The sequence below is a fragment of the Vibrio neptunius genome (genome assembly GCF_000967495.1).
GTDB lineage: Bacteria > Pseudomonadota > Gammaproteobacteria > Enterobacterales > Vibrionaceae > Vibrio > Vibrio neptunius.
This window is the reverse complement of the sequence record NZ_JXXU01000075.1, coordinates 1-51,856: the sequence shown is the minus strand read 5'-3', so window position 1 is coordinate 51,856 and position 51,856 is coordinate 1. Positions and strand designations below refer to the sequence as shown.

Below are 51,856 nucleotides of genomic sequence, written 5' to 3'. Positions count from 1 at the left end.
TGAGCTACGAGCGCGCAATGCTTGTTTTAAAGCAGCTCCGAAGAGCAATGCAAGAATGGCGGTGAGGGAGGGATTCGAACCCTCGATGCGGCTACAAACCGCATACTCCCTTAGCAGGGGAGCGCCTTCAGCCTCTCGGCCACCTCACCGTCTTGCGGAGGCACATATTACGATTTACCCAAAATATGTCAAACATTTTCTTGGTAAAATCAGCAAAAAGTTAGCCAACCGTTGGCTATTTAATCAAAGCGGTGCTAATTCGCTCTTTTTGCTATAAATACATCCATCAACAATACAAAAAAGGCTGACATAATGTCAGCCTTCTCATGTAATTAGTAGTTGCCTGATGCAGTGTTACCATTACCTTTTTCTGCCTGAATGCGCATGTAGATTTCTTCACGGTGAACAGACACTTCTTTCGGCGCATTAACACCGATACGTACTTGGTTGCCTTTCACGCCCAGTACTGTGACTGTGACTTCATCACCGATCATTAGAGTTTCGCCAACGCGGCGAGTTAAAATTAGCATTCTTTGCTCCTTGAGTAATCTCTGATTTTTCTTGCTACGAGGCTATTATCCAACAAAAGTTATATTTTCGTAAACTCTATTCTCGAGCCTAACTAACCTAAAAAGGCATGTTTTTGCTGGCAGTCGAGCGCCTCTGCAGAAGTAATGTAAGCATCATGCAGTATGTTTGCCGCTTTGTCGATGTATTCTGGTGACAACACCAACATCAACGACTGTGAATTTACTGCATAATGCAACACATCTATCCCCTGTTCAGACAACAAGGCATAAGACTGTTCAACCAATCCTTCGACCTGAAGACCTACTGCTGTAAGCAAGCTAACCTCTTCACTATTACGGATTTTGTCACCGAACACCAGTTCCAGCTTGGCATAAGCATCGTGTTTTATCACCGCACCTACCCATTCTGCATGGTCGATCACATTCCAAATCGTGACACCCAGCATCTGACACTGTTTCTCTAGGCCACAGAATGCATCACGGTCAACCTTAAGCATTGTCAGTTCACGCTGGATTGCGACACCACAGATCGCCTTTTGGCATTCACTGCCCTTGACCAGACTGCCTGTATTGCTATCAAACGTGGAGAGAACACGAAGTGGCACATTATGTCGCCAAGCGTACTGAACCGAAGGAAGGTGGAGCACTTTCGCTCCTTTACGTGCCATTTCTTCCATAGAGGGAAAATCAATCACATCCAGCTTCTTGGCACTAGGAACCGTGCGAGGATCGCAAGTATAGATGCCGTCGACATCAGTAAAAATCTGGCACTCTTCAGCTTGTAGAAAGCCAGCTAAAGTAACGGCACTGGTATCAGATCCCCCTCGACCTAACGTGGTGATGTCCCCATTCTCATTTATACCCTGGAAGCCCGCGACAATGACAATATTGTCTTGTGCCAGCCATGATTCAATTGTTGAGGTATCAATGTGCTTAATCGTCGCGTCATTGTGTTGATTGTCCGTCACAATGTTCGCTTGTGCTCCGGTAAGTGAGCGTGCGGCATAACCCAGTTTATTCAGAGTCATTGCCAGCAGTGCCATCGACACCTGCTCACCAGCAGAGAGCAAAACATCAAGTTCTCGGGCAGTTGGCACGCTGTCTACCTGCTTTGCCAAATCCAATAGTCGGTTTGTCTCTCCAGACATAGCAGACACAACGACTACAACTTGATTACCATCATTCTTCGCCTTAATGATGTGCTCAGCGACTTTGTGGATCCTTTCAATTGAACCCACAGAGGTTCCGCCAAACTTTTGCACGATAAGGGGCTTTTTCACCAGTCTTCACCTTCCCAAGACCAAAGTCTCATTAGGCCGCATTCAATCAATTGAATATTGTTTGCAGCATTAATAACAAAAACCAAGCTGCTTAATCAGCACAGAGTAACTGAGCTATTAAACCACTTGGTTAGTAGAAAAAAATTACGCCCAATCAAACAATTGATTGAGCGTATTTATATACAAATCAGATTTTACAGGCGCTCTTCAAGCCATGGTTGAACAGACTTGATTGCTTCAGGAAGCGCTTCTACGTCTGTGCCACCAGCCTGAGCCATGTCAGGTCGACCACCACCTTTACCGCCGACTTGCTCAGCAACCATTTTCACTAAGTCGCCCGCTTTAACTTTGCCGATAAGATCTTTTGTGACCCCCGCAATCAAACCAATCTTCTCACCATTAACGTTCGCCAGCATTACGACACCACTGCCCATCTGGTTCTTGATGTCATCAACCATAGTACGAAGGTTCTTAGGATCGGCATCTTGCATCGCAGCGATAAGGACTTTAACGCCATTGATCTCTTGAGCTTTACCCATGATGTTTGCACTTTCAGCTGCTGCCATCTTGTCTTTTAGCTTCTGAATCTCTTTCTCTAGAGATTTTGCTTTCGACGCAGATTCTGCAAGCTTCTCTTCGAACTTCGCTTGTTGAGCTTCGATTGCGTCTAGTGCTGCTTCACCTGTTACCGCTTCAATACGGCGAATGCCTGCTGCGATACCACCTTCAGAAGTGATCTTAAATAGGCCAATATCACCTGTATTTGATGCGTGGATACCACCACAAAGCTCGGTCGAGAACTCACCCATTGAGAGAACGCGAACCTCATCATCATACTTTTCGCCGAATAGTGCCATTGCACCTTTCTGCTTCGCTGACTCGATGTCCATTACGTTAGTTTCAATAACGTGGTTACGACGAACTTGAGCATTCACTAAGCGCTCAACTTCTTTTAGTTCTGCTGGTGTTACCGCTTCTAGGTGTGAGAAGTCAAAACGTAGGTTTTCAGGTTTAACAAGTGAGCCTTTCTGCGTAACGTGTTCACCGAGTACTGAACGTAGCGCTGCGTGTAATAGGTGAGTCGCAGAGTGGTTAAGAGAAATCGATGCACGACGCTCAGCATCAACCGTCGCTTCTACTTCATCACCCTTCGCTAGAACGCCTTCTGCAAGAACACCATGGTGCGCAATTGCGTTACCTAATTTCTGAGTATCTTCGACTTTAAACAGACCAGATTCGGTTTTTAGCACACCCGCGTCACCACACTGACCGCCAGACTCAGCGTAGAATGGCGTTTCACCAAGGATGATGATCGCTTTGTCGCCTGCCGATAGAGCCTCTACTACCTCACCTTCAACGAAGATTTCAGCAACATTACTCTTACCTTCGGTACCTGTGTAGCCACAGAACTCAGACTCAGCTTCCGTTTTGATCGTTGCGTTGTAGTCAGTACCAAACTGGCCTGCTTCGCGAGCACGTTGACGCTGCTCTTCCATCGCTTTCTCAAAACCCGCTTCGTCGATGGTAAAGTCACGTTCGCGAGCTACATCGTTAGTTAAATCAGCAGGGAAACCGTAAGTATCGTAAAGCTTGAAGACGGTTTCACCGTCTAGCTCATTGCCTTCAAGTGCGTCTAGTGCTTCATTAAGAATCACCATGCCGCGCTCTAGTGTGCGACCAAAGTTCTCTTCTTCGATGCGAAGTACTTTCTCAACAAGCTCTTGCTGTTTCTTAAGTTCTTCTGCAGCGCTGCCCATCACTTCAGCAAGTACACCAACAAGTTTGTGGAAGAATACACCTTGCGCACCCAACTTGTTACCGTGACGAACAGCACGACGAATAATACGGCGTAGGACGTAACCACGACCTTCGTTTGAAGGCATAACGCCATCAGCGATTAGGAATGAACAAGAGCGGATGTGGTCAGCAATAACGCGTAGCGACTGGTTTGATAGATCGTCGTGACCGACAACCTCAGCCGTCGCTTTAATAAGCTTTTGGAATACATCGATTTCGTAGTTTGAGTGAACGCCTTGCATGATTGCAGAGATACGCTCGATACCCATGCCTGTATCAACAGCAGGCTTAGGTAGTGGCTCCATCGTGCCATCTGCATGACGGTTAAACTGCATGAAAACGTTGTTCCAGATCTCGATGAAACGGTCACCATCTTCTTCTGGAGTGCCAGGGCGACCGCCCCAGATGTGCTCACCGTGATCATAAAAGATTTCAGTACATGGACCACAAGGACCTGTATCCCCCATCGTCCAGAAGTTGTCAGATTCGAACTTCTTACCACCTTCTTTGTCGCCAATGCGAACAATCTTATCAGCAGGTACTCCGACTTTCTTGTTCCAGATCTCGAATGCTTCGTCATCTGTTTCGTATACCGTAACCAGCAGCTTCTCTTCTGGTAGGCCAAGAGTTTTAGTCAGGAACTCCCAAGCAAACGCAATCGCGTCTTCCTTGAAGTAATCTCCAAAACTGAAGTTACCCAACATTTCGAAGAATGTATGGTGACGAGCGGTGAAGCCAACATTTTCAAGGTCATTATGTTTACCACCTGCACGTACACAACGCTGAGCCGTAGTTGCTCGCGTGTAGGCTCGCTTTTCAGCGCCTAAGAAGCAATCTTTGAATTGGTTCATACCTGCGTTAGTAAATAGCAGGGTTGGATCGTTATGTGGAACCAACGATGAACTGTCTACGATTTGGTGTCCTTTGCTTTCAAAGAACTTGAGGAACGAATTGCGAACCTCATCAGTGCTCATGTACATGCAGCTCTTCCTGAAAATAGTCGAGTTAGAATTTTGCCGTATTGTAGATCAAGCAATCAGCCACGACTAGCTTTCTTGTAGAAAAGAGCCTTTTCTACGCGATTTTCACAATAAATCGAAAAATGCGCGCATAACCACTATTTATGATCTGTCTTCAGTACTCAGGGCATAGTTTATCTGTTCAAAGTTGTAGCCTCGATATTGAAGAAATCGAACCTGTTTTGCATACTCTTTCTGATCTTTCGCTTTAAGGCCTTTGAACTTTTTTTCGGCAGCCTGTTTCGCCAACTCAAACCAGTCTTGTGGCTCTTCTTCAAATGCCTTTTCGATGGTGGATTCACTGACACGTCTCTGATTAAGTTCCTGACGAATACGTCGTTCACCATGTCCTTTGTATACATGCTGTCGGATCTGGCTTTTGGCGTAACGAAGGTCGTCTAAGTAGTTGTGATCAAGGCAGAACTTAACCGCTTCTTGAATTGCCTCTTCTTCATAGCCTTTCATTGCAAGCTTCTGATAAAGCTCATACTCACCATGGTCACGCCGACTAAGCAGTTGAATGGCTGATTCTTTACTGGATAAAGTGGGAGGTTTGCGTTGAAACATAAGCACTCAACATTATTCGGTTACGCTAAATACAACAAAGCCCCGCAAATTGCAGGGCTTCAAAACTCTGAGCTATGAGTACTTATAGCTCTTCTTGCTCTGGCATTTCACCTAGCTCAGCTTCATCTGGCTGTATTTCTGCCGGTGTAAGCAACAACTCACGCAGTTTAGTGTCGATTTGCTGAGCCGCTGCTGGATTTTCACGCAGGTACTTACACGCATTTGCTTTACCCTGGCCAATCTTATCACCATTGTAGCTATACCAAGCACCTGCTTTTTCGACCAGCTTATTCTTCACGCCTAGGTCAATCAACTCACCTTCACGGTTAAAGCCAGCGCCGTACATGATTTGCGTTTCTGCTTGTTTAAACGGTGCCGCGATCTTGTTCTTAACCACTTTAATGCGAGTTTCATTACCCACCACTTCGTCACCTTCCTTGATAGAACCTGTGCGGCGGATATCAAGACGAACAGAAGCGTAGAATTTTAGTGCATTACCACCTGTAGTCGTTTCAGGGTTACCAAACATGACACCGATCTTCATACGGATCTGGTTGATGAAGATACACATACAGTTTGACTGCTTCAGGTTACCCGTCAGCTTACGCATTGCTTGAGAAAGCATACGCGCCTGAAGACCCATATGGCTATCGCCCATCTCGCCTTCGATTTCCGCTTTCGGTGTCAATGCAGCCACAGAGTCGACAACCATAACGTCAATCGCACCTGAGCGCGCCAGAGCATCACAAATTTCTAATGCTTGTTCACCCGTGTCTGGCTGAGAAACCAATAGTGCATCAATATCTACGCCTAGCTTCTTAGCGTAGACAGGATCAAGAGCGTGTTCGGCATCAATAAAGGCACATGTTTTACCTTCACGTTGTGCAGCAGCAATCAGCTCAAGAGTTAGCGTCGTCTTACCTGATGACTCTGGGCCATAAACTTCAACGATACGGCCCATTGGCAGACCACCAGCACCCAATGCGATATCAAGAGAAAGTGAACCTGTCGAGATGGTTTCAACATCCATAGCACGGTTATCACCAAGACGCATAATAGAGCCTTTACCGAATTGCTTTTCAATCTGACCGAGCGCAGCGGCAAGCGCTTTCTGTTTGTTATCGTCCATCACTTTCTCCGATTTTTTCATCAACGCATTGATGATCTTTGAATTCTTTTCTTTTTCCTCAGAGTCCACTGAGGCAATCAATGAAAATCATTATACTGTTGATTCATACAGTGTCTATAGCTGTGTGAACTTTTTTTAGACTTTCGTTATATCTATCTAATTTTTAAATACTTTAATTTTTAAAACCTACGACTGCACTCGCTGACTTAATTCCTCATACAGGACCTTTTGCGCCACTTCGACAGCTTGTCTACGAACTTCATGACGGTCGCCATCAAAGCAATACGTTGCTGCTTTACTCCATCCACTGTCATCAGCCCACGCAAAGCATACGGTCCCTACTGGCTTATCTTCGCTTCCGCCATCTGGCCCTGCGATACCGCTGACAGATACACCAATATTGGCATTTGAGTGTTTAATTGCCCCCAACACCATTTCAGTAACCGTTTCTTCACTAACGGCACCATGAGAGTTCAAGGTCGATGCTTCAACATCCAGCATTTCCATTTTTGCTTCATTGCTGTAGGTAATGAATGCTCGATCAAACCAAGCAGAGCTACCTGCAATATCCGTAATCGCGGCTGAAACGCCACCACCAGTGCAAGATTCTGCGGTGGTCAGAATGTATTGTTGAGATTGCAACAAAGCTCCCAACTGCGCGCTTAACTCCATATCTAGTTTCCTGTTCAATCACTTTGCGGATAGCATAGAATAAAACGACGGCTAAGGTTAGCCGTCGTTGCCTAAACGTTATTTTTCCAGTGATTGTTGCAGGGCAGATTTCAGTTCTTGTTCTGCCTGCTCAATAACTCGCTGCGCCTTTTCACGCTGCTCTCGACCTTCTTTTGCTCTTGAGAGGGTATTGCTTAGAGTTTCAATGGTGAGCTGATTGACTGTTTGTAACGAATCTAAATCCAAAATACCGCGCTGGTAGTTCTCGGCAATTTGCTCTTCTAATACTTTGAGCTTCTGTGCATTCTGAACGTACTGCTTGTTGGTGTAATCTTTGACCGCATGTGTAACTTGCAGTGCTTTTTCCTTTTCATAATTGGAAATAGCAATCAAGAATTGGCGCTTCCACAACGGGAAAGTGTTATGAACGATATCTTGAATATCCTCCATCAACATTTTGTTGCCCTCTTGGGACAAACGAATCTGCGGTGCAGTTTGAATCGCGGCCAACCTAGTGAGCTCCAAGTTGTGTACGCGTTTCTCTAACCTCGCCACAGCCTGTGTCGCATCTCGGTATTGCTGCGCATCTAAAGCATCTTCACTTTGTTCGGATTTAGCAAGTAGTCGCGGTAACACATCACTATTAAGCTGACTTAACTTGTATCGACCTGCGTCAATATAATGCTCTAGCCCTTCCAGTAGCTCTAGATTATGTTGGTACAGGGTATCAAGTTGATTAATGTCATGCGCTAATTTCACTTCCTGTCCTTGCAAGCGCTCAACCAATTGATCTAGCTGATTTCTCACTGAGTCAAAGCTCGTTGAAAACCGCTTGAACGAATCAAACACTTCACCAAACAAAGGTAATCGCGACAGTAAGCTACGCTGGCCTAGTTGATCAAACGCACTGCTATCCATTGAAGACACCATGGCTTGAAGAATATCGCCAGCTTCACCACTGTCTCTGACTCTAACCTGAGCTAAAACAGAATCAGAGAAAGCGGTGATTTTTTCCAGCGCTTCACTACCAAAAGTAATGGTCGCCACACTGTCAAAGGGATCAAAACGTTCGGCAATAGCCACTACTTCTGGAGTCGCTTCTACTTTCATCACTTCTGGCGGGGCTGAAACAGGTTCAGTCATAGGAGCTCCTTAATGTTGTGAAGGCTGATGGCAGGGAAACTGCTGCCACAGTTTTTCAAACTGTCTTGAAAAGGATTGAAGGAAGCGTTTGTCATCAGACAAAGTTATGTCTTCCTGATTGTATTTCGATGCGCTACGTGTCCAGTTGAAACTACCATTAATAAGACGCTTCTGATCGAAAATCGCAAACTTATGGTGCATATGATAAGGCGTGGTATCAATTTTAACAGCAACACCTTGCTCGGCTAAATACTCAATATCGCTGCCTTTGTCATACATCTTGTCGTTGTCTGAGATAATTCGAACTGTGACTCCACGTTGGTGAGCTTCAAGAATGTGTTTAGTCAGATCATCATCAGCAATAGTAAACACGCAGATATCGATGGAATCACGAGCCAACTTTAACTGCTCTATTATGCCAGTAGAGCAGCTTCTTCCTGGCGAAAACCAACTGGTCGCTAACTCACTTGACTGACCCGCGATGACGTTATCCAGTACCTTAATGATACGTTCAAGCCAACGTAATAACGCCATTGGATCAGAACCTTTCTCCATGAATTGCTTAGCGAGCTTAAAACTCTGATTGCGTAAAAACGCTCGGTCTTCTTCAGACATTACCGCTTCCGCCAGTTCCGCCTGAAGATGGCGTCTCTCGTGATCATCAAGACGATAGTCTATCAAAGACTCTTCCAGCCATTTGGCCCATTGATTACGATTCATTGATACTCTCCTGCCCAAAACGCGCGACATTCTGATTGAGCATTGCTAATTGCTGGACAACTTGACCAGCCCTATCTTCAGAGTCTCCCATGAGTTGCTGACGTTGATAGCTCTGTTTGATCTCTTTCCACCTGTCCATTTGGTCTGGGGTCATATTGCCTCTTAATTCAGCCAGCTTTAGTAAATTCTCTTCGGTACCACTGGCAAGCGTCTGAGCTTCGCCTTGATAATGATCTTGAAGTAGGGTGTTTAACTCTTCTTCGGTCATCACCGACGAGATTTTCTCTACTAACTTGTTCATATTTCGGTATGAACCCTGCAATTTAAACGCCGGCTCTACACGATATTGTTCCGCTGTGGCAGCTGACTGAATATACTGTTGGTTCACTTTCAGTACAGTTTGCTGAACCTGTGTTAGCTTTTGAATCGTAGCAACAATCTCGCTGGCTTCGGTTGCGGAATATGAGTGGCTCATCTCACTCAATGCAATGCTCTCTCCTTGTGCCATACGGACAAAACGATACAAGTCATTAAGATCGCGGGTAGCCAGTGGGGCCAACACTGAGTTAGATGTCAGCGAGTTTTCAATAAAGCTCAGCTCAAACGCCAGTTTTTGATCAGATAGCATATCACCGAGGTTGTAGATATCCGCTCGGTTGGCCAACATATCGGGAATACGAAACGCTTCACCAGTTTCAGTGTATGGGTTGCCTGCCATAACCACAGCAAACTTCTTCCCTCTCATATCGTATGTTTTGGTTTTACCTTGCCAGGTTCCTTCAATACGACGAGTACCATCACACAAAGAAATAAATTTCTGAAGCAACTCAGGGTGGGTATGTTGAATATCGTCAAGGTACAGGAGCACGTTGTTACCCATCTCAAACGCCAGATTAATTTTCTCTATCTCGCGAGCCGCGTTCTGATCCGGTGCATCTGCCGGATCCAGAGAAGTAGCCTGATGACCAATAGAAGGACCATTGATCTTCATAAATACTAGGCCTAACTTATGTGCAACGTATTCAATTAACGTGGTTTTTCCGTAACCCGGCGGTGAAATCAGCAGCAACATTCCCATTAAGTCGGTGCGCTTGTTGTCTCCAATCGTTCCCATCTGTTTGGCGAAGTTATCACCGATCAATGGCAAATAACTTTCACTGATGAGTTTATTGCGGACAAAAGAAGTCAATGGGCGAGGTTTAAACTCTTCTAGACGGAACTGTGCCTTCGCTTTGGACAATAGCTCGGTCCTTTGACCTAAATAGGCTTCATATTGAGGTACTACCTGACTTCGATGTGATTCGCCGCGCTGGATAAAATCATCCAATACGACAACCAATTCACCGTTGTTGACCCTATCATGCTCCCCAAGCAATCCAGAGACGCTACACTGCAAAGAAAAGTCGATGCTCTCTAACGTTAGAGCTGCTTGAGTCTTGCACAATGCGATCGCCGCGCTTTCAACGACGAATGCCTGACCATATTCTTTCTGAGTGGTGTATGCCTTCAACCACTGTTGGTGATCGCTAAACTGCTCACTCAATGGTTGTTCAGAGGGTGACCATCCTAAGCTTCTGCGGAACTGAAGATAATCTTCGCATAGAGTAAGAGCATCTTGACTGACGTGTATTGTCGTCTCTTTTTGCGCTAAAAGGTGAATCAAGTAACGGGCACTGTCATCGGCCTCATAGCCTGAAAAGTCCAACACTAACTGCTGCTGTAATTGGTTAAAGGCGTCAGAAGCATTCAGGTGTTCACGCAGCAATTGAGCATTTATCGCTTTGAGTCTCATCTCATGTACAAAGCTTTCCTTGTGCTCAAGCAGCCAAAGGAAGGCATTCGCTCTCGCAGTTTGGCTAAAACGCAGCAAGCCTGCTTTTTGGTAGATAGGTAACAACTGAGATAAGATTTTTACAGCATCACTGTCGTGAATCCCTTTGACATACCCTTCACGATAACGAGGCGCAGCAAAACGCTGGACTATCTCGGCCAAACGATTCTCACTCAATGCATGATACAAAGTGTTTAAATTTAAACCGGCTTCATTTTGCTCAGCGGAATAAACCATCAGATAAGCCAAATACTCTGCGCGATAAACAATGTCACTTTCTGATGCGACTTCCAACCGTGCAACATTTTGCAACTGTAAGAACTCTTCATTTTCGATCGGCTGATAGAAATCCGTTCCAGAAATATGGGTACAAAGCCGACCTTGTTGTTCAATCAGACTTAAGTCCAACGCCTGTTGATTGACGCTAAAGCGATGTTTACCTAAACGCAGAACTTTACCACCTTGCTCAAAAATATCCTGATTATCGCGCAGCGAGCGCAATGATTGGTCTTGCAAAGATTTGAGTTTGGCATCCAAACTGTCCGCTTTAACACTATCTCCTAATTGGCGAATCGATTCGGACAACTGATGCAATTTGAGCACCATTGCGTCGGTCGCGAAGTAGCTATTTAGACCTGCCACATCTTCAAACTTAGCCACACGTTTATCGATGCTACTCATCGTTACCGTAGCAGCCTGCAACAAGTTCTGTACTCTGCGCTGCTGCGCCGCGATCAACTGCTGCTTGTGGTTATCCAGCGTCGATTGAATTTCATCTCTTTTGGCATAAATCTCTGCGAGGAACTGGTCAAAATCAGCAAAGCGGGATTCCAGCTTATCAAGTTGGCTAATCAATTTGGCTAACTGAGTATCGCAATCATCCGGTGATGTCGCCTGCTCCATCGCGCTACTCACCGACTGACCGAGCAGTTTAAACTGAGCGCTGAACTCCGCTTGCGCTTCCTCGCTCTGTAGACCTTTACTTCTGCTACGCAGCTTAGCGGAAACACTGTTGAGCAACGAAGAGATTTCCGTGGTGAGATCTAGGATCCGTGTCGCCTGAGTTGGATCATCGGTTTCAATGTCCGTGACTTCTTCGGTGACCAATTGCAGATCACTTCTTAAATCATCTAATTGCTGCTGAAGCTTGGCCATGTGAGACGTCTTTTCTGTCTGCTCTAACTCCGCTTCAATTTGTTTAATGTGTTTTTTGAATGGCTGGTAGGCTTTTTCATCCTGCAGCAATGTCAGTAGCTGCTGGTTTAGTGATTCACGTTGCTGCTGAAGTGCCGTCAACATATTATCAACGATCATCACATCGACATAATGTTGCTGACGCAAAGCCATTGTCGCGCCCACCTGGCCTTTTACATCAGCCAGTAAACCTAGCAGTACATTCGCTTGCTCTTTAGGCGCAAGTTTTATTTTGCCAACCAGATCGTTAATGACGACTTGCTGCTGCTCTGTGCTTTGAGAGGCATGGCTTTGCAATTGTTGAACTTTAGCAAACTCATCAATAATTTTATCTGCTGTAACCATCAGTTCGTTAATGGCAGTTCCGATACCCAACGCATAGTCATGACTCAACCAATGGTAATGATCAAGAGTGCTTTGGCTCTGCTTAAGCAGCATCTCATAAGCGGCCTGTGTCACCTCTTCCGTTTGCGCTAACTGGCACACAGACAGAACAGAAGATAGCGCACGAACCAGTTCCGCATTGCCTAAATGAAACAGTGGGCTACTGCCATCAGTTTGAGCGTGAACACTCGCGTAATGCTCTGACGTTGAGAAGGGGGTATCCCACACACGTAAAGGGTGGATAGTGGAAGCTTCAGCATTTTCTGACAGTTGGAAAACGAGCAGTCGCCCATCAGGATATAGGCTAAAGCCGTGGCTTTCCATTGGCGCCGCAAACTGTTTTTCTATCATGTTGTAGGTGAAGGCAACATAGTAGCCTTGAGACATATTGAAGAAGAAATACAAAATATCTTCGCCATTGGGCGACACCACTTTCTGGAAAAACTGCAGATGTTGCCAAGGCATGTCAAATTGTTTGTGCTCACCATTCGCTAGCACGTAGCCATTGGCATATAAAATACCGTGCTCTTCAGGTAGAGCTTTTGCACTAACGCTCAAAGCATCCGTCCGGACAACCGACTGGGTGAGAGGGTTATACACAAAGTAACGATCTTTTCGCTCACGGTTAGGGCGGATTTTCAATGCGATCAACTCACCAACAAACGCATAGTCAATGTGAGCATCAGCTACGCTTTGGTGATGATCTTCCACTTCCTCGCTGTAAATGCCTTTACCATCATTGGTATTATCTTCGATTTTAATGGTTAGATCGCCGCCAATACACTCTACAAACAGCTTATCAGCAATAGAAACATGAGGATGGTTACCCATGATATGATCATCACGGGTCGTAGCGATCCAATCGAAATCGTGTTGAACGGTTTCAGTGAGAGAAGCATGTCCAGCAGAATCCAAATACTCAATTGAATTTGCATTGATCTGAAAGCGAAACACTTTGCGGTCTTCTACCCGCATACCAATTTGAAACGCTATGTAAAGCGTACTTTCCTGTCGTGAAATCTGAGACAGACGGGCGTCACGGTAGTAAGTAAACAGCTCCGTAAATTCGTGTTGAAAACGAATATCTTGGAGGAAACTGTTTTCTAACGAGGTAGGCTCGATACGAAGAGTACCTTCGTTGTCATGCAATTGATAAAGACCAAACACGTCCTGCAAAGCAGGCACTGCTTTCATGCCAACGTGTACTTGATAGCCAAATAGTAGTTGCTGATTGACTTGAGCCATGTCAATGGGAATACAACGAGCATCAGTTTGAACATTCGTCTTACCGACCAGTTTAAGTTCTTGGCCGCCAAAGACTTGTTGACGCTGCTGATTAAAAGAGTGTGTGAGCGATTTTAATTGTTGGCCTTGTTGAGCCAAACGAGATTTGAGGACCTCGTATGCGCCACCTTCACTCACCGCTTTCTGAGTCGAATCTGACATAGTAATACCTGTTTATCCCGCTTGTGTGAAAGCGGGATTCTATGAGATTGATTGTAACGCTACGCTTTATTTTCTGAAGAAACGTCTAACGAACTTTGAATTTTCTTCATCAGTTCGGCAGCTCCGCCTTGTGAATTCAGCAAACTTGCTAAGGCAACATTACTAAGATCACTGCTCTTTAGATTGGTATTCTCAAGTACGTCTTTGATATCTTGAGGCAAACTGCGATTGCCTTCCATGTAATCAGAGACCAGTGGATTCAGCACTTTTGACTCTTCAAATTTGCTGTCCATAGCAGCAGCATCCATGATGGTACGGCGGATCTGCTCGACCCCTTCACCACCAAAGAGTTTGATGTCTGCGTCTGACAGTGCCTGAGCGATGGCCTTCGCATTTTCACCAACCACAGATTTCTGCGCGTCAATACGTGCCAGCTCAAGATCTTTCTCTTGTTGCAATTGCATCACCCACTTATCGTGCTCACGTGTATGCTCATCGTACTGCTGAGCTGCTTCAAAGCGCGCCGATTGCGCTTCTGCCTCCGCAAGACCTTTCGCACGCATTGCCTGAGCTTCAGCTTCACCGGCACTTTGCAAAGTGAATGCTTCAGCTTCACCCGTTTCACGAATGGCCAGCGCTCTTTCGCGATCAACTTCAACCTCAGCCAAACCAGTCGCGCTGATAAGTTCTTTCTCAGCTTGAGCCATTCGCTCTTTCGCGGCCGCTTCTTTGTCTTTGGTAATAAATTCTGCTTCCGCACGTTTCACAGCGACGATCTGCTCCGCTTCCGCTTCACGCGATTTTACAGCCAGTTCATTTTCCGCTTCACGGGTTTTCACTTTCAGCTCAGCTTCGTTTTCGATCAACAGACGTTCAGCGCGCTCTTTAGCGGCATCTTTTTCAGCACGAGCAGCAACGAGGAGTTCTAATTGTGCTGCTTCTGCTGCAGCCTCAGCCTCCACCATGGTTACACGCTTCTTACGGTTGACCTGTTCATTCACTCGTAAGTTTTCCGTTTCTTCTTCTTCACGAGCAATCTTGCGTTCGATTTCTACACGCTGAGAACGTGTTTCTGCAACTGATTTTAATGATTCCTCAACCGTCGTCTCTTTCTGCATTTCTTTTTCCACAACTTCAGTTGCAGTCCGAACTTTTTCAGTTTCCACAGAACGAGTGAGTTCTTCTTCTTGAATCGCGACCTGACGCTGGTTGGCAATGCGCGTCATTTCCACTTCCATCTGTACACTTTCGCGTTTTTTCGCTACTTCTTCTTCGGTTTCCAACTTCGCGAGTTCAGTAATGCGTTGGTATTCTTCTTTTTTCTCAGCAGACAAGGCCTCTTCTTGTGCTTTAATGATCTCCACTTCACGCTGAGTTCGCGCCACACTTTCATGCTCTTGTTTATCAAGCTGAAGACGGTTTGCTTCTGCCTCAACATTTTTCTTTTTGATCGTCGTACGCTCATCTTGACGAATAGCGTTGGTTTCCGTGTTTTTTTGTGCCGTAATCGCCGAGATCTTACGAATACCCTCTACATCAAGAATGTTATTTGGGTTGTGAGCATCAAGCGCAGTTTGGTCAATCTTATCGATCACTACGTCATAGATCTTGAAACCATCCATCTCACTGCCGATCACCTGAACAACTGCATCACGGAATGCACGTCTATTGGTCAGCAATTCTTCGAATTCAAACTGCTTCACTGCCGTTTTTAGTGCTTCAGAGAATTTCGGCTGGAAGTGTTCTTTCAAACGCTCTAAGTTCGAAGCTTCATGGGCAGTAAATAGCTTTGCAACACGAACGATATCTTCTTCTTCATGGTTTACACCGATGTAGAAATCGACTTTTAGATCCGCTCGAATGTTGTCGCGACAGTGCAAACCTTCGTACTCTTCCCCTTCCTGATCTTTGCGTCCGCTACGAGTCACCGAGATCTTCTTGCGGGTGATATCCATGTATTCAAACCGGTTGATCACAGGCCATACAAACGTGCCCGTCAATGAAGCGCGAGTGCGCTCCAAGCCATTAACGATCAGAGCATCGCCTTCGCCTCTCACCTTTTTGTATCGTGAAGTAAGAAAAATCAAAATGAGCAGTGCGACACCACCACCCACTGCCATAAAAATTACACTTGGGGAAATTTCCATTAACCAACTCCTGTTGTAAAAATTTTGATTATTTTTTTGCTATTACGTAGCGACGAGATTTGGCTTCTTTGGCCACAATGACCACTTCATCACCGTATTCAATGTCAACCTCTTGCTCAGTTACCGCATCAAGTAAGTATTCATTTCCATTCTGAACAACCATGACTTCGCCAACCTCAGAAGTCACTTTGCTACTATGCACCCTTGCTGACAATCCCACATACTCAACCTGAGCAAAGGCGTTTTTCTTATCAAACAGGGGACTCAAGGGTTTTAACAACCAAGCAGCAATCACTAAAGCCAAATACGCAGTTATAGGGATAGAAACGAGGTTTGCAGCGATGAGTAACCCGTCTTTCCACCAGTTTTGAGCCCATTGCGACGCATAGAAAGACACAACCGTCGCAACAAAAAAGCTACAGCAAAGCGCGACCATAAGCGGCACTTTAGACAAAACAGGCGGCAATATAAGCCCTGAACCTGGGAGGCTATCGAAATCAAACAGGTCGATTTCAGCAGTCGCACTTTCAACGACGTTGAATGCCAAATCAATCAGCATCACCACTAAAAGCACTAAAAAGGGCACAAAGAAAAGGCTGGTGGGGAATGCCATCAGCTCAGATAAGAAATCATTCAAAGTCATAGACGTCACATAGTTGTTTTCACAGCATCAGATCGATACTGAGTTTATTTACATGCTTATAAATAAGTTGGACATTTACGGTCAGAATACTTAACCAACAAGGTGAATAAAAACGATTTGCATCATTATATGACTCACTTCATAAAAAACCATTTAAATCATAAACCTTTAATACAATTCGCCCTCTGCCTACATCGTTTAAAAATTGCTATTCCCAAAGAACACTTACCCTATAAAACAAGCGAATCTCTTTTCGCTGGCAGAGGATTCACGTATCCTAAGCCACAATAAACTCAAATGAAGAAGTTACCCGTGAAAGCCGAACAAAAACACACTCCCATGATGCAGCAGTACCTCAAATTAAAGGCTGAGAATCCGGATATATTGCTGTTCTATCGAATGGGAGATTTCTATGAGCTTTTTTATGAAGATGCCAAACGTGCATCTCAGTTACTTGATATCTCGCTAACAAAACGCGGTGCTTCCGCTGGTGAACCCATTCCTATGGCCGGTGTCCCGTTTCATGCAGTAGAGGGGTATCTGGCTAAGCTCGTTCAGCTCGGTGAGTCAGTGGCTATCTGTGAGCAGATTGGCGATCCAGCCACCAGTAAAGGGCCCGTTGAGCGTCAAGTCGTTCGTATCGTGACACCAGGTACTGTCACTGACGAAGCACTGCTCTCGGAACGGATTGATAACCTCATCGCAGCGATTTACCACCACGATGGTCAGTTTGGTTATGCCACACTAGATGTAACCTCTGGCCGCTTCCAGCTCATGGAGCCGGAAACCGAGGAAGCGATGGCAGCAGAACTGCAACGCACAGCCCCTCGTGAACTGCTGTTTCCTGAAGACTTCGAACCAGTAGAATTAATGGCCACGCGCAACGGTAATCGCCGTCGTCCCATTTGGGAATTTGAACTCGACACCGCCAAGCAGCAGTTAAACCAACAATTTGGTACTCGTGATTTAGTCGGTTTCGGTGTGGAACAAGCACATCTTGGGCTATGCGCTGCGGGTTGTCTTATTCAGTATGTGAAAGACACACAACGTACTGCCCTGCCCCATATCCGCTCCCTGACTTATGATCGTCAAGATCATTCCGTTATTCTCGATGCTGCCACTCGTCGTAATCTGGAGATCACTCAGAACTTGGCTGGTGGCACTGACAATACACTCGCAGAAGTCATTGATCATACTGCAACTCCAATGGGGAGCCGAATGTTGAAACGTTGGCTTCATCAGCCAATGCGTGACATCAATACGCTCAACCATCGTCTGGACGCGATTAGCGAACTGAAAGAAATGACTTTGTTTGCTGAACTAAATCCTGTTCTCAAACAGATTGGCGACATCGAACGTATCTTGGCACGTCTTGCTTTGCGCAGCGCTCGCCCACGTGACATGGCACGCTTACGCCATGCTATGCAGCAATTACCTGAGTTGGCAGAAACAATGGGCACGCTTGCTCACCCTTACCTCACCAAGCTAGGTGAGTATACGGCTCCTCAAGAGGCCGTTTGTGAGCTGCTAGAACGCGCCATTAAAGAGAACCCACCTGTAGTGATCCGAGAGGGTGGCGTGATTGCTGAAGGATATAATGCCGAACTCGACGAATGGCGAAAGTTGGCCGATGGTGCGACAGAGTATCTAGAAAAGATGGAACAGGATGAACGTGAACGCCATGGCATCGATACGCTCAAGGTCGGCTACAACAATGTTCACGGATTCTTCATCCAAGTCAGTCGCGGACAAAGTCACCTTGTACCTGCGCACTATGTACGTCGTCAAACGTTGAAAAACGCCGAGCGTTACATCATTCCTGAGCTAAAAGAACATGAAGATAAGGTTCTTAATTCAAAGTCAAAAGCACTGGCGCTTGAGAAACAATTGTGGGAAGAGCTGTTTGACCTTTTAATGCCCCACCTAGAAAAGCTGCAGAATTTGGCTTCGGCTATTTCCCAGATAGATGTACTGCAAAACCTTGCAGAGCGTGCGGATAGCTTAGATTACTGTCGACCTGTAATGAGTCAAGATCCTGGTATTCACATCCAGTCAGGGCGCCACCCCGTCGTCGAGCAAGTGATGAATGAGCCATTTATTGCCAATCCGATAGAGCTCAACCCACAGCGTAAGATGCTGATCATTACCGGTCCGAACATGGGTGGTAAATCAACCTACATGCGTCAAACAGCTTTAATTGCTCTGATGGCCCATATCGGTTCTTACGTACCAGCTGAATCGGCACAAATTGGCTCGATCGATCGCATCTTCACGCGTATAGGGGCATCCGATGATCTCGCCTCAGGACGTTCGACCTTCATGGTAGAGATGACTGAAACGGCCAACATCCTTCACAATGCGACGCCTAATAGCCTAGTACTGATGGATGAAATCGGCCGAGGTACAAGTACTTACGATGGGCTCTCACTCGCATGGGCGAGTGCAGAATGGTTGGCAAAAGAACTTGGTTCCATGACCTTATTTGCTACTCACTATTTTGAGCTGACCGAATTACCGAACCAGATTCCTCATTTAGCGAATGTCCACTTAGATGCGGTTGAGCACGGCGATACGATTGCCTTTATGCATGCCGTTCAGGATGGTGCTGCCAGCAAATCTTATGGCCTTGCTGTGGCTGGACTGGCTGGGGTACCAAAGAGTGTGATTAAAAATGCCCGAGCAAAGTTAACTCAGCTTGAACAACTCAGTCAGGGAGAAAGCAGCAGCGTCACCTGTAGTTCGGTCGATATTGCCAATCAACTGAGCCTAATTCCAGATCCAAGTGAAGTGGAAGAAGCTCTCTCTGGTATCGACCCAGACGATTTAACGCCACGTCAAGCACTGGAAGCATTGTACCGTCTGAAAAAGTTGCTGTAATAAAAAGCAAAACGGCAGCCATTCGCTGCCGTTTCTCTTTGTCACCTGATAAAAGCCGACGCTTTAAAGCTTTCTGCGCAATAGCATCAACGCCACGGTTAAAAACACGATACTAGGCATAACAGCACCAAAGACCGGAGGAATACTGTAAACCAGACTCAGCGGACCAAAGAACTCGCTAGAGATGTAGAAAGTGAACCCTGCGACCACGCCAGATAAAATGCGCGCTCCCATTGTCACACTGCGCAACGGCCCAAAAATGAACGATAGCGCCATAAGCATCATCACTGCGATCGAGAATGGCTGAGTAATTTTACGCCATAAAGCCAACTCATAGCGCGAGGCATCCTGCTCTGAAGCTTTGAGGTAAGTGACATAATCATATAACCCACTCAAAGATAGTTCTTCTGGTTTTACCGTGACCACAGCCAATTTATCTGGCGCGAGAGAGGTCGTCCATCGATACTCCGGCAAACTGGTTTTAGAGATTTCAATCTCATCTGACATCTCAGTAACCTGAACATCTTTCATCACCCAGGTATTATCAGACAGATAATCTACTTCCGCTGCATGCACAACACTTTCTAATTGCTTATTTTCGTTGAAGCGCCACATGTTCAAACCGTAAAGTTTATCGTCTTCAACTTTGCCAAGAAAAATAAAATCGTTCGCATCGCGCGCCCAAACACCGGTTCGCACTGACATGATCGCTCCGCCAGATGTAGTAAAAGCACGCAGATCACGCGCCATCTTTTGAGCTTGAGGGGCCCCCCATTGACCAAGTAACGTCACTAGAATCATTAACGGGACTGCTGTTTTTAATACTGACAGCCCGATATCAAGCTTGGAATAGCCAGCCGCCTGCATGACTACCAACTCGGAACTTGAGGCCAGCATGCCTAATCCAATTAAAGCGCCCAATAATGCAGCCATTGGGAAGAACATTTCAATATCACGAGGAATACTCAACAATACGTAGAAAAGAGCTTGGATTAAGTCATAACTGCCCTGACCTACTTTACGTAGCTGCTCAACGTACTTGATGATGGCAGAAAGACCCACAAATGTCGCCAACACCAGTGACGTAGTTGCGATAATGGTTCTACCAATATACAGATCGAGAATTTTAAACACGACTTATGCTGCCTTCTTTCTTTGTCTTAGTTTGTCTTTAAAGCGTCGCATTGGAATACTGTCCAAAGAATTGATCCCTAACGCAGTCAACAGCAAAGCGGCGTTAATCGGCCACATACCGATAAACGACGGGATCGAGCCATCTTCCAGCGCAGACTTCGTTGCACTGATCGAGAGGAAATACGCCAGGTAGATGAGAATCGCAGGGCCCATTTTCGCAAAGCGCCCCTGACGCGGATTCACCGCTGACAGCGGGACAACCAACATGGTCAGAAGCGGAATGCAAACCACCAGAGAAATACGCCATTGCAATTCAGCCTGAGCGCGCGGATCTGGGTTAGACACTAACTGCATCGTAGGGATAGCTTCCCAGTCACGCCCTTTCGGTTTCACATCACGTTGACCAATCAAACCTTCATACTGGTCAAAATCGGTCACCATGTAATCAACGCGCGTTGGTACACCTTCATAACGCGTACCGTCGTACATGCGAATAACCTGACGTCCATCACTCAATTCTTTCACTTCACCAGATTGCGAGAAGGACACACTTGGCAAAATTGAATCACGTGGGCGCATCTGAGCAACGAATACATGTTTAAGCTGCTTGCCTTCAATATCATCAATAAAGACCACTGAAGAACCATCTGGAGTGCCTTGGAACTGACCCTTTTGCAATAAATCAACGCTATTTTCAGCTTCCACTTCTTCCTGTAACTGAATCAGCTTTTCTTGACTCATTGGTGAAAACACAAATGCATTGGCTGCAGCAATCACACCAGTAATAACGGCCAAATACAAGGCAGCACGTATCAGGAACTTATTGCCGATCCCCGTCGCATTCATGACAGTTATTTCACTTTCCGCATACAGACGACCGAAAGTCAGCAAAATACCAAGGAAAAGACTCAAAGGGAGCATCAATAAGCCCATCGAAGGCATACTCAAACTCACATAGTGCATCACCAGACCGGCAGGAATATCACCATCCGACGCATCCGCTAAAACTTTGATCAATTTTTGGCTTAAAAACACTAAAAACAGTATAAAAAATATCGCTAACTGGCTCTTGAGTGTCTCGCGGATCAAATATCTAACAATAATCACGCTGAAATTACCTATACAAAACTTGTTTTTTTAATTGAATCACTATAATTTCCCGTTGAACCTTTTATTTTTAAATTTTTGGCTAACTGTTAACGCGCTTATTTAAAAGTAGTTCCGATTAAGGAATCAACAAGTAAGACGCCATTATCTAACATTTAGTTCTATTTGTCTTCAGGATGTAGGAGTACGCATGGAGTTCAGTGTAAAGAGTGGTAGCCCGGAAAAACAGCGCAGCGCTTGTATCGTTGTAGGTGTATTCGAACCACGTCGCCTTTCTCCAGTTGCTGAACAGCTCGATAAAATCAGCGACGGCTATATCAGTTCACTACTTCGCCGTGGTGATCTGGAAGGTAAACCAGGACAGATGCTACTTCTGCATCAAGTACCAGGTGTATTGTCTGAACGTGTTTTACTTGTCGGTTGTGGCAAGGAACGTGAATTGGGCGAGCGTCAGTACAAAGAAATTATTCAGAAAACGATCAACACTCTGAATGAAACAGGTTCGATGGAAGCGGTTTGCTTCCTAACTGAGTTGCACGTTAAAGGTCGCGACACTTACTGGAAAGTGCGTCAAGCAGTCGAAGCAACAAAAGATGGCCTGTATACTTTTGATCAGTTCAAGAGCGTGAAACCAGAGACTCGTCGCCCACTACGTAAGCTAGTGTTCAACGTCCCTACTCGTCGCGAGCTGAGCTTGGGTGAAAAAGCGATCACTCATGGCCTTGCTATTGCGTCAGGCGTAAAGGCATCTAAGGACCTTGGTAACATGCCGCCTAACGTTGCAAACCCAGCTTATCTTGCCTCACAAGCTCGTCGCCTAGCAGACGATTACGAAACCATCACCACCAAGATCATTGGTGAACAAGAGATGGAAAAACTGGGTATGACTTCATACCTAGCCGTTGGTCGTGGTTCTAAAAACGAATCTATGATGTCTATCATGGAATACAAGGGCAACCCGGATTCAGAAGCAAAACCAATTGTTCTGGTGGGTAAAGGTCTCACTTTCGACTCAGGCGGTATCTCACTCAAACCCGGTGAAGGAATGGATGAGATGAAGTATGACATGTGTGGTGCAGCATCTGTCTTCGGTACCATGAAATCTCTGGCAAAACTGAACCTACCAATCAATGTTATCGGTGTCCTTGCTGGCTGCGAAAACATGCCTGGCAGCAACGCGTACCGCCCAGGTGATATTCTAACCACTATGTCAGGTCAAACTGTCGAGGTGCTAAACACCGACGCAGAAGGACGTTTAGTTCTATGTGATGCATTGACGTACGTCGAACGATTCGAACCAGATTGCGTTGTCGATGTCGCGACTCTGACAGGTGCTTGTGTCATTGCATTGGGCCATCACATCAGTGGCGTTGTTTCTAATCACAACCCACTTTCCCATGAGTTAGTCAACGCTTCTGAACAAGCGAGTGACCGCGCATGGCGCCTTCCAATGGCTGACGAGTACCATGAACAGTTGAAGAGCCCGTTTGCCGACATGGCAAACATCGGAGGTCGTCCTGGTGGTACCATTACCGCTGGCTGCTTCCTGTCTAAGTTTGCTAAAAAATACAACTGGGCACACATTGACATTGCAGGTACTGCGTGGAAATCAGGCGCAGCAAAAGGGTCAACAGGCCGTCCGGTCTCAATGCTTGTCCAGTTCTTACTGAACCGCAGTGGCCAAGAAACAGAAGAGTAATTTCTGAACAAATTCTAAAGGGCCGACAGGCCCTTTTTTATTCGGAATGATTATGCCAAACGCGACGTTTTACATCATTAAGCCTGATTCACCACAAGCCAATCAAAAAGGCTTTGAACAGTATGTTTTGTTTCTAGCTGGTCACTTTGCCAAACAAGGCGCTAAGGTGTATCTCCATTGCCATGATAAACAACATGCGGAGCAGCTAGCGGAATGTTTCTGGCAAGTCGATGCCGAGCAATATCTGGCTCACAACCTTACAGGTGAAGGACCAAAATATGGCACAGGCATTGAAATCGGATACCAAGGCGTTAAGCCCTCATGGAACCGTCAACTAGTAATAAATTTGGCGGAAAATGAGACAACCTTTGCGAATAAGTTTGCAGAGGTGGTAGACTTCGTTCCTTGCGAAGAAAAAGCCAAGCAACTGGCGCGAGAACGATATAAAATCTATCGCCAAGCGGGTTATCAGCTACAAACGATCGACATCGCACACAACTAATGGTCAATCCTTATAGTTAAGCTCTCCTTCGAGAGAGTTCACTTATAAAGATTGACTTAGAATTAAACTAGACCTATCTGCAGAATATCTATAGCTATGGAAAAGACATATAACCCAACTTCAATTGAACAAGCTTTATACCAAGCTTGGGAAGAGAAAGGCTACTTTAAGCCACACGGTGACACGACGAAAGAATCATACAGCATCATGATCCCGCCACCGAACGTCACTGGTAGCCTACATATGGGCCACGCGTTCCAAGACACCATCATGGACACTTTGATCCGTGCTGAGCGTATGAAGGGCAAAAACACTCTTTGGCAAGTAGGTACTGACCACGCTGGTATCGCAACTCAGATGGTTGTTGAGCGCAAGATCGCCGCTGAAGAAGGCAAAACTAAGCACGATTACGGTCGTGATGCTTTCATCGACAAAATCTGGGAATGGAAAAACGAATCTGGCGGCACTATCACTAAGCAGCTTCGTCGCCTTGGTGCATCTGTAGACTGGGACCGTGAGCGTTTCACGATGGATGATGGTCTGTCTAATGCAGTTCAAGAAGTATTCGTTCGCCTATACGAAGAAGACCTAATCTACCGTGGTAAGCGTCTAGTAAACTGGGATCCTAAACTGCACACTGCAATTTCTGATCTTGAAGTTGAAAACAAAGACAAAAATGGCCACATGTGGCACTTCCGCTACCCGCTAGCAAACGGCGTGAAGACAGCTGAAGGTAAAGACTACATTGTTGTTGCGACCACTCGTCCAGAAACAATGCTCGGTGATACTGGTGTTGCTGTAAACCCAGAAGATCCACGTTACAAAGATCTTATCGGTAAAGAAATCCTACTTCCTATCGTTAACCGTCTGATCCCTATCGTTGGCGATGAGCACGCAGATATGGAAAAAGGCACAGGTTGTGTGAAGATCACTCCTGCGCACGATTTCAATGACTACGAAGTTGGTAAGCGTAACAACCTACCGATGATCAACATCCTAACCTTCAACGCAGACATCCGTGATGCGGCTGAAGTCTTCACTACTAACGGTGAAGCTAGCGATGTTTACTCAACAGAGTTACCTGCTAAATACCACGGCATGGAGCGTTTTGCTGCACGTAAAGCGATCGTTGCGGAATTTGAAGAGCTTGGTCTTCTTGATGAAATCAAAGATCACGACCTGACGGTTCCTTACGGCGACCGTGGTGGCGTGGTTATCGAACCAATGCTAACTGACCAATGGTACGTGCGTGCTGCACCTCTTGCTGAGCCTGCTGTTAAAGCGGTTGAAGATGGCGAGATCCAGTTCGTTCCTAAGCAGTACGAAAACATGTACTTCTCTTGGATGCGTGACATTCAAGACTGGTGTATCTCTCGTCAGCTTTGGTGGGGTCACCGTATCCCAGCTTGGTACGACAACGACGGCAACGTATATGTTGGTCGTACTGAAGAAGAAGTACGTGCAAACAACAACCTTGCTCCAGTCGTTGTTCTTCGCCAAGACGACGACGTACTAGATACGTGGTTCTCTTCTGCACTATGGACGTTCGGTACTCAAGGCTGGCCAGAGCAAACTGAAGACCTGAAGACATTCCATCCTTCAGACGTACTAGTAACTGGTTTCGACATTATCTTCTTCTGGGTTGCGCGTATGATCATGATGACCATGCACTTCAACAAAGATGAAAACGGTAAGTCACAAGTACCATTCAAGACAGTTTATGTAACGGGTCTAATCCGTGACGAAAACGGCGACAAAATGTCTAAGTCTAAAGGTAACGTACTTGACCCAATCGATATGATCGATGGTATCGACCTTGAGTCTCTAGTAGAGAAGCGTTGTGGCAACATGATGCAGCCTCAGCTAGCGAAGAAGATCGAGAAGAACACTCGTAAGACTTTTGAAAACGGTATCGAACCATACGGTACTGACGCACTGCGTTTCACTCTTGCTGCTATGGCTTCTACTGGCCGTGACATCAACTGGGATATGAAGCGTCTTGAAGGTTACCGTAACTTCTGTAACAAACTATGGAACGCAAGCCGTTACGTACTGATGAATACCGAAGAGCACGATTGTGGCATGTCACTGTCTGCTGAAGAGCGTGCTAACCTTGAGTTCTCTCTTGCTGACAAATGGATTGAATCTCAGTTTGAACTGGCTGCGAAAGAGTTTAACGCTCACCTAGACAATTACCGTCTAGACATGGCGGCAAACACGCTTTATGAATTCATCTGGAACCAATTCTGTGACTGGTACCTAGAGCTAACTAAGCCCGTTCTTTGGAAAGGCACTGAAGCTCAGCAAGTTGCGACTCGCCACATGCTGATCACGGTACTTGAGAAAACTCTACGTCTAGCTCATCCCGTGCTTCCTTACATCACAGAATCTATCTGGCAGAGCGTGAAGCCACTAGTAGACGGTGTTGAAGGCGACACTATTATGACTCAAGCGCTTCCTCAGTTTAACCAAGAGAACTTCAACGCTGAGATCGTAGAAGACATCGAATGGGTTAAGACTTTCATTACTGCTATCCGTAACCTACGTGCCGAGTACGACATTGCACCAAGCAAAGGTCTATCGGTAATGGTTAAGGTTGCTGATGAGAAAGATGCAGCTCGTATCGCAGCAAACAAGACTGTACTAAGTTCACTGGCTAAACTAGATGAAATCAAAGTCCTAGCTAAAGGTGGAGAGACACCAGCTTGTGCAACTAAACTGGTTGAAAAGTCTGAGCTGATGATCCCGATGGCAGGTCTGATTGACAAAGATGCCGAGCTTACTCGTCTTGATGGCGAAATCAAAAAAACTCACGGCGAAATCAAACGTATCGAAGGCAAACTAGGTAACGAAGGTTTCGTTGCTAAAGCGCCTGAAGCGGTTGTTGCGAAAGAGCGTGAAAAGCTAGAAGGTTACCAAGAAACCTTAATCAAGCTTGAAGAGCAGAAGACAACCATCGCGGCACTCTAAACCAGTACCACACAAAGAAAAGGCAGCGAATACGCTGCCTTTTTTATCTCTACTATTCGCGTGCGGACTGGATACGTAGCTCAAAATCAGGGTGAGTACTCATCCACTCTGGTACGTCCAGCATTCCTTGTTGCCTGATTAACTCGAACATGTCTGCCATCGGCACACTACTGCCATAGATATCCATCATCGCTTGTCGAGCATAAACGTCAGCTTCCAATTCAGCTTCACGAGAGTGACCATTGGCAAGGAAGAAAACTCCTAGCCCAGCCAAGTTATCCACTACTCCCGAACTTTCGCCGGTTAATAGGGCAACGCCAACGGAAAGTAAGCTCGAGTGGACCAAGCTTTTTATCATATGGCGATGATGAACATGACCTAGCTCGTGAAGTATAATGCTATCGAGTTGTTGTTCATTCTCAGCTAGAGTGACCAAGTCGTCGAGCAACACGATTTTCCCACCTGGTAAAGCAAATGCATTGGCGCCAAGTTCTGAGGAGCGAAACACCACCTCAATAGGATAAGGTAGTGGTTCCAGCTGTGTGACATGCTGAATCACGCGTTGGCGGATCGCATGCTGCTCTTGCAGACTCAACTTGCTCTCTTGCCAGCGATTATCAAAGCTTTCGAGCACTTTATCGCCCAGCGTCACTGCTACATAATCAGGGATGGCGTTGGCGACCTTCTCACTGGTCCATGGCAAAACATAAAAGTAGCTGCCTAATACCACTCCAATACATACTGCTACTGACAGCAGCCACGCCAACCAGTTAGCTTCCATTTTATCAATAGTACTGCTTCTGCGATTTCGCTCCAGCCAGTGGCTGACGTCTGTAGTTCTCTCCACGACAAACACCCAGCCATCGGGGAATTTAAAACGCACAGGGAGATTACCAACAGGCACACTGATATCGGCGTATTGCTGGTCACAGCTGATGATTTTTCCATCAACACGCAAACTTAATGCGTTGGCTTGAGTGACATCCAACTTGGCAGGATGGCGCTCCGAGCTACGTGGCGGAAATGCCACCCCGTCAAATAGCATTAGCTGATTCCGATACCTAGATCAAAAGCCTGAGCTACTTCATCTGATACCGCTGATTTGACCGTTGAATCTTGATCTGTCGCTTTCAGTGCGCTCATATCACCGAACACAACGGTATTATCAGCAACATAGCGGGACGTTCTGACCATAACCCAAGGTCTGGCAATACTGAGGGTTACTACCTGCAATAAGAAGTTAGAGATCACCAACCAAGTGTACCCTCTCGCAGTTAGTGACGACTTGAAAGTGTATCGATTGTCTGACTCTTGCGCCGATTTTGCTTGTAGCTGATCAAAAATGTAATTGCGTAATCTTGTGGTGGTATACGCCGTCAGACCGATAGTCAGAATGATGATGGCTATGTAGGCCACAATAAACGTCACAAACTGAGATGCGCCCATAAACGAGCTTAGATCGCCACTCTGAAATGCGGTGAAATCGAAACCGCTGAATACCGTCAGAGACATCACAACCAAAAGAACAATCGACGCAACAATACCCAGACCAATCGCCTTTAGATAGGTTTTGAAGAAGAAGCCAGTTTCGAGTTCTGCACTGAACTTCCAGTCTCCGTATCGATAGCCATTAGAAAAATATCTATGTGCGCCAGCCACGACCCATGCATATACCACAGCCATGAAAACAAAAGAAGCAATACCCAATACCGTTGCTCCTACCGGCGAAACACTGGCGACTCCCATGACTACACCAACGTAAATAGCCACAGCCAGCAAAGCGCCTAAACCTCGTCCCATCAGTGCCACATATGCATCTTTTAATGAAGAGTCAAAAGAGAAATGAACATTGCGGTAACTCGTCATTGCGGCATCAAAACGGGCATTGCTCCACAATAACCAAGGTAAAGCAATGTAAAAAGCCAGTAGTAGTACAGCACTCACTACTGGGAAAAATGCGTTAGCCACAGCCCAAATGACTAGAACTGCAACAGCGACTAAACGCCCTTTGAGGATTTGCATCGGCACAGCATGATACTCAAAGTTATCATTGTCGACATAGGTATTGCCGTAGAAATAGCGTTTTGTTCTGACCTTCGCCCAAGCAGAATAAATGCCCAAAGTGATGATGCTCAGCAGAACATTGACTATCCAAATGCCAAAGAATTCGCCTCCTTTCCCCTTAAAATTAATGGGATTCGTTGTATGTTTTTGTTCCATTTATTACATTTCCTGACGTAGTTGACTAAAAAAACAAGGCAAATAATTTCTTACATTTCATTGCCATCGTCCATGTCTTAATAACAAGAAAATGCAACCAATTGATGTACATCACAAATAACATGAGTTATTGACACAATAATTTTACATATGGTGGACGCCAAATTTGTTTCCTCATGAGATCTCAAATACTTTTTGCTTGGCTACCGTCATGTTCGCTCAACGCTTTTGTTGTTATTGAGCCAATCGAGTACGTGTCTTCTAGAATTACTTAAGAGGTCACCAAATAAGGAACCCAGATGTTGAAGAAATCACTAGCGGCTATTCCCTTGCTTCTCTGTTTATTCATATCATCAGCCTACGCCGAAAACACGCGTAAAACCGTCAAAATCACCGCTGGAGATTGGCCTCCTTTTATCGGTCAAAGCCTAGAAGATTACGGTGTCGTCGCACAAACCATCAAGCAGGTTTTTGCGTTACAAGGTTATGAGGTGGTTTTCACTTTCTACCCTTGGGCAAGAGCTTATGAGAAAGCCCAAAGTGGTGAATATGATGCCACTGCGGTGTGGATGTTTGATGATGAGCGGACGGAACATTTCTATTTCAGTGAACCCGTATCACAAGAGCAATTTGTTTTCTTTCATCACAAAGACCTCGCCTTTGATTGGTCTACTATAGACGATCTAAAAGGCTACAAGATGGGCGGCGGGCTTGGTTACAGCTATGGGGAAGCTTTGGATAGGCTAATTGATGCCAAAGAGGTCAGTATAAGCCGGGTCAATAGCCCCAGTCAGAATCTGTTGCGCCTTAACCACAAACGCATCCAAATCTATCCGGAAGAACGTCAAATCGGCATGTATCACCTAAACCAACAACCAGAAGAGATTCAGGGTAATATTACCTACCACCCGAAACCTTTTCTCAATAACGACGGCTTTGTCATGTTCTCAAAACTAAGCCCAAGAGGAAAAAAACTACTAGAGGTTTTTAACCAAGGGCTTATTAAATGGCATCAGCAGCAATCTCAAAGTAACTAAACGACACGGTTTTGCTCTCGCCCTTGATGAAAAGCGTTAATATTGTCCATCAGAATATTCGCTAGATTCTGTATCGATGAATCACTACCCCACGCCACGTGTGGTGTTAGGAGTAAATTGGGCAAATTAATATTGGCGAGTAGCGGATTGCTATCATCCGCTGGCTCTTGGCTAAACACATCTACGCCAGCGCCAGCAATGGTGCCCCGTTTTAAGGCCTCTAGCAGAGCCATTTCATCAACTAAACCACCCCGTCCGGTATTGATAAGCACACTATGAGGTTTCATTTGAGTGAGTTCTTGATGCCCAATTAAGTGATGAGTTCGTTCATTCAACGGACAATGTAGCGTCAACACATCAGCCATCATCAAAACCTGCTCAAATGGCAGGTAGCCATTTCGACAATGGTTTGCGCCTTTATGTTCGGCGTAAATAACCTGCATCCCAACCGCCCTAGCCAGAACCGCAGTGGCCTGACCCAAAGCTCCAGAGCCAACAACGCCCAAAGTTGATCCTGCTACGTCACCAATTGGGTGAGTAAAGAAGCAAAACTGCTTATTGCGCTGCCATTCCCCATTAGCAATATCATTGTGGTAACCGATTAGATTGCGTTTAAGGGCAAATATCATTCCAACCACATGTTCAGGCACCGATTGAGTGGCATAGCCTTGCACGTTTGTGACGGCGATGCTTTGCTCGCGGCAGTAATCAATGTCGATGTTGTTGAAGCCAGTAGCCGAGACAGCGACCAGCTTGAGCTCCGGCAGTTGACGCAATACTGCCGCATCTAATACGACTTTATTAGTGATCACGATTTGAGCATTTTTCAACCGCTCTACTACCAGCTCAGGGCTGGTAAAATCATATTCAATCCATTGATGGTCAAAAGTAAGGTGAGGTAATTCGATATGAGTTGGGATCGTTGTACGATCCAAGAATACAACATTCGGCAGCGACATAGTTTCTCCTTTCGCTGCCTATAATGAAATCATGGACGCGGCAGCGCTTTGTAATCAGGCAATTCTCGCACAGGATCGAAATAGTTAAAGATCAACGCCTCCGCTTCAGGATAAAAATCACAAGGAACAAAAATACTGCGTAAGCGATCATCTTGAGGGTGGTAAAAACTCAATTCAGCCGCATGCAGTTCAAGACGGTTGGAGAATTCAAACGCTTCTCCTTGTGAATAAAATTCATCTCCGACAATCGGATGCCCTAAAGCCTGCATATGCACACGCAACTGATGTGAGCGCCCTGTAATAGGCAGTAACCTAACAATGGTGGTCTGCTCCTCCCGCTTCGCCACCTCAAATAAGGTTTGAGATGGCTTACCCTGATCAAAACAGACTTTCTGCTTCGGCCGATTTGGCCAATCACAAATCAGTGGAAGATCCACTTTTCCCTCTTGTTGTTCAACCTGCCCCCATACACGAGCATAGTAGACCTTATGCGTGAGGCGAAACTGAAACTGTTTTTTTAACGCCGACTCTGTGGGCTTGTTCTTGGCAAACAGCATCAAACCTGAAGTTGACATGTCAAGGCGATGAACAGGTTGGATGTCGGGATAAATGTCTTTTAAACGGCTCCACATACTGTCGTAGTGCTCTTCAGCCCTTCCGGGCACAGACAAGAGACCCGACGGTTTATTCACAACAAGGATGCCTTCATCTTCAAATACTCGCTCAATCCATGGCTCAGTCGGAGGGTAGTATTGTTGCATAGCCATAAAACATCTCAATCAGGTATAAAACGCAACCAGTATATCAGAGTCAGGCTTGTGACGGCGTTTCCACATCCTAGTATGCTTTAGCTTTTTTCATGTAAATAATATTTAACACATTGATTGCATGTGATATTCATACTTAAAGTTGACAAGAAATAATCAATAACGACAAAAACATCAAGGAACCCAAATGGAAACGATCTCCGCTTCAGAAAGCAAACCCAAATGCTCTCTGTCACAACTCATCCGCTCGCTAGGCCCAGGAATTATGATGGCCGCCGCTGCGGTGGGAGGATCACATCTGGTGGCTTCAACCAAAGCCGGTGCAATTTACGGTTGGCAGCTAGCCGCACTCATTTTGTTAGTTAACTTTTTTAAATACCCATTTTTCCGTGCCAGCGTACAGTACACCATGGGAACCGGAGAAAGTCTGGTCGAAGGCTACGCCAAGCTAGGTCGACCTTACCTATGGCTGTTTGTCGCACTCAGCGTCGTTTCAGGCGTCGTTAACACAGCCGCCTTACTCCTCTTCAGTGCTAGCTTGTTGGGTTACTTTATTCCTTTCGAGCTCTCGACTACGAGCTTGTGCTTAATCGTCTTAGTCACCTGTTTAACGATTCTGTTTGCAGGTCACTACAAAGCCCTCGACACCTTATCCAAAATCATTATGGCGGTACTGACCATCGCAACATTGACTGCGGTCACTATTGCCGCAGGTAACCCTGTCGAAGCGGCTCCCGCTTTTGAAGCGCCCTCGCCTTGGTCCATTGCCGCTATCGGTTTTATTGTTGTAACCATGGGTTGGATGCCAGCACCGATTGAAATTTCCAGCCTGACTTCAATGTGGCTTAAAAGTCAGCAACACCACCAAAAGGTAACCGCTCGTTCTGCTTTGTTTGATTTCAATGTGGGCTACATCGGTACCGCTATTCTGGCGATTGTCTTCCTTGCGCTGGGTACTTTGGTCTTACACGGCAGCAATATTGAACTATCTCAATCGGGTGTAGGATTTTCACATCAGTTGGTTGGGCTCTACGCATCAACCATTGGAGAGTGGTCGCGTTACCTGATTGCAGCCGTTGCGTTCTTCTGCATTTTTGGCAGTACGATTACAGTGATTGACGGCTACGCTCGAGTGATTTCAGAATCTCAACGACTACTGCGCAAGCAAAAAGAGATGAAGCATAAAGTGACTCAAGGTTGGATGTTACTTATCTCCGCAGCGGCACTGTCAATTATCGTATTCTGGGCGACAGCACTTCTACCAATGCTTGATTTTGCAATGATTCTGGCCTTTATGACCACACCGTTTTTCGCGCTACTTAACTATATTCTGGTTTCAAAATCTCAATTGCCAGAACCTTTAGTGCTCAGCAGTAAACTGAAATGGCTCTCCATCACAGGTCTTGTCTACCTGTTTGGTTTCTTGACAGTATTTGTGTGGTGGAAGTGGCTGATGTAGCCAAATATCGACCAACAAAAAAGGCCTTCAAATGAAGGCCTTTTACTGTAAGTTACGTAAATCAGTTGTGAGAAACAACGATCATACGCAGAGAATCTAGTTGATATTGAGCTTGAGCAATGTAGCCATTGAGCTCTCTCATTTGCTCTTCAATCGCCGCCAGTTCTTCATCACGAATGTTTGGGTTAACCGCCTTCAATGCTTGCAATCGTTCTAGCTCTGCATTCAAGCTCGCCTGCATTTCCCGTTGCGCTTGCGCCCGGACAGCTTCGACCTTTTCGACAATAAGCGCTTCACCTGCGGTGATCATCTGATGCACCTGAGCCTGAACTGAAGACACCAATTTCGTCGCCATATGGCGGCCTACTGGGCTAAGCTGGCGATTAAAGCTTTCAAACTCGACCTGCCCTGATAAGTCACTGCCTTTGCCATCCAACATCAAACGAATTGGTGTGGTTGGTAGGAAACGACTGATACCGCTTCGTTTTGGCGCTTGGGCATCAACTCTATATACCAACTCAAGCAGCATAGTGCCTACTGGCAACGCTTTGTTTTTGAGGAGAGATACTGCGGCGACACCGACACCTTCACTCATCAATAAGTCGATACCGCCCTGAATCATCGGGTGCTCCCAACTGATGAAGTTCATATCTTCTCGAGACAACGCCGTATCACGATCGAAGGTAATTGTTGCACCTTCGTAAGGCAGACCAGGATAACTTGGCACCATCATGTGCTCAGATGGTGTTACTACCAAGGCATTCTCCCCTTTATCATCCTGATTAAGGCCAATGGTATCAAACAGACTCAACGCAAACGTCACTAGATTGGTATCACCATCGGTGGCCGCAATCTTATCGACTATCTGCTGCGCTTTTTCACCACCATTGGAATGCATTTCCAGTAAACGGTCACGTCCTTGCTCAAGTTGAGACTTAAGCTCTTTGTTCATCGCTGCCGATTCGCTGATCACATCATCGAGTTCGGTAACGTCACCCGAAGCCAGCATTTCAATCAAACGATCAGAGAACTTGTCATACACCGCGCGACCTGTCGGGCAAGTATCAGCAAACGCATTCAGGCCTTCATCGAACCAACGCGCTAAAATAGCCTGTGAAGTTTGCTCCAGATAAGGAACGTGAATATCAATATCGCGGCTCTGACCAATACGGTCTAGGCGGCCAATACGCTGCTCAAGTAAGTCAGGGTTAAACGGCAAATCGAACATCACTAGTTGGTTTGCAAACTGGAAGTTACGACCTTCTGAACCGATTTCACTACAGATTAGTACCTGAGCCCCGCCCTCTTCCTGCGCAAAGTAAGCGGCCGCTTTATCGCGTTCTAAAATCGACATACCTTCGTGAAACACAGTAGCACGGATACCTTCACGTTCACGCAACGCCTGCTCCAGCTGAAGCGCTGTGCTAGCACGAGAAGCAATAACCAAAATCTTATCACTTCGCTTTTGTTTGATCTTCTCAATCAACCAATTGACGCGTGAATCAAATTGCCACCAGCTGGCATCATCGCCTTCAAATTCTTGGAAGATCTCTTCCGGATAGAGATTTTTCAACGCACGTGCTTCAGGGCTTATTTTGCCACCAATCATGCCTGATACGCGCATCGACGTCGTATACTGCTGAGGAATCGGCATGGGCAGCAAGTTTACGTTGCGCACTGGGAAGCCTTTGATCGCTGCACGGGTGTTACGGAACAGTACACGTCCTGTGCCATGGCGGTCCATCAGGTTATCAATCAGTTCCTGACGAGCTGCAGCTTTAGCTTCTTCTTCGCTATCGCTTTCAATAATGCGGAATAAAGGCTCAACATCCTGTTCAGACAACAATTCAGTAATCTGATTTTTAGCTTCATTCTCGAGCTGTTGGCCGGAGAACAACGCACTCACTGAATCCGCTACTGGCGCGTATTGCTCTTCTTCCTCAACAAACGCTTGGTAGTCATAGAAGCGGTCTGAATCGAGCAAACGCAGACGGGCAAAGTGACTTTCACGTCCTAGTTGTTCTGGGGTTGCAGTCAAAAGGAGTACGCCTGGGGTACGCTCTGCCAGCCCTTCAACCACCTGATACTCACGACTTGGTTTTTCTTGACTCCATTCTAAGTGGTGAGCTTCATCAACAACCAGTAAGTCCCATTCACCGTCAAGCGCTTGTTCAAAGCGCTTGCGGCTCTTGCGCAAGAAATCCAGTGAACACAGCACATATTGTTGAGTATCAAATGGGTTATCCGCATCAGCAAATGCCTCGATACAGCGCTCTTCATCAAAAATAGAGAAGTGCAAGTTGAAGCGTCGCATCATTTCCACCAACCATTGATGCTGCAAGGTTTCCGGAACCACTATCAAAATACGTTCCGCTCGACCCGCCAGCACCTGTTGGTGGATGATCATCCCAGCTTCGATGGTTTTGCCTAGACCGACTTCATCAGCTAATAAAACACGAGGGGCATGACGACGACCGACCTCATGAGCAATATATAACTGATGAGGAATGAGACCCGCACGCATTCCACAAAGACCACGCATTGGGCTCTTGTGCTGTTCATACTGGTTCATCAATGCACGATAACGGAGCACAAAATTGTCCATTCGGTCAATTTGACCCGCGAACAATTTATCTTGAGGTTTGTTAAAACGAATTTGATTGCTGAGCATAATTTCGCGCAGCACAACCTCTTGTTCTCCGCTGTCTTCGCGAGTACCTATATAGGTAAACAGACCTTGGTCCTCGACCACTTGCTCAATCTTTAGTGACCAACCTTGCTGACTGTCAACGACATCACCAGCGTTAAAGGTTACTCGGGTTACAGGAGCATCATTACGAGCGTACACTCGGTTCTCTTCAGAAGCTGCGAACATAAGTGTCACAGTGCGCGCATCCAATGCTACTACAGTCCCTAAACCTAAATCGCTTTCCGTATCGCTGATCCAGCGCTGGCCCAAAGCAAATGTCATGAATCGACTACCTCATCTGTTTAATTCAAAAATGGGTTTAAATATCTTAGTTGTTCTTGCGTGACTTGAAAGGCAACTGACGGGGAAGTAAATGGTCAGCAGTCACGCCAAAAAGGTCGCTCATATTACTCGAAGCTGTGATATTGGTCACGTACAAACACCTCAAAAACCAACAAATTTTTCTCTATCTTTTGCATGACATCAAAGTGTAAGAAAAGAGTGGCAAATCTAAAAAAGAGAGTTGGAAATCTGACTTATACTCACAGATGATGATGCAGAAGATGGTGTCAATGTTTTGACTGGCACGAGAGATGCATTATTTCGGATGACGATCAATACGGGTTTGTAGCATATCAGCTAACCGACAGCGATCTCTGAGCGACTTAGCGACATGCTGCAAACAACCGCAGGTAGGCCATCATCACAAGCGATTGTGAATGGCAAACAAGCCGCATCACGGCAAGGAGACGCTTATGGGTGACACGGATCGGAAACTTTTTGTCCTAGACACCAACATCCTTCTTCATGAACCTTTAGCCATCTATTCCTTTCAAGAACACGACGTGGTCATTCCAATGACCGTCCTCGAAGAGCTAGACCGAATCAAAGACAGCAAACGCGACGTTGCCCGCGATGCTCGAGTGGCCATCCGCGCCATGGAAGCTATGTTCAAAGACGCCACACCAGATGAAATCTCTGAAGGCATTCCCATCAATCGAGATAAAGAAAATACCGGCCATATCTCTATTCTCGCCGATTTTGAGCTTCAAGAGACTGTTAAGGCATTTGCAGACAAAGCCGGCGATAATCGCATTCTTAATGCGGTACTTTATCTGCAGAACAAACGAGCACCACGTGAAGTGGTTCTGATCACCAAAGACATCAATATGCGCTTACGCGCCAAAGGGGCAGGCGTTCGCTTCGTTGAAGATTATCGTACTGATCAATTAATTGATGACGTTCAGTACCTAACTAAAGGCTTCCAACGAATCGAAGGTGACTTCTGGAGCAATATCAATGAGGTCGAGAGTAAGAACCTTGGTGGTCACACGTTCCATACCCTAGATCGAGAGCCTTTTGAGCCAACTTACATTAATCAGTATGTTATTGATGAAGATAGTGATTTCGCAGGGCGAGTGGAAGACATCACCCCTGACAAGGTAACACTGAAAGATCTCAGCCGCGAGCGTATGATGCATCGTCGAGCGTGGGACATCACGCCTAAGAACATTTATCAAGGCATGGCGTTAGATGCCTTACTCGATCCTGATATTGATTTGGTGATTCTAACGGGGGCTGCGGGTAGTGGTAAAACGCTACTTGCTATGGCGTCCGCTTTGGAGCAAACCATTGAACACGGTATGTTCGACAAGATCATCGTCACACGTAATACGCCAGATATCGGCGAATCGATTGGCTTCTTGCCTGGCAGTGAGGAGGAAAAAATGCTGCCTTGGTTAGCGGCGGTAACGGACACACTGGAAGCGCTACATAAGCACGACCACTGCACTGAAGGCTCATTGAAGTACATCTGTGACAAAGCCAATATACAGTTTAAGTCGATAAACTTTATGCGTGGCCGCTCAATCCAAAACGCGTTTGTCTTACTGGATGAGTGTCAGAACCTGACCGCTTCGCAAATCAAAACCATCATTACTCGCTGTGGTGAAGGTACTAAGATAGTTTGCTCGGGTAACCTGGCACAGATTGACTCCCACTACCTCACCCCTGTTACCTCAGGATTAACCTACATGGTTGAACGCTTCAAGAACTTCGAAGGCAGCGCCAATGTCCACCTAAATGGCGTCGTGCGCAGCCGTCTGGCTGAATTTGCAGAAGAGAATTTATAGTCATAAAAAGCGGGATATTATTTATATCCCGCTGCATTTTAAAAATAATTATTCACAAGTATCACGTAACTATGTTTAACTAGTCCTATTAAAATAATGAGCAATGAAGGACTGAAGCATGGCTTTCAATCTACGTAACCGAAATTTCCTTAAGCTTCTCGATTTCACCCCAAAAGAGATCCAGTTTTTACTCGACCTATCTGCAGATCTTAAGAAGGCAAAATACGCGGGCACAGAACAGAAAAAGCTCGTTGGTAAAAACATCGCCCTGATCTTTGAAAAAGCCTCTACTCGCACCCGATGCGCATTTGAAGTAGCCGCTTTCGATCAAGGCGCACAAGTTTCTTACATCGGCCCATCTGGTTCACAGATTGGCCATAAAGAATCGATGAAGGACACCGCGCGTGTATTAGGCAGAATGTATGACGGCATTGAATATCGAGGGTTCGGCCAAGAAATCGTAGAAGAGCTGGGGCAATACGCTGGCGTACCTGTCTGGAACGGTTTGACCGACGAATTTCACCCCACTCAAATACTGGCCGATTTTCTTACCATGCTTGAACACGGTCGCGGTAAGATGCTCCATGAAATCAAGTTTGCTTACTTAGGCGATGCACGCAACAACATGGGTAACTCTCTGCTGGTAGGTGCAGCAAAAATGGGCATGGACATACGTCTCGTCGCCCCTAAAGCTTTCTGGCCAGAAGAGGAACTGGTGGCAAACTGCCAACAGATTGCTCTACAAACAGGGGCAAAAATCACCTTGACTGAAAGCGTAGATGAAGGCGTTAAAGGTTGCGACTTCCTTTATACTGACGTGTGGGTTTCGATGGGCGAAGCCCCAGAGGCTTGGGATGAGCGAGTTGCTCAAATGAAGCCTTATCAAGTCAATATGGACACCCTAGATAAAACCGGTAATCCACAAGTCAAGTTCATGCATTGCTTACCGGCATTTCATAATGATGAAACCACCATAGGTAAAGAAGTAGCCGACAAATACGGTATGAATGGGCTGGAAGTTACTGAAGAAGTGTTCGAGTCTGACCACTCGATTGTGTTTGATGAAGCAGAGAACCGCATGCACACGATTAAAGCTGTGATGGTCGCAACACTCGGTTCATAACACCAACAAAAATTGCACCATAAAGCGTCGATGTAATCGCTTGCGTTAACAAATCTTCAGCGTATAATGCTCGGCAATTTGTCTGGAGGTAGTGACCAAATGCCACGTAAAACGTGTTCTACAAAACGATTTACATTAGGTAAGCCAAAACGCTTACTGGCTGGTCTTTTTACTATTTCCACCGATTTTTAAAGCCTCCCTATTGGGAGGCTTTTTTATTGCCTAAATTGCAGATGGGACGATGATTATGACGAACACGCTTTATAACAAGCACATTATCTCAATTCCTGAGCTTTCTCGTGAAGAGCTGGAACTGATTGTCAAAACCGCAGGTCAACTCAAAGCAGAGCCTAATCCTGAGCTGATCAAGAACAAGGTGATCGCCAGCTGCTTCTTTGAGCCTTCTACCCGTACTCGTCTGTCTTTTGAAACCGCTATCCAGCGCGTCGGTGGCAGCGTGATTGGTTTTGATAATGGCGGTAACACTTCGCTAGCCAAGAAAGGAGAAACCTTATCGGACTCGGTTCAGGTTATCTCTTCTTATGTCGATGCATTTGTTATGCGTCATCCACAGGAAGGCGCAGCACGATTAGCTTCTGAATTCTCCAATGGTGTACCTGTCATCAACGCGGGTGACGGAGCGAACCAACACCCAACCCAAACTCTGCTCGACCTGTTCTCTATTGCCGAAACACAAGGCCGTCTCGATAACCTCAATGTTGCCTTTGTTGGTGACCTGAAATACGGCCGTACCGTTCACTCTCTGACGCAGGCTCTGGCGAAATTTAACAATGTTCGTTTCTACTTCATTGCGCCAGAGGCACTAGCGATGCCAGATTACATTTGTGAAGAGTTGGATGAAGCTGGTATTGAATACAGCATGCACACAGATATGGAAACCGTCATCCCTGAGCTGGACGTGCTGTACATGACCCGTGTTCAGAAAGAGCGCTTTGACGAGTCGGAATACGCGCACATCAAATCGGCCTACATCCTTACTGCAGCCCTGCTGGAAGGTGCACGCGACAACCTAAAAGTGCTACACCCGCTGCCTCGCGTGGATGAAATCACTGTTGATGTCGATAAAACGCCACACGCCTATTACTTTGAGCAGGCTGAAAATGGCGTCTATGCGCGTGAAGCCCTACTTGCCCTTGTTTTAAACCAATCACTGTAATCTGGAGAATCATCATGGCTAAAGAAACTCAATTGCAGGTTGAAGCAATCAAAAACGGCACCGTTATTGACCACATTCCAGCTCAGATTGGTATTAAAGTTCTCAAACTATTTTCAATGGATAAGTCAGAGCAGCGCGTCACTGTTGGCCTCAATTTGCCGTCTTCGGCCCTTGGCCATAAAGACCTGCTTAAGATTGAAAATGTCTTTATCACTGAAGAGCAGGCAAGCAAACTTGCCTTGTACGCACCACATGCCACGGTTAACCAAATCGAAAACTATGAGGTTGTGAAGAAGCTGGCTCTCGATTTACCAGAACAGATCAACAACGTCTTTGAATGCCCAAACAGTAACTGCATTACCCACGATGAACCTGTAGAAACTAGCTTTAAAGTATTCGAGAAGAAAGATAACGTTCGATTAAAATGTAAGTATTGTGAAAAAGTCTTCTCACGAGAAATCGTCACTGAGCGTTAATCATCTATTAATCATAAATTATCCATCCCTGCTCTCTGCTAGCAGGGATTTTTCTTTACGCCGCCGAGCTTTCACGGCACACTGATTTCCCTTAATTACGTTAACCCACAACAGATGGAACATAATAATGACTAAAGTACTTCATACAGAATCCGCTCCTGCTGCTATTGGCCCATATGTACAAGGTGTAGACCTAGGTAACATGGTACTGACTTCAGGTCAGATCCCGGTAAACCCTGCAACAGGTGAAGTATCAGCAGACATCTCTGAGCAAGCTCGTCAGTCTCTGGATAACGTAAAAGCGGTGGTTGAAGCATCTGGCTTATCTGTTACTGACATCGTTAAAATGACGGTTTTCGTCAAAGACCTCAATGACTTTGGCACAGTTAACGAAGTGTACGGTCAATTCTTCGATGAGCATAATGTGGCAAACTATCCTGCTCGTTCATGTGTAGAAGTGGCTCGTCTACCTAAAGATGTAGGTATCGAAATTGAAGCGATTGCTGTTCGTAAGTAATTTTCGAAAACCATAAAAAAGCGAGCTTAATGTTCGCTTTTTTTACGCTAGAAAATCAATAATATTTGTCACAACCTATATGCAGTTGTGGGTCATCCATTAATTCGCTGATGTCAGCAGAAAACTGCTGATGAGAATCACGCTCCTCAATAAGAATCGCATGGTTCTTCTTATCAACGGCCAAGACTCTTCCAACGCCCTGTTTACATTCCACCAGCATACCTTTTTCGATTTCAGTAATATCCATATCTATCTCCCTTTGTTGTTTAACTATTTACAACCTGAGAGATAAAAAGGATCAAAAAAGCCGACTCAAAAGTCGACTTTTTATAATATTAATTTATGGCTTACTTAACGAAATCCACACCCGTTTGGATGTCGCCGTTCAGTGTTTCTAACATGCCATCAAGTGCGGATTTTTCGAATGTACTCAGTTCACCATAGCTCAGGATCTCTTCAACGCCATCTTTACCCAGCTTCACTGGTTGTGCGAAGAACGGCGCATGCTCACCATCACCTTCGACGTAAGCGTACTCAACTACGTCTTCACCTTGAAGTGCTTTCACTAAAGCAAGACCGAATCTGCACGCCGCCTGCCCCATAGACAGCGTTGCGCTACCGCCACCCGCTTTTGCCTCTACGACTTCAGTACCTGCATTCTGGATACGCTTGGTCAATGCTGCGACTTCTTCTGCAGTAAACTCAACACCTTCAACCTGAGAAAGCAGAGGAAGAATCGTTACACCAGAGTGACCACCGATAACCGGTACACGCACCTCACCTGGATCTTTATCTTTAAGATCCGCAACGAAAGTTTCAGAACGGATAACATCCAGAGTTGTCACACCAAACAGACGGCGCTTATCGTAAACACCCGCTTTCTTAAGAACTTCTGCCGCGATTGGTACTGTCGTGTTAACTGGGTTAGTAATGATACCAATCATCGCTTTAGGACAAACGTGAGCAATTTTCTCTGCAAGAGACTTAACGATACCAGCGTTGACGTTAAATAGGTCCGCACGATCCATACCAGGCTTACGTGCAACACCCGCGGAGATAAGAACAACATCCGCACCTTCAAGGGCGGGTGTTGGATCTTCGCCCGCATAACCTTTGATTGATACTGGCGTTGGAATGTGACTTAGATCAGCAGCGACACCCGGAGTAACCGGAGCGATGTCGTAAAGTGCTAAATCTGAACCTGCAGGAAGGCGGTTTTTAAGTAAAAGGGCTAGGGCTTGACCGATGCCTCCAGCGGCACCAATAACGGCTACTTTCATCGTAGTTCTCCTTGAGATGGATCTCTTTATAAGTCTTGGGGTGATTTGAAATCAACGCTGTCCAAAGCTATAGCAATCACATAATGATTACAATCAATTAACGTCAGCTTTGCGACCTTGCGCAACACAGTAACAACATACCACATACAAGTGTTTATTATCCTCATATTTACCTTTATTGACAAAGGGTTAAGCAATAATAAAGTTGCAATATCTCTCCCCTGTTTACAGTGACATGTTAGACAGATTTAGGGATAGCATTGGCACAATGTGCATAGCTATGCGAGAATATTCACTTGATTTTTATAAAAACAACGGCTGAAAGAGAACCATGCGTCATTCAGAAAAACAAGATAACCTCGTCCGTGCATTTAAAGCATTGCTAAAAGAGGAACGATTTGGCTCCCAAGGGGATATTGTCGAGGCTCTGAAAAATGAAGGCTTCGAAAACATTAACCAGTCCAAAGTTTCCCGTATGCTGACCAAATTTGGTGCTGTTCGTACCCGCAATGCCAAGATGGAAATGGTTTACTGTCTGCCAGCGGAGTTAGGTGTGCCGACAGTATCGAGCTCATTGCGTGAGTTGGTTCTAGATATTGACCGCAACAATGCACTAGTCGTGATTCATACTGGACCAGGCGCAGCTCAGTTAATTGCTCGATTACTCGATTCACTGGGTAAAGCAGAAGGCATACTCGGTGTCGTCGCTGGAGATGACACAATTTTCATTACTCCGACCCTAAATATAACGACGGAACAATTGTTCAATTCAGTCTGCGAACTATTTGAATATACTGGATAAGTTTCAGATATCGCTCCCTACTGTTGAGTCACTTGAGGTCAGTTGCCTTGTGACTCAAATCACATCTTAGACAAATCTCTTCACCCAAATGCGCATTAGGCTAAGCCATTGATTCAACGATGGTTTAACCTGCTAATTTAGGTTAAATTTTCGTTCAAAACGCAGCCAAATTCGCTATAGTTTTTAACAATCGTGTAATTATGTGCCAATTATTTGGTATTATTCTGCCACTTTTTCAACATACGGATTGAAAAAGATGCCGTTTCCATAATAGGAAACTCCCATAGCGACTACACTTGCTCTGGGTTAATAATGGATAAAGGAAGGGAAATTCATGGCATTGAACAAACTTATCAAAGTTGGTGCTATTGCAGCTGCTGTAGTGGGTGCTGGCGCGGTTAACGCTCAAGAATTCATTACGATTGGTACAGGTTCTGTAACGGGCGTTTACTACCCGACTGGTGGCGCGATTTGTAAACTGGTTAATAAAGGCCGTAAAGATCACAATATTCGTTGTTCTGTGGAGTCGACTGGTGGTTCGATCTACAACGTAAACACTATTCGTGCTGGAGAACTGGACTTTGGTATCGTTCAGTCTGATTGGCAGTACCACGGATACAACGGTACAAGTAAGTTTGCTGAACAAGGCCCGTACAAAAAGCTACGTGCAGTGTTCTCTCTACACACAGAACCATTCAACATCATCGCTCGTGCTGATTCTGGTATAGAAAACGTATCTGACCTGAAAGGCAAGCGCGTAAACATCGGTAACCCAGGTTCTGGTGACCGTGCGACTATGGGTGTGGTAATGGAAGCCATGGGCTGGACTAACGACAGCTTCAAGCTTGCTTCTGAACTAAAAGGTTCTGAGCGTTCACAAGCTCTGTGTGATAACAAAATCGACGCGTTCGTTTATGTTGTTGGCCATCCAAATGGATCAATCAAAGAAGCAACTACTTCATGTGATGCGAAGCTAATTTCTGCAACTGGCCCGCAAATCGACAAGATCGTCGCTGACAATCCATATTACGCATTCAGTACAATCCCAGCAGGTATGTACCGTGGTACAGATAAAGACGTAAACAGCTTCGGTGTTGCCGCGACTATGGTGACAACGACTAATGTTTCTGACGATGTTGCTTATAACGTGGCAAAATCTGTATTCGAAAATTTTGATACCTTTAAGCGTCTGCACCCTGCGTTTGCAAACCTTAAGAAAGAAGACATGGTGAAAGCAGGTCTTTCTATCCCTCTACACCCAGGTGCTGAGAAATACTACAAAGAAGTAGGCCTACTTAAGTAACCTCTCTTTGTTCATCAAGGAGGTCACTACCTCCTTGATGCATCAAGCTCTAAGGTATTGAGCAATATCGTATTATTTGGAGTTTCATATTTTTTGAAACTCCTCTTTATTTGTATCTATCACAAACTTACTAATGAGCAATGTTTGATCTTTTCACTAGACTGAAAGATGCAAATCAGGTTCTGACAATCATAAAAAGACAGGCCATTTATAATAAGGATTAAGTACATGTCGAAGACAACATCTCCGTCTCAAGATGTGCAAGAAATGGTAGCTCAAGCCGATACAGGTGCACGTGCCCCTATGGGTATCCCAGGACGCATCTTATGGTTTGTGCCACTGTGTTGGTCATTATTCCAACTTTGGTACGCATCCCCTCTGCCGTTCATATTTAATTTTGGCGTACTCAACGACACTGAAGCACGTTCGATACATTTGATGTTTGCCGTGTTCCTAGCGTTTACCGCTTACCCCGCTCTGAAAACTTCTCCTCGTGACCATATCCCTGCTCTGGATTGGCTACTGGCATTAGCCGGCAGTTTCTCCGCTGCTTATATCTACATTTTCTACACCGAGCTGGCTGGCCGATCAGGTGCTCCAACAACATTTGACATTGTTGTTGCTGTTATAGGAATGGTGCTGCTACTGGAAGCGACACGTCGTGCACTAGGTCCACCACTGATGGTCGTTGCCGCCGTGTTCTTACTGTATACCTTTGGTGGTCCGTACATGCCCGATGTGATTGCTCACAAAGGCGCCAGTCTGAACAAAGCAATGTCTCATCTATGGTTAACAACCGAAGGTGTATTTGGCGTTGCTCTGGGTGTATCCACATCATTCGTATTCTTGTTTGTACTGTTCGGGGCAATGCTGGAACGCGCAGGTGCAGGTGCTTATTTCATTAAAGTCGCTTTCTCTTTGCTGGGACATATGAGAGGTGGGCCAGCTAAAGCAGCAGTAGTCGCATCAGGTTTATCTGGTCTGGTTTCAGGCTCTTCAATCGCCAACGTTGTTACCACTGGTACTTTCACAATCCCACTAATGAAACGTGTCGGTTTCCCAGGAACAAAAGCAGGCGCAGTAGAAGTTGCCGCTTCAACCAATGGTCAGTTAACGCCACCAATAATGGGTGCAGCTGCATTCCTAATGGTTGAATACGTAGGAATTTCTTACGTCGAAGTCATCAAGGCGGCAATCCTGCCTGCTCTGATTTCTTACATCGCGCTAATTTACATTGTCCACCTTGAAGCATGTAAAGCGGGCATGACTGGTCTTCCTCGTCGTCATAATCCAACACTGCTGGCTAGCTTACTGTCTTTCACTGGCACAATTCTTGGTCTATGTGTGATTAGTGCCGCTGTTTATTATGGTGTCGGCTGGACTAAAGACGTATTTGGTGATGCCGCTACACCAATCGTCACCGTTGCTTTGCTACTGTCTTATGTTGCTCTGGTTAATATCTCAGCCAAATATGCCAAAGAAGGCGCGATTGAGATCGATGCAGAGCTAACTGAAGTACCAGATCCTGGCCCAACCATCAAGTCAGGTTTACATTACCTACTCCCAATTGTTGTGCTAGTTTGGTGTCTGACCGTTGAACGATTCTCTCCAGGTCTATCCGCTTTCTGGGCGACGGTTTTCATGATCTTTATCCTGATCACTCAACGTCCTCTAATGGCAGCTCTTTCTCAACAAGGATCGATTGCAGAACAAACCATAGAAGGCTTTATTGACTTACTTGAGAGTCTAGTTTCTGGTGCGCGTAACATGATCGGTATTGGTGTTGCGACTGCAGCTGCAGGCACAGTTGTTGGTGTGGTAACTCTCACCGGTATTGGTTTGGTGATGACGGACTTCGTCGAGTTTATCTCGGGCGGTAACATTATCTTGATGCTTCTGTTCACCGCTGTGATCAGTCTGATCTTGGGTATGGGCCTACCAACGACAGCAAACTACATCGTAGTTTCTACACTAATGGCTCCTGTTATCGTGACGCTGGGTGCACAAAGCGGCTTAATCATCCCTCTGATCGCCGTTCACTTGTTTGTGTTCTACTTTGGTATTCTGGCCGACGATACACCTCCGGTTGGTTTAGCAGCCTTTGCCGCTGCGGCGATCGCCAAGTCGGATCCAATCAGGACCGGTATTCAGGGCTTTACTTACGATATTCGTACCGCCATCTTGCCTTTCATGTTCATCTTCAATACACAACTTCTTTTAATGGGAATTGAGAGTTGGTGGCATTTGTTGCTCACGATCATATCTTCCGTCATTGCAATGCTGATATTCTCTGCAGCAACACAAGGCTGGTGGTTTACTAAGAACAAGTGGTGGGAAACAGTTCTGCTATTGGCTCTGACGTTTACTTTCTTCCGCCCTGGTTTCTGGTGGGATCAAATTTACCCAGCCAAAGTACTTCACCCAGGTACAGAGATCGCGCAGATCACTGAACAGCTAGCAGTTGGTCAAGAGATTGAGCTTCTTGTTGCGGGTGAGAACCTTGAAGGCGATTTCATCTCGAAGACCGTCCGACTGCCGTTCGAGGACAGCGCAAAGTCCGCTGAAGATCGTATCTCATCTATGGGTCTAATGCTGAATAGCAGCAATGGCCGTATGTTGGTCGATATGGTCGAATTCGGCAGCCCAGCAGAAGCAGCTGGCGTTGATTTCGACTGGGAGATTCGCTCGGTTGTAGTGGATGCAGATCGACCAATGAAAGAGTGGGTCTTCGTTCCTGCACTGCTTCTGCTCATCGGTCTAGGTATGAACCAGAGAAGACGAGCTCGCAGGGATGAATTGAGCGCGTAACTTAGTTAGCCTCGCTCCATAGAAGGAAGTGAGGCTACAATTAGCTAATCCACTTAAATTCGGTGGATTTGGTATTAACTAAGGATGCATATCTCAGCCATTTCCATGGTTGAGACTGAATAGAGAGCTATCGATGTATAAGCAAATTCTTGTTCCTGTCGATCTGAACGACAAAGGCTTTTCTGATAAAGCACTTGAGCTGGCTGTCTGGCACGCCAAGCACTCCAATGCTCAAGTTCATCTTCTGAACGTATTACCAGGTATTCACATGTCTATGGTTGCGACCTACTTTCCAAAAGATGCCGCAGCGAAAATGAAAACCGACGTTGAGAATCAGCTGAAACAGTTCGCTGTCCAGCACATTCCTGAAGAAGTGGTCTACAAAGCGCACGTAGCCGAAGGCAAAGCGTACGCGACTATTCTCGACTATGCGGAAAAGCTCGGTGCCGACCTGATTGTGATGCCAAGCCATAAGCGTTCTAAACTGGATAAAGTGGTATTGGGTTCTGTCGCCAGTAAAGTGGTTCAGAACTCACCCATCAATGTCTTGGTGGTAAAACCGCAAGGCTAAGTTGATTGAATAAAGACAAAAGGCGCTCTATTGAGCGCCTTTTTTAATAGTTACTAACGATTGATATTATAGTTTCAATCGAATTTAACTAATGATAATAATTATCAATAATTATCCTATCAACACCAAAGACTGGATCACATCATGAAAAAGACATTAACCTTTGCAGCTATTCACTTCTCAATCGCTTTCACGGTCGCGTATCTATTAACGGGAGATATCTTGATTGGTAGTCTGATTGCCATGATCGAGCCTATGGTGAACACCGTTGCGTTTTATTTTCATGAACAAGTTTGGCAAGCCTCACCCCAGTTGAAAAAACGTGAGAACGCTACAGCGCTGAAAACCACCAGCTTTGCCGTTGTGCACTTTAGTGTGGCGTTTAGTGTTGCTTATCTTTTGACAGGGAGCTGGTTAGTTGGTGGCGTTATGGCCGCGATTGAACCAAGTATTAATACTCTCGCCTATTATTGCCATGAGCGAGTATGGCAGCGCAAACAAAGCCCGCTATTTTCACAGCAAACGGCTCACTTTTGAAAACCACTACACAGGGAAGTGGGTCACGCAGAGATCTTTACTCAGTCCGATATTAAATTTCTGCGTTTGGCCATCCAACATCACTTCTAGCTGATATAGAGCATTGAGATCAGGCTGGCTGGCATCGAAATAGATCGGCGCTTCGACTTGAAACAGAGCGCTCACATGATCATTTCGTACATCAATAGGCAGGTGATAGGTCATTCCATTGAATTTAACTGCAGCAGAAATCAGCCCCGGTTTGTAGGTACTGTAATGAAGATCGACCAAAAACTCACAACCACCGCCGTGGTGCCAGATCTGCTCGGTGACAACATGATCTAAACGTACATGGCGAATAAACTGCAGGTAAGGCTCTTTCCATATACCCAATCGTGAATCAAACCTTTGGTTAGGTTGTTCACCTAAAGGACATATATCCAACCTGTCTTCTTCGAACAGAAGTTCTTCTTCCTCTTCGAGAAACAAGATCTCAAAGCGATTTCGACCGAGCTGCATGTAAGGACGAATGTCTTTTTTGTATTCGGCCTGTGAGCCATCACAATCAAACAGCGCTATACCATTGAGTCGCACTTCAGCATGGTAATCTACACCACCAAGCACCAAATCTACGGCTGGAAACGCCAGCATCGCTTCATCAACTTCAATATCGTGCATCAAGTGCCACTCTTGCTCAGCGATATCTTGTTCGCACAACGTATCAGGTAACCGCTCGCTTAATGCTGCAGGAAAAGTAATGTCATCCTGAGGAACAGAAAGGTCAGTAAGCGGAGAGATCTGCCATAAGCCTGCGAGTGATAGCTGCATGTTTCCCTTATTAAAATTGCGCTAGATCAAGTTTGGGTGATTATAAAGAATCGTCTGAATGAAAGATACTTATCCCTCGCCGAATGACAGCGACAAAAAAACCAGCCTTAGGCTGGTTTCTTCAACAACTTGTTACTCTTCGTCGTCATCTTCTTCTGGGTACAGTGCATCTTCGCCTTCGTAGTAGGTACCCCAACCGTCATAGATGATGTCATATTTCTCTGCAAGATGAATCAGCTTCTCTACTTGAGCATCAATTGTTTCTGCATCAAGAGCCGATTCCATTGTCGCATCACAGCACAGCAGTTTGTTGCCATCTTCATCTTCTGTTTCTTCTGCTTCTAATACTTCAAAACCCATTTTAAACGCTTCAACAACGGCTTTTTCCAGCGTATCGAAATCTTCAGCAAACAGGTGATGTTCTATTTCATATAACGCATCTGGATCACTACCGTCTTCTCGTAAGGCTTGGATGATCTCGCGAGTCTCTTCCTTTTGAATCTCAATTAATTCTTCAACTGATAGATATTCGTCTTCATGAGACATAAGTCGGCTCCAGATAGTGACAAGATTGATCGATTTTTACCGCAACGGAATATCGCATGGATCCAGCGAAATTACTACCCGCAATCTATTCGGATCGTCATCTTTATCGAGGCAATGATGAACGATCTCACCGGATCCAGCTCACAACATCGAAAACTTAACATTTTTTTATCATACGTGTGATTCAGAATTATCTGTGGTCATCGATCACAGTTTGCTACCCGTCGTTGTGAGTTTTTATTTTTCAGAGCTGCATATCTTAGGAAAAATGACAACTGCATAGAAATATAACTTTCTGTCACCAGCTTGCAAAGTTGTGAATAGCTATGCTGAATTCAATTTTAATTTGTCAAAATCTTTCAGATGACATGACGAATAGAGTCGCAAAGTCAGCGCACAGATTTCACAGTTGCTTTTTAGACAAAAAGTCTATAAATGGTAAAATTATAAAAATTAAAGACCGAAAAAATAACAAATACCAGTCTTTGAGACTATCATTACCACTTGCATCTTGATAACAACCTTGTCATAAATACGCATTGGATATTATTGTAAGGACGCAAAATGAGTAAGTTGTACGTAGGCTCAGAAGTAGGCCAGTTAAGACGTGTATTGTTAGCCCGACCAGAGCGAGCGTTAACCCACCTTACCCCTTCAAACTGCCATGAGCTACTGTTTGACGATGTTCTTGCTGTCGAAGCGGCAGGAGAAGAGCATGATCAGTTTGCACAAACTTTGACGAATCAGGGTGTCGAGGTATTGCTACTTCACGATCTCCTTGTAGAGACTTTGGCAGTCAAAGAAGCCAAAGAGTGGTTACTAGATACTCAGATTTCTGATTTCCGCTACGGTCCGACGTTTGCCCGTGACCTACGCCATTACTTATCGGATATGGATAATGAACACTTAGCAACCATCTTGCTCGGTGGCTTAGCTTACTCAGAGTTACCGATACAGTCTGCATCAATGTTACCTAAGATGCATCGTCCACTGGACTTTGTTATCGAACCATTACCAAATCACCTCTTCACTCGTGATACATCATGTTGGGTTTACGGCGGTGTGTCTCTTAACCCAATGATGAAAGCAGCTCGTCAGCGCGAAACAAACCATCTACGAGCAATTTATCGCTGGCACCCTGTATTCGCAGGACAAGACTTCATCAAGTACTTTGGTGATGAAGATCTGCATTATGACAACGCCAATATTGAAGGCGGTGACGTACTGGTTATCGGTAAAGGAGCAGTGTTGGTCGGTATGTCTGAACGAACAACAGCTCAAGGTGTAGAGAATTTAGCAGCAAATCTATTTAAGAATGGTCAAGCGAAAGAAGTGATTGCCATTGATTTGCCCAAACACCGCTCTTGTATGCATTTAGATACAGTAATGACCCACATGGATATTGACACTTTCTCAGTTTATCCCGAGATCATGCGCAAGGACCTTGATACTTGGCGCCTAACATCGAAAGGGGAAAATGAGATGAAGGTAGAACAAGTGTCAAGTTACACTCATGCTATTGAGCAAGCATTAGGCGTCGATGATCTTAAGATTATCACTACTGGCGGCGACAACTATGAAGCTGAACGTGAACAATGGAACGACGCGAACAACGTCCTAACTGTAAAACCAGGGGTGGTGATTGGTTACGAACGTAACGTTTACACTAACGAGAAGTACGACAAAGCAGGTATCGAAGTTCTGACCATTCCGGGTAATGAACTGGGCCGCGGACGCGGTGGTGCTCGTTGTATGAGCTGCCCAATTGAGCGTGACGATATCTAAAGAGAAACAGAACAAAAAGGGTTGATGTGGAAACATCAACCCTTTTTTCATTGTTTGTCTCGTCCTGAAA

39 protein-coding genes and 1 tRNA gene are annotated in these 51,856 nt (G+C 45.6%); 17 read left to right on the top strand and 23 right to left on the bottom strand.

From position 1 onward, the window contains the following. Positions 1–56 precede the first annotated feature (56 nt). The 12 genes from TW84_RS21345 to TW84_RS21290 all read right to left on the bottom strand — a co-directional run bounded on the left by TW84_RS21345 (position 57) and on the right by TW84_RS21290 (position 16,502). Positions 57–149, bottom strand: a tRNA-Ser gene (locus TW84_RS21345). Positions 150–332: 183 nt separating this feature from the next. Then, complete coding sequence (gene csrA / locus TW84_RS21340; protein WP_006963114.1) at positions 333–530, bottom strand: carbon storage regulator CsrA; 198 nt, start codon at positions 528–530, stop codon at positions 333–335. Positions 531–622: 92 nt separating this feature from the next. Next, positions 623–1,810 (bottom strand): aspartate kinase, encoded by a 1,188-nt coding sequence (locus tag TW84_RS21335; protein WP_045977635.1) that lies wholly within the window; start codon positions 1,808–1,810, stop codon positions 623–625. A 194-nt stretch (positions 1,811–2,004) separates the two neighbouring features. Further along, a complete protein-coding gene (gene alaS, locus TW84_RS21330) occupies positions 2,005–4,587 on the bottom strand; it encodes an alanine--tRNA ligase (RefSeq protein WP_045977634.1) in 2,583 nt (860 codons plus the stop codon). 141 nt (positions 4,588–4,728) lie between these two features. Beyond that, positions 4,729–5,193, bottom strand: a complete 465-nt coding sequence (recX, locus tag TW84_RS21325) for a recombination regulator RecX (protein WP_045977633.1) — start codon at positions 5,191–5,193, stop codon at positions 4,729–4,731. An 82-nt stretch (positions 5,194–5,275) separates the two neighbouring features. Continuing rightward, complete coding sequence (gene recA, locus TW84_RS21320; protein WP_045977637.1) at positions 5,276–6,322, bottom strand: recombinase RecA; 1,047 nt, start codon at positions 6,320–6,322, stop codon at positions 5,276–5,278. Between the two features lie 186 nt (positions 6,323–6,508). Beyond that, a complete protein-coding gene (gene pncC, locus TW84_RS21315; RefSeq protein ID WP_045977632.1) occupies positions 6,509–6,994 on the bottom strand; it encodes a nicotinamide-nucleotide amidase in 486 nt (161 codons plus the stop codon). A gap of 78 nt (positions 6,995–7,072) precedes the next feature. Continuing rightward, positions 7,073–8,137 (bottom strand): toxic anion resistance protein, encoded by a 1,065-nt coding sequence (locus TW84_RS21310; protein WP_045977631.1) that lies wholly within the window; start codon positions 8,135–8,137, stop codon positions 7,073–7,075. A 9-nt stretch (positions 8,138–8,146) separates the two neighbouring features. Beyond that, complete coding sequence (locus TW84_RS21305; protein ID WP_045977630.1) at positions 8,147–8,857, bottom strand: phospholipase D-like domain-containing protein; 711 nt, start codon at positions 8,855–8,857, stop codon at positions 8,147–8,149. After that, a complete protein-coding gene (locus TW84_RS21300) occupies positions 8,847–13,712 on the bottom strand; it encodes a DNA repair ATPase (protein ID WP_045977629.1) in 4,866 nt (1,621 codons plus the stop codon). The genes TW84_RS21305 and TW84_RS21300 overlap by 11 nt, the downstream gene beginning before the upstream one ends. Positions 13,713–13,771: 59 nt before the next feature. Beyond that, positions 13,772–15,859, bottom strand: coding sequence for a flotillin family protein (locus tag TW84_RS21295; protein ID WP_045977628.1), 2,088 nt, complete (start codon positions 15,857–15,859; stop codon positions 13,772–13,774). Between the two features lie 28 nt (positions 15,860–15,887). Next, the gene (locus tag TW84_RS21290) at positions 15,888–16,502 is read right to left on the bottom strand and encodes a DUF1449 family protein (protein ID WP_045977627.1); all 615 of its coding nucleotides are present in this window, start codon (positions 16,500–16,502) and stop codon (positions 15,888–15,890) included. Between the two features lie 312 nt (positions 16,503–16,814). On the opposite strand from TW84_RS21290, the gene mutS reads away from it, so the two are divergent. Then, on the top strand, positions 16,815–19,379 hold the full coding sequence (gene mutS, locus TW84_RS21285; RefSeq protein ID WP_045977636.1) for a DNA mismatch repair protein MutS: 2,565 nt from the start codon (positions 16,815–16,817) through the stop codon (positions 19,377–19,379). 63 nt (positions 19,380–19,442) lie between these two features. Here mutS and lptG read toward each other — a convergent pair whose 3' ends face one another. Next, positions 19,443–20,513 carry an LPS export ABC transporter permease LptG gene (lptG, locus tag TW84_RS21280; RefSeq protein WP_045977626.1) on the bottom strand — a complete coding sequence of 357 codons (1,071 nt, stop codon included), beginning with the start codon at positions 20,511–20,513 and terminating at the stop codon, positions 19,443–19,445. A gap of 3 nt (positions 20,514–20,516) precedes the next feature. After that, positions 20,517–21,620 carry an LPS export ABC transporter permease LptF gene (gene lptF, locus TW84_RS21275; RefSeq protein WP_045977625.1) on the bottom strand — a complete coding sequence of 368 codons (1,104 nt, stop codon included), beginning with the start codon at positions 21,618–21,620 and terminating at the stop codon, positions 20,517–20,519. 190 nt (positions 21,621–21,810) lie between these two features. Here lptF and pepA point away from each other — a divergent pair, with 190 nt between their 5' ends. From pepA to TW84_RS21260, 3 genes are all read left to right on the top strand, one after another. Then, entirely contained in the window at positions 21,811–23,319 is a 1,509-nt protein-coding gene (gene pepA, locus TW84_RS21270; protein WP_045977624.1) for a leucyl aminopeptidase, read from the top strand. A gap of 52 nt (positions 23,320–23,371) precedes the next feature. Next, the gene (locus tag TW84_RS21265; protein ID WP_045977623.1) at positions 23,372–23,821 is read left to right on the top strand and encodes a DNA polymerase III subunit chi; all 450 of its coding nucleotides are present in this window, start codon (positions 23,372–23,374) and stop codon (positions 23,819–23,821) included. 96 nt (positions 23,822–23,917) lie between these two features. Continuing rightward, complete coding sequence (locus TW84_RS21260) at positions 23,918–26,791, top strand: valine--tRNA ligase (protein ID WP_045977622.1); 2,874 nt, start codon at positions 23,918–23,920, stop codon at positions 26,789–26,791. Positions 26,792–26,843: 52 nt separating this feature from the next. Here the strand turns inward: TW84_RS21260 and TW84_RS21255 are convergent, their stop codons facing one another. Continuing rightward, entirely contained in the window at positions 26,844–27,836 is a 993-nt protein-coding gene (locus tag TW84_RS21255) for a M48 family metallopeptidase (RefSeq protein WP_045977621.1), read from the bottom strand. Next, positions 27,836–29,011: a YjgN family protein gene (locus TW84_RS21250; RefSeq protein WP_045977620.1), complete on the bottom strand. Its 1,176-nt coding sequence runs from the start codon at positions 29,009–29,011 to the stop codon at positions 27,836–27,838. The genes TW84_RS21255 and TW84_RS21250 overlap by 1 nt, the downstream gene beginning before the upstream one ends. Positions 29,012–29,310: 299 nt before the next feature. Here TW84_RS21250 and TW84_RS21245 point away from each other — a divergent pair, with 299 nt between their 5' ends. Then, positions 29,311–30,048 carry a substrate-binding periplasmic protein gene (locus tag TW84_RS21245; RefSeq protein ID WP_045977619.1) on the top strand — a complete coding sequence of 246 codons (738 nt, stop codon included), beginning with the start codon at positions 29,311–29,313 and terminating at the stop codon, positions 30,046–30,048. On the opposite strand, the gene TW84_RS21240 is transcribed toward TW84_RS21245, so the two are convergent. Beyond that, the gene (locus TW84_RS21240) at positions 30,045–31,007 is read right to left on the bottom strand and encodes a D-2-hydroxyacid dehydrogenase (RefSeq protein ID WP_045977618.1); all 963 of its coding nucleotides are present in this window, start codon (positions 31,005–31,007) and stop codon (positions 30,045–30,047) included. The genes TW84_RS21245 and TW84_RS21240 overlap by 4 nt on opposite strands. A 29-nt stretch (positions 31,008–31,036) precedes the next feature. Further along, complete coding sequence (locus TW84_RS21235) at positions 31,037–31,774, bottom strand: pseudouridine synthase (protein ID WP_045977617.1); 738 nt, start codon at positions 31,772–31,774, stop codon at positions 31,037–31,039. A gap of 187 nt (positions 31,775–31,961) precedes the next feature. Between TW84_RS21235 and TW84_RS21230 the strand changes: the two genes are divergently transcribed. Then, positions 31,962–33,233 carry an NRAMP family divalent metal transporter gene (locus TW84_RS21230; protein ID WP_045977616.1) on the top strand — a complete coding sequence of 424 codons (1,272 nt, stop codon included), beginning with the start codon at positions 31,962–31,964 and terminating at the stop codon, positions 33,231–33,233. Positions 33,234–33,294: 61 nt separating this feature from the next. Here TW84_RS21230 and rapA read toward each other — a convergent pair whose 3' ends face one another. Further along, the gene (rapA, locus tag TW84_RS21225; RefSeq protein WP_045977615.1) at positions 33,295–36,204 is read right to left on the bottom strand and encodes an RNA polymerase-associated protein RapA; all 2,910 of its coding nucleotides are present in this window, start codon (positions 36,202–36,204) and stop codon (positions 33,295–33,297) included. Positions 36,205–36,677: 473 nt separating this feature from the next. Here rapA and TW84_RS21220 point away from each other — a divergent pair, with 473 nt between their 5' ends. The 5 genes from TW84_RS21220 (at position 36,678) to TW84_RS21200 (ending at position 41,347) form a co-directional block, all read left to right on the top strand. Continuing rightward, positions 36,678–38,054: a PhoH family protein gene (locus TW84_RS21220; protein WP_045977614.1), complete on the top strand. Its 1,377-nt coding sequence runs from the start codon at positions 36,678–36,680 to the stop codon at positions 38,052–38,054. A 118-nt stretch (positions 38,055–38,172) separates the two neighbouring features. After that, positions 38,173–39,177 (top strand): ornithine carbamoyltransferase, encoded by a 1,005-nt coding sequence (locus tag TW84_RS21215; RefSeq protein WP_045977613.1) that lies wholly within the window; start codon positions 38,173–38,175, stop codon positions 39,175–39,177. Between the two features lie 247 nt (positions 39,178–39,424). Then, positions 39,425–40,354: an aspartate carbamoyltransferase gene (gene pyrB / locus TW84_RS21210; protein ID WP_029236336.1), complete on the top strand. Its 930-nt coding sequence runs from the start codon at positions 39,425–39,427 to the stop codon at positions 40,352–40,354. A 14-nt stretch (positions 40,355–40,368) separates the two neighbouring features. After that, positions 40,369–40,830 carry an aspartate carbamoyltransferase regulatory subunit gene (gene pyrI, locus TW84_RS21205; protein ID WP_045977612.1) on the top strand — a complete coding sequence of 154 codons (462 nt, stop codon included), beginning with the start codon at positions 40,369–40,371 and terminating at the stop codon, positions 40,828–40,830. A gap of 127 nt (positions 40,831–40,957) precedes the next feature. Further along, positions 40,958–41,347: a RidA family protein gene (locus tag TW84_RS21200; RefSeq protein WP_045977611.1), complete on the top strand. Its 390-nt coding sequence runs from the start codon at positions 40,958–40,960 to the stop codon at positions 41,345–41,347. A 55-nt stretch (positions 41,348–41,402) separates the two neighbouring features. On the opposite strand, the gene TW84_RS21195 is transcribed toward TW84_RS21200, so the two are convergent. Together TW84_RS21195 and mdh are read right to left on the bottom strand one after the other, a co-directional pair. Further along, on the bottom strand, positions 41,403–41,594 hold the full coding sequence (locus tag TW84_RS21195) for a hypothetical protein (protein WP_045977610.1): 192 nt from the start codon (positions 41,592–41,594) through the stop codon (positions 41,403–41,405). 100 nt (positions 41,595–41,694) lie between these two features. Next, entirely contained in the window at positions 41,695–42,627 is a 933-nt protein-coding gene (gene mdh, locus TW84_RS21190) for a malate dehydrogenase (RefSeq protein WP_045977609.1), read from the bottom strand. Positions 42,628–42,958: 331 nt separating this feature from the next. Here mdh and argR point away from each other — a divergent pair, with 331 nt between their 5' ends. The 5 genes from argR to TW84_RS21165 all read left to right on the top strand — a co-directional run bounded on the left by argR (position 42,959) and on the right by TW84_RS21165 (position 48,648). After that, complete coding sequence (gene argR, locus TW84_RS21185; RefSeq protein WP_045977608.1) at positions 42,959–43,429, top strand: transcriptional regulator ArgR; 471 nt, start codon at positions 42,959–42,961, stop codon at positions 43,427–43,429. 334 nt (positions 43,430–43,763) lie between these two features. Further along, a complete protein-coding gene (locus tag TW84_RS21180; protein WP_045977607.1) occupies positions 43,764–44,732 on the top strand; it encodes a TAXI family TRAP transporter solute-binding subunit in 969 nt (322 codons plus the stop codon). Positions 44,733–44,960: 228 nt separating this feature from the next. Next, positions 44,961–47,540 (top strand): TRAP transporter permease, encoded by a 2,580-nt coding sequence (locus TW84_RS21175; protein ID WP_045977606.1) that lies wholly within the window; start codon positions 44,961–44,963, stop codon positions 47,538–47,540. A gap of 133 nt (positions 47,541–47,673) precedes the next feature. Beyond that, positions 47,674–48,111: a universal stress protein gene (locus TW84_RS21170; RefSeq protein WP_045977605.1), complete on the top strand. Its 438-nt coding sequence runs from the start codon at positions 47,674–47,676 to the stop codon at positions 48,109–48,111. Between the two features lie 144 nt (positions 48,112–48,255). Then, a complete protein-coding gene (locus TW84_RS21165) occupies positions 48,256–48,648 on the top strand; it encodes a DUF2061 domain-containing protein (RefSeq protein ID WP_045977604.1) in 393 nt (130 codons plus the stop codon). A 6-nt stretch (positions 48,649–48,654) separates the two neighbouring features. On the opposite strand, the gene TW84_RS21160 is transcribed toward TW84_RS21165, so the two are convergent. Continuing rightward, entirely contained in the window at positions 48,655–49,455 is an 801-nt protein-coding gene (locus tag TW84_RS21160; RefSeq protein ID WP_045977603.1) for a glycosyl hydrolase 2 galactose-binding domain-containing protein, read from the bottom strand. A gap of 132 nt (positions 49,456–49,587) precedes the next feature. Then, positions 49,588–50,001, bottom strand: a complete 414-nt coding sequence (gene rraB / locus TW84_RS21155) for a ribonuclease E inhibitor RraB (protein ID WP_045977602.1) — start codon at positions 49,999–50,001, stop codon at positions 49,588–49,590. A 564-nt stretch (positions 50,002–50,565) separates the two neighbouring features. On the opposite strand from rraB, the gene arcA reads away from it, so the two are divergent. Then, the gene (gene arcA / locus TW84_RS21150) at positions 50,566–51,786 is read left to right on the top strand and encodes an arginine deiminase (RefSeq protein ID WP_045977601.1); all 1,221 of its coding nucleotides are present in this window, start codon (positions 50,566–50,568) and stop codon (positions 51,784–51,786) included. Positions 51,787–51,856: the final 70 nt, after the last annotated feature.

Excerpts from the sequence above, each read along its gene's own strand:
- csrA (WP_006963114.1), bottom strand. The coding sequence starts at position 530 with ATGCTAATTTTAACTCGCCGCGTTGGCGAAACTCTAATGATCGGTGAT.
- alaS (WP_045977634.1), bottom strand. The coding sequence starts at position 4,587 with ATGTACATGAGCACTGATGAGGTTCGCAATTCGTTCCTCAAGTTCTTT.
- recX (WP_045977633.1), bottom strand. The coding sequence starts at position 5,193 with ATGTTTCAACGCAAACCTCCCACTTTATCCAGTAAAGAATCAGCCATT.
- recA (WP_045977637.1), bottom strand. The coding sequence starts at position 6,322 with ATGGACGATAACAAACAGAAAGCGCTTGCCGCTGCGCTCGGTCAGATT.
- pncC (WP_045977632.1), bottom strand. The coding sequence starts at position 6,994 with ATGGAGTTAAGCGCGCAGTTGGGAGCTTTGTTGCAATCTCAACAATAC.
- TW84_RS21310 (WP_045977631.1), bottom strand. The coding sequence starts at position 8,137 with ATGACTGAACCTGTTTCAGCCCCGCCAGAAGTGATGAAAGTAGAAGCG.
- TW84_RS21305 (WP_045977630.1), bottom strand. The coding sequence starts at position 8,857 with ATGAATCGTAATCAATGGGCCAAATGGCTGGAAGAGTCTTTGATAGAC.
- TW84_RS21300 (WP_045977629.1), bottom strand. The coding sequence starts at position 13,712 with ATGTCAGATTCGACTCAGAAAGCGGTGAGTGAAGGTGGCGCATACGAG.
- TW84_RS21295 (WP_045977628.1), bottom strand. The coding sequence starts at position 15,859 with ATGGAAATTTCCCCAAGTGTAATTTTTATGGCAGTGGGTGGTGGTGTC.
- TW84_RS21290 (WP_045977627.1), bottom strand. The coding sequence starts at position 16,502 with ATGACTTTGAATGATTTCTTATCTGAGCTGATGGCATTCCCCACCAGC.
- pepA (WP_045977624.1), top strand. The coding sequence starts at position 21,811 with ATGGAGTTCAGTGTAAAGAGTGGTAGCCCGGAAAAACAGCGCAGCGCT.
- TW84_RS21265 (WP_045977623.1), top strand. The coding sequence starts at position 23,372 with ATGCCAAACGCGACGTTTTACATCATTAAGCCTGATTCACCACAAGCC.
- TW84_RS21260 (WP_045977622.1), top strand. The coding sequence starts at position 23,918 with ATGGAAAAGACATATAACCCAACTTCAATTGAACAAGCTTTATACCAA.
- TW84_RS21255 (WP_045977621.1), bottom strand. The coding sequence starts at position 27,836 with ATGCTATTTGACGGGGTGGCATTTCCGCCACGTAGCTCGGAGCGCCAT.
- TW84_RS21250 (WP_045977620.1), bottom strand. The coding sequence starts at position 29,011 with ATGGAACAAAAACATACAACGAATCCCATTAATTTTAAGGGGAAAGGA.
- TW84_RS21245 (WP_045977619.1), top strand. The coding sequence starts at position 29,311 with ATGTTGAAGAAATCACTAGCGGCTATTCCCTTGCTTCTCTGTTTATTC.
- TW84_RS21240 (WP_045977618.1), bottom strand. The coding sequence starts at position 31,007 with ATGTCGCTGCCGAATGTTGTATTCTTGGATCGTACAACGATCCCAACT.
- TW84_RS21235 (WP_045977617.1), bottom strand. The coding sequence starts at position 31,774 with ATGGCTATGCAACAATACTACCCTCCGACTGAGCCATGGATTGAGCGA.
- TW84_RS21230 (WP_045977616.1), top strand. The coding sequence starts at position 31,962 with ATGGAAACGATCTCCGCTTCAGAAAGCAAACCCAAATGCTCTCTGTCA.
- rapA (WP_045977615.1), bottom strand. The coding sequence starts at position 36,204 with ATGACATTTGCTTTGGGCCAGCGCTGGATCAGCGATACGGAAAGCGAT.
- TW84_RS21220 (WP_045977614.1), top strand. The coding sequence starts at position 36,678 with ATGGGTGACACGGATCGGAAACTTTTTGTCCTAGACACCAACATCCTT.
- TW84_RS21215 (WP_045977613.1), top strand. The coding sequence starts at position 38,173 with ATGGCTTTCAATCTACGTAACCGAAATTTCCTTAAGCTTCTCGATTTC.
- pyrB (WP_029236336.1), top strand. The coding sequence starts at position 39,425 with ATGACGAACACGCTTTATAACAAGCACATTATCTCAATTCCTGAGCTT.
- pyrI (WP_045977612.1), top strand. The coding sequence starts at position 40,369 with ATGGCTAAAGAAACTCAATTGCAGGTTGAAGCAATCAAAAACGGCACC.
- TW84_RS21200 (WP_045977611.1), top strand. The coding sequence starts at position 40,958 with ATGACTAAAGTACTTCATACAGAATCCGCTCCTGCTGCTATTGGCCCA.
- TW84_RS21195 (WP_045977610.1), bottom strand. The coding sequence starts at position 41,594 with ATGGATATTACTGAAATCGAAAAAGGTATGCTGGTGGAATGTAAACAG.
- mdh (WP_045977609.1), bottom strand. The coding sequence starts at position 42,627 with ATGAAAGTAGCCGTTATTGGTGCCGCTGGAGGCATCGGTCAAGCCCTA.
- argR (WP_045977608.1), top strand. The coding sequence starts at position 42,959 with ATGCGTCATTCAGAAAAACAAGATAACCTCGTCCGTGCATTTAAAGCA.
- TW84_RS21180 (WP_045977607.1), top strand. The coding sequence starts at position 43,764 with ATGGCATTGAACAAACTTATCAAAGTTGGTGCTATTGCAGCTGCTGTA.
- TW84_RS21175 (WP_045977606.1), top strand. The coding sequence starts at position 44,961 with ATGTCGAAGACAACATCTCCGTCTCAAGATGTGCAAGAAATGGTAGCT.
- TW84_RS21170 (WP_045977605.1), top strand. The coding sequence starts at position 47,674 with ATGTATAAGCAAATTCTTGTTCCTGTCGATCTGAACGACAAAGGCTTT.
- TW84_RS21165 (WP_045977604.1), top strand. The coding sequence starts at position 48,256 with ATGAAAAAGACATTAACCTTTGCAGCTATTCACTTCTCAATCGCTTTC.
- TW84_RS21160 (WP_045977603.1), bottom strand. The coding sequence starts at position 49,455 with ATGCAGCTATCACTCGCAGGCTTATGGCAGATCTCTCCGCTTACTGAC.
- rraB (WP_045977602.1), bottom strand. The coding sequence starts at position 50,001 with ATGTCTCATGAAGACGAATATCTATCAGTTGAAGAATTAATTGAGATT.
- arcA (WP_045977601.1), top strand. The coding sequence starts at position 50,566 with ATGAGTAAGTTGTACGTAGGCTCAGAAGTAGGCCAGTTAAGACGTGTA.